Genomic DNA, 55,127 nt, shown 5'->3' with positions numbered 1-55,127 from the left:
GCTGAAGGAAGGCACTGAGATGGTCATGCCGGGCGACAACGTCGGCTTCACCGTCGAACTGATCGCTCCGATCGCGATGGAAGACGGCCTGCGTTTCGCCATCCGCGAAGGCGGCCGCACCGTCGGCGCCGGCGTCGTCTCGAAAATCATCGAGTAATTCGCACAAGCGAACGATCAGACGGAAAGGGCGTCCCTCGGGGCGCCCTTTTTGTTTGGATTCAATAATCACGAGACGCGCACAAAAAGTGTGTCGAAAATCATCGCGCGAGGCGCGCTTGCCGCGCCTGGTTGCGGCAGGTGATTTTCCAGGGGAAAATCTGCCGAAAGTAACACGGTGAGAAAACCAAGAAGGCCGCTCCGTGGGGGGGCGGCCTTTTTTGCGTCTGGGGCTCGGAAAACGACCGCTTCGACCCGGGAACCAGAGAGAATTGGTGGTTATGCAGGACACAATCGCCCGCGCATTGCACGACATGTTTTGCCAATGGGGTAGAAGGTTTAGAGACTAACCAATATCGAAGTCGACCAGCGGCGACTCCATGTAAATTCGACAGCCCGGATACAGTACAGAACCCGGTTTTTTGCACGTTTTCACGTTGGTGATTGGACCGCTGGAATTGCGGGAAATATACAGCTCTGTATCGCCGTAGGCGCTGGTTTTTTGGATCTCAGATGGGCGGCGCACCAGACACTAACGTTTTCAGCCCAAGTGATAGTCTCGACCGCATAAAACGCGGGTACATCAGTGGCTGTATACCCGCGAACGGGGGTGACATGATATGCGGCGAGATCATCCATCGGGACTTAGTCGGTCGACAACGTTTCGACATAGGGCCCCTCCTGGCTTTTGGGCAAAATCTCAGGTTGCCAGGGGGTGAAAGCTTCACCTTGAATCAGTAAAACTTGGTCTTGCCGCGTCGCGTTGTTTCGAAATTTAAGTCGTGGATCGAAATAACCGCGCGGGGTGCTTAAGCAAACCTTTTCGATGTACGGCTGAAATTCCAGGAAAACGGTTATATTGTCAGACTGAACGGTCGGGTAAATGAAATCAGATGGCTCGAATGTGGATGCGTCGTAGGGGTCTGCCTTGCCCTTCACCATGCGCTCAATCTGAGCCGCCTGTGCTTTCTGTTTCTGGCTTGGGAGAAATGGACCAACAAAAAGTGCGGCGCAAATTGCCCCCCCAGCGCAACAATAAAAAGCTTTGTAGGAATTATTGCATTCTACTTAAGGTAGATATGAGTGTGTCAAGGGCGCTGGTATTGATCAAGACAGCTCATAGTGCCGTCGAGACCCGTCGGCTTTCTCAGCAAACCGCCTTGCGATCAGTTGCATATTGATGAGCGACGGTTGACGAACGCGACAAATTCCTCCCAGCCTCTGGTGCGCGTTCTCATGCAGAACGTAAAGGCGGCGGCATGCGCAGCGTTTGGGTTCCATGGGGCTTGGAGCAGCATGACCGATATCAGGTCGACGGCCGTGGTTGCGGAGGAAACGCTGCCCAGGGCAAACCGGACGGCCCTATTCCGGCGCCCAGGGTTCTCGACCGACGATCCGGTCTGCTTCGGCGGTGATGTCGTTCATGTGCTGTTCCAGACTGAGACGAAGCGATTCGATCTCTTGTTCCGTCGCCTTGCGCGGGACGGTTTCAGTCCATTCGCGGCACAGGAACACCCCTTCGTTTCGCCAGGGGCGAGGCAGCAGGAGACGATCCCAAGTGCCGGCCTCACGGCCATGGCGCACGGAATATGTGATCCCGAACACTCGTTTGCCCGAACTGCGTGCCCATACCAGCGGAACAGTTGAACAAATCCGCTCGGGTCCTCGTGGGCCGTCTGCGGCTATGCCGATTGAGATGCCCTGCTTCATCTTGCCCAACACTTCGCGCGAGAGCGCCACATGACGTTTGTGGCTGGACATGGCGATGGTGTCCATTCCGAACAGTTTCTGCACCCGCCCCACCATGCTGCCGGCGCGCGCGGCCGAGGTGATGGAACAGATGCGCCCCTTGTCCAGCGGGAAGAAATAGGGGGACTGCGCCAGACGCTGATGCCACAACACCACGATGACCGGCTCGCCCTGTTCGGCCAGCTTGTCCAGCTCTTCATAGCCGATCCGTTGCCATCGCGTGTTGCGATGGACCAGTCGAATATATCCGGCGATGCGCCGAGCCAACCAGTTCAGAACGGCTTCGCTGTCTGCAATCTTCTTGCGCAGGCTCACGGCGGGTATCCTCTTTCTGGCCGAGCCCTGTCTTAGCGAACTGCACGGCCTGCGCAACTTGTTTGTCGAAACCGGAAGGCGCGGGAAACTGCAAAAAGCCTCTTGAGTCCGCCGCGTGGCTGGCATATCTGAGGCGCAGTACAGGGGTATAGCTCAGTTGGTAGAGCGACGGTCTCCAAAACCGTAGGTCGCGGGTTCGAACCCTGCTGCCCCTGCCATTTCCCTTAAATCGACCGTTGCTTTGCCGCCGAACCCACGCGCGCAACGAACGTGCAATCATGGTTTCTTCCGCCTTGCAAATGGCCTATTGTCCGCGTGATCGCAGGAACAGCTGAACGAGGTCACATGTCGCGCTTTGACGGATATTTCCTGCGGCAATTGCTGGTGCTTTTCGGCTTTTTCACCTTGGTGCTGGTGGGGGTCTTCTGGATCACCCGCTCGGTCAGCCTGTTCGAGCGGGTCATCAGCGGCGGTCAGTCGGCTATGGTGTTCCTCGAGTTCACCGCGCTGACTTTGCCGACGCTGATCCGCACGGTAATGCCGATGGCCGTGTTCGCGGCGGCCGTATATGTCACCAACCGCCTGACCCGCGAAAGCGAGCTGACGGTGATGCTGGCCACGGGCTCAAGCCCATGGCGGTTGGGGCGCGCGGTTTTCCTGTTCGGGGTGGTCACAGGGGTGATGATGGCGATCATCAGCGTGTTCCTGCGCCCCGCTTCGGTCGATCAGCTCGAACGGCGCGAATCCGAAGTGGCCGCCGATGTCACTGCGCAGTTGCTGAACGAAGGCGAATTCATGCATCCGGTGCCGGGCGTCACGGTCTATATCGGCCGAATTGATCTGGACGGTACGTTGCACGAAGTCTTCGTGTCGGACCGGCGTGACAGGGCCAATCCGGCTACCTATTCCAGCACCTCGGCCTATCTGGTGAACAACGGGTCGGGCGTGCATCTGGTCATGGTTGACGGGCTGGCACTAAGGCTGAACCGGGCCGGCCGAACGCTTGCATCGACGCGGTTCGAGGATGCCGCCTATGACATCTCGGAGCTGACGCGAAAATCGGACTTGGGACAGCGCAGCATCGAAGCCATCTCGACGGCCGAACTTCTGGGCGACCTGGATACCTTGGCCGCGCAAGAGGGCCATTCCATCGGGCAGTTGGTGGATGAGCTGCATCAGCGGTTCTCGTGGGTTGCGATCTGCGTGGCCGTTGCCATGGTAGGATATGCAACGCTGATGCTGGGCAGTTTTTCGCGTTTCGGTCTCTGGCCGCAGATATTCGGGGCCTTCACGATCCTTGTTCTGCTTGAAGGCGTGCGTGGGTTCGTTTCGCCGATCGTCATCGGCGACCCGCAGTTGTGGCCGCTTCTCTATGCGCCAGCGGCGCTTGGCGTGATTGTGTCGGGAGTGTTTCTGGCCCTGGCTGGCCGGCCGTTGACCCGTAGACGCGGCCGGTCCGATGCGGCTTGTCAGGCGGCGGCCTGACGGAGACTGCGCGGGTCATTTCGCTTTGAGGATGCAATCCGCCGCGCTACTCTCGGGGCAATATCCAACCGAGGGGCGCGCCATGCCAGACAATCGCCACACACCCAACTGGACCAGTTTCGAAGAGGCAACGAAGGCCGATTGGGATGCGGTCATGGCCTACGAGGACGCCTACAACGCTGCCCTGCCGGACCGCATCCTCGACGCCATCCGGTCACTGGACGAGGACTGGACGCCCTATCCGATCAACCGCTACCAGCATTGCCTGCAGGCCGCGACGCGCGCCTACGAGGATGGCGCGGACGAGGAAATCGTGATTGCGGCACTGGTGCATGACGTGGGCGACATCCTGTCGCCCTACAACCACGGCGAGCTGTCAGCGGCGATGATGAAGCCCTACGTGAGCGAAAAGGCTTATTGGATTTTGAAACATCACTGCGTGTTTCAGGGTTATTACTATAACCACCATCTGGGCGGTGACCGCAATGCGCGCGACAAGTATCGCGACAGCCCTTATTGGGAGGACTGCCGCCATTTTTGCCATGAATACGATCAGAAGGCGTTCGACCCGGACTATCCGACCAAGCCGCTGGAGTTCTTCGAGCCCATGCTGCGCCGCATCCTGAACAGGGGCGAGGGGCACATGGAGCTCAACGAAACCGCCGAGGACTAGCAGGAGGCCATAAGGCGATAGACGATCTGCGCGGCGGTGAAATCCCACGCCGCGTTGCCGTCCGGGGCCAGTTCCACCACGTCGAAGCCGACGCAGCGGCGGCCCTTCAGGGCGTGCTCGACGAGGTGCAGCGCCTGATAGTATCCCAGCCCGCCCGGAACCGGCGTGCCGGTTGCGGGCATCAGCGACGGGTCCAGCCCGTCGACGTCAAAGCTGACATAGACCAGTTCGGGGAAATCCTCGGGCAGGTCGACGGCATGGATGTTGCCGGTCACCAGTTCCTCGGCATCGACGTGAAAGACGTGGTGGCGCAGACGGCTCTGGGCCTCTTCCTCGCAGAAGGCGCGGACGCCGAACTGGGCCAGGCGGATACCTTCCTCGGCCAGCAGGTGCATGACCGAGGCGTGGCTATGCTTTTCGCCTTGGTAGGCATTGCGCAGGTCGGCATGGGCGTCGATCTGCACGATGCCGAGAGGCTGACCCAAGGCGCGGGCTACACCCATGACCGCGCCGTAGCTGAGCGAGTGTTCGCCGCCCAGCGTGACCGGCACCTTGCCGGCGCGGACGGCGGCCTCGGTGCGCTGGGCCAGACGCTCCATGACGTCCGGCAGCGGGCCTTCGCAGTCCAGCGGGGGCTCGGTGAAGATGCCTTCGACACAGGGTTCGGTATGCCCGGTGATGCGTTCGAGTTCATTGCTGGCCTCGATTATCGCGGCGGGTCCGCCTGCCGTGCCCGAGCCGTAGGAGACCGTGCGCTCCAGAGGCACCGGGATCACGCGGAACCGGGCGTCTTCGCTGCGTTCGGCCTCGGTCAGTTCGCTGTCGAGGAAAATGCTCATGAAAGCCTCTCTTTGAAGTCGTCGTAGCCGAATTGCCTGATGATCTTCAGCTCATCGGTTTCGCTGTTCCACAGGGCGATCGTGGGCAGGGGCACACCGTTGAACGTGTTGGTCTTGACCATCGAGTAATGCGCCTGATCGAGGAAGGCAAAGCGCTGCCCGATCCGCAGCGGCTCGGCCCAGGTGTAATCGCCGATCACGTCGCCCGCCAGGCACGAGGGGCCGCCCAGACGATAGGTGTGGCCGGTTTCGGCCTCGTCCATCAGGGCGGGGCGATAGGGGGCTTCGATCACGTCGGGCATGTGGCAGGTGGCCGAGATGTCGGTGATCGCCAGATCCATGCCGTTGTGTGGCAGGTCCAGGATTTCCCCCACCAGGATGCCCGCATCCAGCGCCACCGCCTCGCCGGGTTCCAGATAGACCTCGACGCCGTATTTTGTGCGGATGTGTTTGATGAAATCCACCAGCCCGTCGCGGTCATAGTCGCTGCGGGTGATGTGGTGGCCGCCGCCGAAATTCAGCCATTCCAGGTCGTTCAGGAAAGGCGCCAGCTTCGGTTCGACCGCGGCCCAGGTGCGCGCCAGCGGTTCGAACCCCTGTTCGCAGAGCGTGTGCATGTGCAGGCCATCCACGCCTTCCAGCGCCTTGGCGTCCAACTGGCTGACCGGGGTGCCGAGGCGCGAGCACGGAGCGCAGGGGTCGTATTTCGCAACCTCGCCTTCGGAGTGTTCGGGGTTGATGCGCAGCCCGACCTGCCGCCCGGCGGCCTGAGCCTTGGCCAAGAAGCGGTCTTTCTGCGCGGGGCTGTTGAAGATGATGTGATCCGACAGGGCGAGGATTTCGTCGATGTCGGAATCCTTGTAGCCCGCGCAGAAGGTCGCGACCTCGCCGCCATATTCCTCGCGGCCCAGCCGGGCCTCGTAGATGCCGCTGGCGCAGGTCCCGCCGAGATACCGGCGCACCAGTGGCGCCAGCGCGAACATCGAAAAAGCCTTGAGCGCGGACAGGATATGCGCGCCGGAACGCTCGCCGATATCGGCCAGAACCGCCAGATTTCGCTCGACCGCCTTTTCGTCGACGACGAAGCAGGGGGAGGGGACGCGGGTCAGGTCGAAGTGGCGGAAGGCGCCGGCATCTCCGGCCTGTGTCTGCATCAATTGGGTCATGTCCGGCATCTCCTGAAAGTGGAGAGGCCGGGGGCGCTGCCCCCGGACCCCCGGGATATTTTGGGCCAGATGAAGCAGGACGGTCGCGCGGACCGCCCCGAGGGATCAGAAATCGACGGGGCCGTCGAGTTCGTGGACTTGCCAGGGCAGGCCGTGCTTGTTCAGCATGTCCATGAAATCATCCGGGTCGAGCTGTTCCATGTTCCACACGCCCGGCTCGCGCCAGTTGCCCTTCAGCACCTGTGCCGCGCCGATCATGGCCGGGACGCCGGTGGTGTAGCTGACGGCTTGGCTGCCGACCTCGCGGTAGCATTCCTCGTGGTCGCAGATGTTGTAGATGTAGTAGGTCTTTTCGCCCGAGCCGTCCATGGCCTGGCCGGTGGCGATGTCACCGATGCAGGCCTTGCCCTTGGTTTCGGCGCCCAGATCGCCGGGGTCGGGCAGCAGCGTCTTCAGGAACTGGATCGGGATGATCTCGACCCCGTTATGCACCACCGGGTCGATCCGGGTCATACCGACATTCTGCAGCACCTTGGCATGGGTGATGTAGGCATCGCCGAAGGTCATCCAGAAACGGGCACGCTCGATCTCGGGGAAGTGGGTCGAGAGCGACTCGAGTTCCTCGTGATACATCAGGTACATGTTCTTCGGCCCAATGCCGGGGAAGTCGAACTCGACCTTGTGGGTCATGGCCGGCGTCACTTTCCATTCGCCGCCTTCCCAGTGGCGGGCGTCGGCCAGCACTTCGCGCAGGTTGATCTCGGGGTTGAAGTTGGTGGCGAATTCCTGATCATTCTGGCCGCCATTGGCGTCCAGCACATCGATCTGGCGGATCGTGTCCAGCTTGTGTTTCTTGAGCCACTTGGCGAAGACGGATGTAACGCCCGGGTCAAACCCCGACCCCAGAATGGCGGTCAGGCCGGCCTGTTTGAACTTGTCCTGATAGGCCCATTGCCAGTGGTATTCGAACTTGGCCTCGTCCTCGGGCTCGTAATTGGCTGTGTCCAGGTAGTGGCACCCGGCCTCGAGGCAGGCATCCATCAGCACCAGGTCCTGATAGGGCAGGGCAAGGTTCACCAGGATCTCGGCCCCGGTTTCCTTGATCAGCTTGACGGTGTCGGCGATCTTGTAGGCGTCAAGCTCGGCCGTCTTGATGTCGACGCCGGTGCGTTCCTTGACCGACTTGGCGATGGCGTCGCATTTCGCCTTGGTGCGGCTGGCCAGCGTGATCTCGGTGAAGATGTCGGAATTCATCGCCATCTTGTGCACGGCGGCGTGGCTGACGCCACCCGCGCCAACAACCAGTGTCTTGCCCATGGGAAAATCTCCTTTCGCCGGGGTTATTCGTAATAGGTATAGCCGTTGATGCTGTCGCGGTAAGCGCTCATCAGGGTTTTGCGGTCCTTGGCCTTGAGCGTGCCGGTCGAAATCGCCTCGTCCACCATCTTGCGGAAGGCGGCAATGCAATCGCTGGGGTCGAACTCGACATAGGACAGGACTTCGCTGATGGTGTCGCCCTCTTGCTCGTGCAGCAGGTCGAACCCGCCATCGGCGCGCAGGTCGATGGTGACGACATTGGTGTCGCCGAACAGGTTGTGCAGGTCGCCAAGGGTTTCCTGATAGGCGCCGACGAAGAACACGCCCATGTAATAGTCGCGATCTTCGGGCAGGGAATGCACGGGCAGGCTGGGCGAGACGCCGTCAGCCAAGATGAACCGGTCGATCTTGCCGTCGCTATCACAGGTGATGTCGGACAGCACCGCGCGGCGGTCGGGGGCTTGATCCAGCATCTGCAGCGGCACGATCGGGTGCAGCTGGTCGATTGCCCAGACGTCGGGCAGCGACTGGAATAGCGAGAAGTTGCAGTGATAGATATCGGCCAGCTTCTCCAACTGGTCATCCACATCAGTATCGACCTCGTCCGAGGCCGCCAGCGCCTTGATCCGTGCCATCAGCGACAGGTAGATGCGCTCGGCCCGGGCCATCTGACGCAGGTCCACGTAACCGCGGCGGAACAGGGCCCGCAACTCGTTGCGGTAGAAGGTAGCGTCGTTCCAGCATTCCTGCAGGCGGTCGTGGCTGAGATAACCGTTCACCGCCGCCAGATCTGACACAAGGTGGTGGTCGTCGGGTTCCACCTCGGGGCCGTTGGGTGCGTCATAGAGCGTGCTTTCCAGCACGTTGAACACCAGCATCGACGAGGTCGCCACCACCGCGCGGCCGCTCTCGGTCACCAGCGTGGGATGGTCCACTTCGGCTTCGTCCATGGCATAGGCCACGGTTTCCACCACATTGGCGCAGTATTCCTCGACCGTGTAGTTGATCGAGTTCTCGGTCGCCTTCTTCTCGCCCGTGTAATCGACGCCCATGCCGCCGCCCAGATCCAGGTGCGTCAGCGGCACGCCCTCGCGGGTCAGTTCGGTGTAATAACGGCAGGCCTCGCCCACGGCGCGGCGCACGTCGTTCACGTCGGGTACTTGGCTGCCCAGATGCGAATGCTGCAGCTTCAGGCAATGCAGCAGGCCCGCATCGCGCAGCTTGTCGACGACCGCGACCAGCTGATCGGTGTTCATGCCAAAGGTCGACCGATCCCCCGAGCTTTCCTGCCATTTGCCGCTGATCTGGTTGGTCAGTTTCACCCGCACGCCAAGCAGCGGCTCGATGCCCAACTCGTTGAAAACCTCGATGACCGTGTCGGCCTCTTTCGGGCTTTCCAGAACGATGACCGTGTTGAACCCGATCTTGCGGCTGAGAATGGCCAACTCGATGAACTCTGCGTCCTTGACCCCGTTACACACGATCAGCGCCTCGGGGGCCAGACGGTGCGCCAGGGCGATCACCAGTTCGGGCTTCGAACCGGCTTCGAGCCCATAATTGTATTGCTTGCCGAACTCGACGATCCGGTCGACGACCTGCGCCTGCTGGTTCACCTTGATCGGGAACACGCCGCGATAGGACCCCTTGTAGCCGGTACGCGCGATCGCATCGCGGAAGCTTTCGTTGATGTGCGCGATCTCGCGTTCCAGATACGAGCTGATGCGCAGGATCATCGGCGCTTTGATCCCGCGCTGATCAAGGTCGTGCAGAATGCCGGGCAGGCTGATGGCCGCCGCATCGGGTGCCATGGGATTGCGCAGACCGATCTCGCCGTCCTCCGTCACCTCGATGAGACCCTTGCCCCATTTTTCAACTCCGTAGATGGAATGCGGTGCGACGGGCGTCTGTTTCAATCCAGTCAGTCCTTGCGTTGCAGGCGTGAAAATTCCGCCCGCCAATACGGCAGCCGTTCGATTCTTCCAAGTGTAATCTGTTTCGGAGGTTAGCCCAATTCAGATCACGGGTCGAATGGGAACCAGATGGTTGTCCCAGTGGACCCGAGGATGGGCCGATACCGCCGGGGTTGGCCCAGCCAAATGCCCCACATCGCCGTGCCCGGTGGTAAAGACAAAGCCGGATGGCCCAGGGCCCAACCCGCACACGTCGCTGAACGAATGGGCGCGGTCAAAACGGACCGCCTCGGCATCAAAGACGAGCAGCGCGTTGCCGCGCGGGCAGGTGATGGCGACCTGTCGTCCCTCGGCGGAAAAGGCGACACTGCCCGCATAGCCGGCTAGCGTCGCCTGTATGTCTTCCGGCACAGACAGCAGGTGGTAACGGCCACCCCGCCGATGCAGCCCCAGCAGGGCCGGCTTGTGGGAGAAGTCGCCCTGCCACTGCATTGCAAAGGCCAGCAGGCCATCCGCGCGAACGGCCAGATGTCGGATCGAATTCTTGTGTAGCGCCGCGGGGAGTTCGACCTGCTCCAGAACCGATCCGTCGAGGCTGACATAGGTCAGGTTCGAGCGCATGGTCGGCAGGTTCAGCTTGGTGCGCCCTGTGTCCGGATGGGTTTCGATGCCGCCGTTGGCGATGGCCAGAGACTTGCCGTCGGGCATCAATACCACGTCATGGGGGCCGACCCCAGACGAAGAAAACTCGCCCATCCGGGCATAGCCCTCGGCCGCGTCCCAGACGCCGATGACCCCGGTGCCTGCCTCGTAGTCGTTTTCGGTGGTGAACAAACGGCGGCCGTCGGACGAAAACGCGCCGTGGCCATAGAAATGACGCCCGTCCGGCGCCTTGAGCCGGGCCAGTTGGTCCCCGGTCGCGCAATCGATCACCAGCGCAAACCGCCCCGGACGGCGCGCGAATGCAACGGCCCGCGCGAGATGCGGATGGGCGGCGGCGGCGTGCCCGCGGTCGGGCAGGGGGATCGAGAACCGAACCTCCCCTGAACTGGTCAACCCGACCAAGCGGTACAACCCATCTTTCAACAAGGCGGCTGACAGAAAGTCGGGCGAGCCGACCGACGCCCAGCCAGGCAGGGGGGCAAGAGCGGCGGCTGCCAGACCGGCCAGAAATCCTCGGCGGCTGGTCATGGGTCAGTCTCCGTCCAGCGAATTGAACCCGGCGCTGATACCCAGGGTCGGACCCAGCTGTGCGGCGGCAAGGCTGCGGATGTCGTTGATCGACTGCCGTAGCGCCTCGACCCGAAACCGCCCCTGTGGCTCGGCCACGCCGGCCAGCGCGGGATCATCCAGCGCCTGCGCCCGGGCGATGCTGCGGGCAAAGGCATCGTCCAGCGAGGCCGCAATCTGCGGGTGGTCGGCCGCCAGTCGCGCCGCCAGATCGCGCAGCGCCACCAGCGACAGTTCCACATGCCGCAGAGACCGCAGCGACCTGCGGGCCTCGGCCCGGTTGGGGCGGGGGCGGTCGAAACTGCCCATCGGGCGGCCCAGACGGGTATCGGCCGTGAATTCGAGCCCGATGACAAGGGCCTTGTAGAGCTCCTGCAGGGCTTCGTTGGACGACCGATAGGGGCTGTCCGGCCCGGGTTGGGTAATGATGCGGGCATAGCCGTGCCAGTCCCGGTCGATGGCCCGGGTGGTGCGATGGATGTCGGCGGCGATGGCGCGGATCAACCCGCAGCGATAGGCCGCATCGCCCTGATCGGCAAAGGCCGGGTCGTACAGCATCCTCTCGAGCGCGAGGAATCCGCGCCCGGCGATCGAGGTTTCGGCAAAGGCATCGGGGTCGGCAATGGCCGGGTCTTCGGCCGCGATCATCGCCGACAGCGCCTTGGGCGTGAACCCTTTGCTGTCGGGCCAGAAGGCCAGGGCAAAGGCACGGTTACCGACTTCGGTCGGGCCGAACCGCAGGTGGCTGGCGGATATCCAGGCGTCGAAGGCGGCGTGATAGGCCGCGCGCAGATCGGCGGACCCCGGCGCGCAGTCGGCGCGAGCAGTGGCATCCAGCGTGGCCGTCGCTTCGACAAGGTGGTCGAAACGCGGCAGGACATGGGCCTTGGTTACGTCGACCAGGACCGCATCGCGGTTCTGTGCCACCGTGCAGAGCGGGATCAATGCGGAAAGGATCACGGCAATCAGGCGCATCGGTCACAGACTTTCGAGGAACCGGATCAACGCATCGCGGTCGGGCTTGGGCATGGAAACGACCGCTTCGCGCGCGGCTTGGGCCTCGCCCCCGTGCCACAGGACCGCTTCGAGAAGCGAGCGCGCGCGGCCGTCATGCAGGAACTGAGTGTGCCCCGAGACCCGTTCGGTCAGGCCGATGCCCCATAGTGGCGCGGTGCGCCATTCGCGGCCCGTGGCGCGGGCCTCGGGGCGGTTGTCGGCCAGTCCCTCGCCCATGTCGTGCAGCAGCAGGTCCGTGTAGGGCCAGATCAGCTGGAAACTGTGCTCGGGCCGGTCGGGCAGGCGGTGGGTGACGAAAGCGGGCGTGTGACAGGACGCGCAGCCAATGGTGTGGAACACCTCTTTCCCGCGCAGAACCTGCGGGTCATCCACATCGCGCCGGGCGGGAACGCCCAGGTTGCGGCTGTAGAAGGCCACCAGATCCATGCCCTGCTGGTCGATCTCGAAGCCGCGTTCGTCGCCGTCACCATGCGGGGCGGCCTGGCAATCGGCCTGCGCCGGGGTGCAGTCGCCAAAGGGCGCGGGGTAGAGCGGGCTGGAAATGCCGATATCGCCGGCGAAGGCTGCGGCTGACTGCTCCATGATCGTCGGCATGCCCGCCTTAAGCCCGAACCGGCCCAGCATGGGTTCGCCGAATTCCCTCGACCACACGATGTTGGGCCGCCCCGAGATCCCGTCTCCATCGGTATCTTCCGGGTCGGCCTGGGCCAGGATGTCCTCGGCCGGGATCGCCTCGAGCAGGCCCAGACCGATCATTTGCGGCGCAACGCGCGGGCTGAGCATCGCGTCAGGGTGCAAAGGCCCATAACCCAGATCGGCCGCTCTGTAGGTGGGCTTGCGCAGCGACACGGTTTCGCCGCCGGACAACTCCACCGGTATCTCCTCGTAGGTGATGTCCAGCCGGTACTCGGCCTTGTGGCCGGGCAGGGCAAAATCCTGCATTTGGCCGCCATAGGTGGGTTCGGGCAGGGTGGCGAGATAACCCTCGATCCCTTCCGGCGCGTCTGCGGGCGTCCCGGGGATGGAAACGCGCAGGAACATCGAAATGGCGTTGTCCTCGGGTCCGGCAGGGGGGTGGCCACGCCCGTCCTTGATGTGACAGCGCTGGCACGACCGCGCGTTGAACAGCGGTCCCAGCCCGTCCGAGGCCAGGGTCGAGGACGGGGCCGACACCCAGACCTTATTGAACAGCCCGTTGCCGACCTTGAAATCCAGCTCCTGCTCAAAGCTCAGGTTGGCCGAGGGTTGCGAGAACGCATCCGCATCGGCACGAGCGCGCACCGTCGCGGCGCCTGCCGGCAGGTCTTCGTAGCGCTGGGGCTGCGTGAAATCCGACGGCGCCGCGGTGGCTGCGGCGATACGTGCCCTTTCAGCGTCGGTTCGGGGGAGAGGGGTCAGGTGGGTGTCCCGCAGATCCTGAGACAGGGAGGGGGTGGCTGCAAGAACGGCCACCACGAAGAGGCCCGCCTTATTCGGCCTCGTCCATTTTCGATGTATTGAGTTGCGCATAATTTGCTTCGCCAAGCCTTTCATACAGGTCAAGCTGGGTTTCGAGGAAATCGATATGCCCTTCCTCGTCCGCCATGAGTTGTTCAAACAGCGCCATCGACACAAAGTCGCCGGCCTGTTGGCAGTATTCGCGCGCTTCCTTGTGCAAGGCCCGAGCGTCGATCTCGGCCGGCAGGTCGCATTCCAGCGTTTCCTTGGTCGTCTGACCGATACGCAGCGGGTCGAGCTTCTGCAGGTTGGGGTGGCCGCCCAGGAAGATGATCCGTGCGATCAGCTTGTCCGCGTGCTGCATCTCTTCGATGCTTTCCTCGCGGCTTCTCCTGGACATGTGGCCCCGGCCCCAGTCCTCTTGCAGGCGGTAGTGCAGCCAGTACTGGTTGACCGCCGTCAGTTCATGCCGCAGGGACGTGTTGAGGTATTCGATGACCTTTGGATCGCCTTTCATTTACGCTCTCCTGTGTTGACCCCGCACGAAGAGTCCGGAGTTGCATGGGCACCCCAAGGGTATCGGTTGTGCGCATCGTTTCGAGAAACAGTGGCATGCAGCCGCCGCAATCTGCCGATTTCCCCAGAGCGTGGTAGATTTTTCCCGGCGTGAAGATCGCTTGCGGATCTGCCGCGCTCTGGCTGGTGGCGTTTCAGTGAAAAACGGCATCAGGGTTGTCGAGGCTGTCAGACCCCTCGAACGCGATCTGGTCCAGATCCAGCGCTGTCACGATCCGCTCGATGGTCTTGGTCTGGTCGATCAGGGCGTTGACGCCCCCCATGATCAGCGCTTCGCCACCCGCATGGCCGCGTTCGAGCATCTGGTCATAGGCCAGCCCGGCTTCGGCCGTGGTCTTGATCCGGCCCAGGGCCTGCATCGTGTTGGCCAGCTTGGTCTTCATCTCGTCGTCCAGTTCAGGGGCCGAGGCCAGAACCAGATCCGACAGGGAGGGACCGGAAACCAACGTGCCGTCGATGCGGACATAGCTGCCCAGATACACGTTCTGGATGCCCAGCCCGTCATAGTAGTGGCTGTTGTGGGTGTTGTCCGAGAAACAGTCATGTTCCTCTTCCGGGTCGTTCAGCATCAGGCCCAGGCGCATCCGCTCACCGGCTTGTTCGCCGTAGGACAGCGACCCCATCCCGGTCAGAATCGCGGTCAGACCAGCGCCTTCATTTTCGAACAGGGCTGCGCGGGCGGCGCCGCCATCGTGCCATTGGGTGGCCATCCATTCCAGGTCATTGACCAGCAGATCGGTTGCGGCCTGAAGGTATTGCGCACGCCGGTCGCAGTTCCCGTTGGTGCAGGCATCGCCCTGCGCATAGTCAGTCCACGGGCGGTTTCCGGCGCCGGGACCATGGCCGTTCATGTCCTGTCCCCACAGCAGAAACTCGATGGCGTGATATCCGGTGGCCACGTTGGCCTCGATCCCGTCCGCCTCGTGCAGGGTTTCGGCCAGCAGAGTCGGGGTGATCTCGCTTGCATCGATGGTTTCTCCCGACAGTTGGAAGGTCGGGTTGGCGATCACGTTCAGGGCCGCAAGCGCGTTTTCGTCGGTGGCCCCGCCATGGGCCGCATCGACATAGTCGATCAGGCCTTCGTCCAGCGGCCAAGCGTTCACCTTGCCTTCCCAGTCATCGACGATCGGGTTGCCGAACCGAAAGACCTCGGATTGTTGATAGGGCACCCGAGCCGCGATCCAAGCCGCGCGGGCGGCCTGCATGGTCTGGGCCGAAGGGCGTTCGATCAACGCACCCACGGCCGCCCGCAGGCGGTTGGCTGCGGTCAGGCTGTCTTCGTAAGTGGCTTGGGCGATATCGGCATAGGTGTCCAGCACGGCTGAGGTCGCCGGAGCGCCTGCGGCTGATGCGGCCGAGGCGATCAGCAAGGTCAAGGTGCTGGCGGCGGAAAGAAAACGGGGCATATTTTCGGAGTCCTGTTTCAATGAAAATTCGGCGCGCGAAGTCGATGCGCGGCACCGAATTACTGAGTTAAATTGTCAGGTATGTCAATCTGAGTTTTTTGTCAGCTTTTCGGGCGCGGCGATGCCTGGGCTTTGCATGGCCCGCCTCACTCGCCTCCCCATATCCGGCGAGGCTGAGACCCGCCGTTCTTTATTGCCTGACGGTCCGGGCCGGGTAGAATGATACGGTGATTTCGGGGTGAGTGGTGCCGGTCGTGTTCAAGTATCTGGTGGTTTCTTTGCTGGTTCTGTCCACCGCATCCCGGGCGCAGGAGGCCAAAAGCGAAACGGGTCCCGCAACGCTTAAGATCGGCATCCACGCCATGGACCTTACACTGTCTCTCTCGGTGCCCGGTCTGGATATCGTCGGCTTCGACCTGCCCGCGGGCGACAATGCCCAGCGGGCCCAGGTGGCGGCGGCGGTCTCGGAACTCTCGCTGCCGCTAAAACTTTTTGTCGTGGCGCCCGAGGCGGACTGCGTCACAGTTTCCGCCAATGTGGCGCTTGTCGAAACGCCCGGCGGCGAGGGCCGCAAGGCGCCCGAGTTCGAGGCCGAGTATCTGATCCGTTGCCGCGACATCAGCGCGATCAGCGCCCTGCGCACCGCCTATTTCGACCGATTCCCCAAGGCCCGCCGTCTGGTTGTGCTCGTCCGGTCCGAAACCGGCACGCGACGGTTCGACCTGACGCGCCAGAGCCCGGCAGCCGATCTGTCCGGGTTGACCTGACTCCAGCCATTCGGGTTCTAGGTCCTTTCGTGAAAGATGAAGCCTAAAAAGTTCAGCAGAATTTGCGCGGCCAGAATCTGGGTGCTTTCCGTTGGGTCATAGGCCGGAGCAACCTCGACCAGGTCGATGCCGACGACATTGCCGTGGCGGGCCAGCCCCTGAAGCAGTTCCAGCACATCATAGTACAGAAATCCGCCATGGCTGGGCGTTCCGGTGCCTGGCGCGATCGAGGGGCAGAAGGCGTCGATATCGATCGTCACATAATACCGTGCCCCGGCGGGAATGCGGTCGAGAACTGCTGGTGTTCCCAACTTGCGCACTTGCCGGACCGACAGGATGTCGGACCCGCGGGCGCGTGCGTCTTCGTATCCGTCCCGAGCGGTGGACGAGACGTTGCGAATGCCCAGTTGCGTCATGCCCGAGACATAGGGCTTCTCGATCGCGCGCCGCATCGGGTTGCCGTGTCCGGCCGTCACGCCGTGCCGCTCGTCCACAAAGTCCAGATGGGCGTCGATCTGGATCACATGGATCGGTCCGTTGCGGGCGCAATCATCGGCAAAGGCGTTGATGCAGGGAATGTTGACCGAATGATCGCCGCCGATCACGACCGGCAGCGCGTCTGCCTTCAGTATCTTGCGCACCCCGTGTTCGATGTTGGCATGGCTGGCTTCGGTTCGCGTGTGGATGATGTCGGCATCGCCCAGATCGACGATGCGCACGTCGCTGCCCAGATAGGTGGCGTCGTCTTCGTGGTCATAGGCGCCTGCATGGCCAAAGCTGAACAGGGTCGAGGCCTCGCGCACCGCCCTCGGGCCGAAACGGGCGCCACTGCGGTACTGGCATCCAAAGTCGAAAGGAGCGCCCAGAATGGCTACATCCGCGTCGATCCGGTCCCAATCCTGCACATAGGGTTTCTTCGCAAAGGTCGGAATGCCCACGAAAGGCAGGTTCAGGCGACCGGTCTCGTATCCGTGATCTGACATCTTGGCTCCGTTTGTTGCGTGCGCTGGCGGCGATCACGAGGCTAACAGCAACGTTGGCGCAATCAACACGCCTGTCGCGGGCGGATCCTGAGCAGACATATAAGGAACAAATATCAGTGATTTTGCTGCCATTATGCATTAATCTAGCGCGATATGGCTCATTTAGCGTGTGCGTAATTTGAAGGTGGCACTTTCATTTGCCGGTCCGCGGGTCTGGGCCTTACGATTGGGCAGATCCGCCGTTTCCGATTTCTGGAACGTGAAAACCCGACACAAGAGATTGCGCCATTTGTTTGGGGAAGGGAACGGCCATGACCACGGAAGCGATTTCAAATTCTAAGCCGATCAACGCCACTGCGGAAGACTGGAGCAAGATCTTTGCCGTTCTGCCCAGCGACTTGGCTAAGAAAAACCCCGACCAGTTGCAGAGCCGTTTTGAATTGTTCGAGGTGACCGAGGATGCGGTCCTTGCGCCGGACGGAATGTATGTCGTGCTGGAAGGGATCGTGAAGCTGCGGCAGGGCGGGGTCAACCTGGCGACGGCCGATGATGGTGACTATTTCTATGAGGAACATCTTGAAATCCCGGATCTCCCTGTCAGTCTGCAGGCCGTCGCGCTGCCGGGGACGCGGATCGCCTATCTCTCGCGCGGCAAGTGGCATGAAATTCCGTCCGAGATCCGCGCCGAGTGTTTCGCGACCCTGTTCGGCGATCTGGTCAGCGTGCACCTGCAGAATTTCCAGCAGCCGATCAACTGCTGCAGCGTGACCGCGGCCGCGCTGAGCATGTCGGCGCTGGGGTTCAGTTGCGAGGTGAACGACATCTTCCGGGTCTGCGAACTACCCACCAGCTTTGTCGTCAATGACGGCATCTCGCTGGGTGAACTGTTCGACGTGGCCTGCACCTATATCCATTCGCAGGGTCTGCGCGACCTGGTGCAGGTCCAGGCCTATTTCATGGACGAGGCCACGACCTCAGTGCCGCTGCTGCTTGAGGCGATTGACGAATCCAATCGCCTGGGCGGGGACAACGACATTCTGGTGGCGAATTTTCAGGTTGGGGTCGCGCATGGCAAGCCCACCATGCCCGGCGGCCATTTCGCGGTGATCGCCAAGTGCAACCCCAGCACCGGTCTGGTGCACATGATGGACGTGCATCCCGAAAAATACGGCAAGCTGTGGGTCACCACGATCGACCGCTTGTACGCAGCCATGTCCGACCGAGACGGTACGTCAATGCGGGCGCGCGGTCTGTTGCGGTTTTCCGCGCGCGAGGCGGTCAAGACGACGTTGCAGACCTTCCGTCAGGACTGCAACTACGTGGACAGCACCCGGTATCTGGCCCGAGACCCCAAGAAACGCCGCAACCTGTTCCGGCGGGCCAGCCCGAACATGAACAGTCTAGGCGTTCTGGCCGAAAGCCTGCAGATTCTTGGCGATGTCCAGGTCACCGAAGACAAGCTGCTGATCGCGACCCAGACCTCGTACACCGAGGCGCTGAGCCGGGTATCGACCGCCAAGAAGATGAGCGAGATGGCCCAACGGTATCTGGCCGGCACTTCCGAGGTGCATATCGGCAGCACGTTCCGCAGCTATGCGGAGCGACCCGGGAAGGACAAAAGATCGCCGCAAGACTGGTTCCGGGATCAGCTGCGCAGTCTGAACGAACATGAGGGGCGCCACCTGATGATCAACATCGACTTCAACCGCGTGTTGGGGTTCGAGGTGATCCGGCCGCCTGAAAACGTGTTCCGCGAGACGGCGCTGCTGGAAGAGTTCTGGTGCCTGTGCATCGCATATGACGAAAAGGCCGACCTTGTCACCGTCGTCGATATGAGCCCGGCCACGTCGCAGGTCTGGCAGGCGCCGCGGGGGCATATCTTTCGCGGGCTGCGCGACCTGAAAAGCCCGGCCATGCTGGTGATCGAGGAGACCCAGCCCCCGGAAGACCCCAGCGACGTGGCGCGGATTGTCCGAGAGAACCCGCTGGTTCTGTTTTACGAGGACGAGGACCCGTGGTCGCATATGTTGAAGAACATCCTGGCCAATATCGGCGCGACCTCCGTTAGGCTTGTCGATGTCGCTGGGCACGGGGCCAATGCCATGAAAATGCGCCGGCAACTGGTGGCGGAAAGCAGTAAGGAAAAGGTGCCTTATCTTTTCTTCAAGGGGAAATGTCTGGGCAAGCGCAGCGACATCGTCGACATGATCTTGGACGGCAGCCTGCAGGAAGAGATGAAGAAGGCTGGTCTGCCGGTCTTGCTGCGCCAAGAGTCGCCGAGCCTCGACAAGAACATCTTCGGCTACCCCAAGGGCGGGTTGACCGCGCCGCCGAACGGGCGGCGGAACGTTCTGTTGTGCGCCTGCGGCTCGTCCGCGGCCGACAAGGTGCCGGAACTTGTCGCCCGGATCACCAAGGCGGGCCACAACGTTAAACTGATCCCCTCGGTCGCCGCCGAGAAATTCTTTCGCGACATCGGATCCGACAAGGACGCCGAGGCCCGGAAAGCAAAGCGGAACCGCAAAAAGTCCAAGACCCAGAAGGTCGAGGACTACATCACCCACAACGATTACTACCGTGACGATGACGAGTGGAATTTCCGCTATACCGAGTTTGCCATGCCGTTGCGCGCCTCGCATCTGGCTTTGTGCGACTGGGCCGATTGCGTGATCGTCGCGCCGGTCACCTGCAACACGATGGGTAAAATCGCCAACGGCATTGCAGACAACCTGCTGACCTCGGTTTTTGTGGCCTGGCAGTACCGCAACAAGCCGGCGATCCTCTGCCCGGCCTGTAATACCAACATGTGGAACAACGTCACCACCCAGAAAAACGTCGAAAAGCTGCGCGATCTGGGGATCGATCTTGTCGGTCCCCGCAAGGGGCGCCTTTCGAACGGGATGATGGGCATCGGAATGATGGCCACGCCCGACCAGATCATGGAGGTGTTGGAAGAAGCGTTCGAAGAGCTGGAAAACCACGAACACAACATCTGCAAATGGGCGCAGGAGGCCGCGGCCTCGGACGATTTCAAGCGGTGGGAACCCGTGCTCAAGGCTATCGACGACGGGATTGCCGGCATCGACATCGTGGACGACAACAACGGCGACACGCTGCTGCACTATGCAGCCGGCGGCGAGGGCGAACTGACCGAGAACGGGCAGGACCTGGGCAAGCCGGACATCGAGGCCGCCAAGGCCCTGATCGCCCGCGGTATCAACGTGAACGCAACCAACGATCACGGCTTTACCAGCCTGCATGTGGCGGCGATGAACAACTCGGCCGAGATGGTCGCAACCCTGCTGGCGGCGGATAGCATCGATGCAAGCCCGCTGATCCATTTCCTGCAGGATCCGGTGCGTTCCAGGGGCATCAGGGTGTCGGACGAGATCCGCGCAATGTTGGAAAACTGGGCCAACACCCATGGCCTGTCAGAGCCGGAAGAAGTGGAAGACGAAGACGACCTGATCGAAGACCGCGAGAAGACCTATCTGTACTTCACCTACGGATCGCTCAAGAAAGGATTTCCGAACCACGACGCGCATGCGGATGTGCTGGATGATCTGGTCGGGCCTGCGATCACCCGGCAGCCGATGCCCCTGATCGTTCCCAAGGAGCCGTTCTGTGACAACCCGAACTGTGCCTATCTGCACCGCATGGCCACGCTGGTCGACCGCAAGGGCACCGGGCGTCCGATCAAGGGCGAGGTCTATCGGGTCACCTCGGGCGGGTTGAAGGAGTTGGACAAGCTCGAGGGCTTTCACGGGCCGGGCGCGGCCGACAACGTCTATGTCCGCAAGCGGATCAACGTTCTGATGGATGGCGTGAAAAAGCCCGCCTATGTCTATGTCATCGCCAATCCGGAAAAATACCTGGCCGATCTGGAGCGCGGCACGTCCGAGTTGGTGGACGAGTATACGATCGACATGGCGACGGGCACACTGAAGCCGGGGTACGAGGCGGTGACCTAACCGCTCTGGTGCGCCACTGCCGGGGGCGCGCCGGTGGCCGGTCGCGCCTTCACGCTGAGGTTCCAGCCGGTGATCGCGATCATGCAGATCAGGACGAAGGGCCAGAAGGCGGCCTTTGGGATCAGATTGTCCCTGTAGTGGATGACCCACAGCGACGGCGCGGATTCCGAGGCGAACAGATAGGTGTTCACCGAGACAGCCAGCAGCATGAAATACATCAGGAAAAAGAACGATTCCATGTAGATGACCGGCGACCCGGCAAAGCCTTCGCGCAGTTGCACATGGGCCAGCAGGATCACGAAGAACAGGACCGAGCAGGTTCCGATCACGCCCGATGTGCTGAAATCGTGCCGCTCGACCAGGCTGGGCTTGCGCGTAACGGTCATCACCGCGCCGAACAGCAGCATCGTCACCACGATCAGCGGAATCATGTGCACCACGAAAGCGTTGGCGAAATTGCGTTTGATGACGAAATTATAGTGCAGTTCCGGAAGATTGGTCTGAAACTCGTTCTCGCCGATGCCCAGCGTCGTATCCAGATCGGACAATTTGTAGTCGAAATAGGTGTTCTCACGCTCCCACGTCCCCATGACGATGCGGTTGTCGATGCCAAAGATGTCCTGCGGTCCCGTGGCGGGGTAGGCGGTGAAATCCGGTACCAATGCCACGTTGACGTCGAAGCGCCCCGGCCAGAACCGGACCCAGACGGTTTTGTGATCGAACGGATAGCTGGTGTAGTCGAAAGACTGGCGCAGGGTCTGTTCGAAATACCACCCGATCAGCGTACTGCCGTCCCTTTTCATTCGGTAGGCCTCTTGGATCACGCCATTCGCGACATCGACCGCTTCGGGCAGGAGAAAGCCCACCTCGTCCCGGTCCGGCCGGATCGCATCGTGTTCGCCATCCAGATAGTGCTGCCAGACATAGCCCGAGACCCGCACGTCGCTGGCGCCTTCGAAGCTGAAGCTCTTGATGAAGATGCCGGTCTTGACCCGCAGGTCCGGCGCGTTGTCCAGCCCGGCCAGAAAGGTATCGACGGCGGCCACATCCGGCAATTGCGTTGGATCGTTGTCAAACCGGTTCAACGCGACCCAGAGCTTGAACAGAACCAGCATCAAGACGGCGGACAGGATGCCCGACAACAGCCAAACCTTTTTTTCGATCGTCATCCGGGCCCTTTCGGTCTGATGTATCTGTCACTCCGCGGGTTCCGGCGCCAGGAAATCCAGGCTGCCGGTCAACGACCGCGATATGCCCATCTGTGCGAACCCGGATTGCAGCGCGTCGAATTCCGCATGGGTGCGGGGGTCCATCCCGGCGCGTCCGGCCTCGGCCAGGATACGGGTCTGGCGGATGGACAGATCGACCATCGGCAGGGGTTCCGAGGCGGTAAAGGTCGCAAGATCGTCGGCGAAGGCAACCGCGCGGTCCCAGTCGTGCCGCGCCAGCATCACCGCGCTGGCGTCGGTATAGAAATGTAGGTGGCTGTGGCCCACGCAACCCTCGGCGATGATGGCGGCGCCCTGCGCCAGCAGATCGTCTTGCCGATCGGGATCATCCAGCGCCAGCGCCAGTGCCGAAAGGGCTTTGGGGCCGACGAAGTTGCGTCCGTGTTCCAACGCGATGTCAACGGCCTGTCCCCCCGTTTCGCGCGCCGCGCTGACCTCTCCGATATAGGCCTGAGTCCGGGCAAGATGCTCCAGCGCCTGCGCCTCAAGCCGTTTGGCCCCAACGCGCTGGGCGATCGCGGCAGATTGGGCGAATGCGTCACGCGCGCCGTCGAGGTCTCCCTGAAAAGTACAGGCCACACCCAGACAGGTCTGGGCCACGCATTCGGGGACGAAGGCAAAGTATTTCTGGCTGATCTCGATGGCTTCCTGCGCGTCGGCGCGGCCCTGGGCGACGTCTCCGGAGTAGCTGCGGGCAACGCTCAGATTGTGCAGGTTGGCTGCCAGATCGCGCACCAGACCGTGTTCGCGTGCCCGCTCGACCGCCTGCGTGTAAAATGTGGCAGCCGTCTGCATGGTCGCGTTCATGAAATTGGCGTCGCCAAAGCCGCTGAGCGCGCCGACCTCCAGCCGCGCCGATCCCAGCTTGCGGGCCAGCTTCAGGGCGATTTCGTTGCTGTCCATGGCGTCCTGAACCCGGCCGAGCGGGAAATAGATGTTGCCCCGCACATAGTTGATCTGCGCCAGATCCCGTTCCAGACCGCTGCGTCTGGCGGCGGCTTCGGCAATCTCCAGGCTGTTCAGCGCATCCTGATACCGGCTGGCCTGACGGGCGGCCTGGGCCAGGCCGATATGGACCCGGCAGATCTGTTCGTCGCTGTCGGCCAGCGCCGCCGCTTCGCTGAATTCCCGCAGGGCGTCGTCGGACAGCCCCTGAAGCCGGTGGATTTCGGCGCGTGCGCAGTACAGGTCCAGCCGAACGTCCGGCGAGGCAGGCAATTCGAGGGCGCGCTCGATCAGGGGATTGGCATCGTCGAACTGGAACGACTGGATCAGGTTTTCTGCCGCCTCCAGATAGGCCAGGGCCGCATTCGGGGCGCCGGCCCGGTCCAGATGCCTTGCCCGCAAGGTGGCGTCTTTGCCTTCGTACCACCGGGCGGCCTGTTCATGCAGCCGGGCGCGTTCGGATTTGACCAGCGTCGCGTACGAGCCGTCGCGGATCAGGGCGTGAGCGAACATCAGATCGGACCCGGTTTCGCGGATCAGCGCGGTGCGGGTCAGGGTCGAGATGTCCAGTTGATCTTCGCCCAGCAGAAAGCTCAGAACCTCGGGCGAGAACCGTTGCCCCAGAACCGAGGCCGACTGGATCGCCGCCCGGCTGCTCCGGTCCAGCCCGTCCAGCCGCGATTGCACGATACCCTGGATGCTGCCCGGAACGGTTTCGCGGGTCAGGGCATCGATGTTGCGCAGCAATTGTTCAAGAAACAGGGGGTTGCCGCCCGCACGCTGAACGCAGGTTTCCAGAAGCGCGGGGTCGATGGCAGTGAATTCCTCGACCAGCATGCGGGCCTGCGCGTCACCCATCGGGGACAATTCCAGTTTCGAGATAAGCGCGCCGTCGGTGGCCATTTCCCAATCGCGATCAATCGGATCGCCTTCCACCCGACTTGTCATCTGAAGGACACAGGGCAGATCCCGCGTTGCCGCAGCGATCTGGCAGCATTGGGTCAGGATCTCGGGCGAGGCCCAGTGGATGTCCTCGACCTGGATCAGCAGGGGGGTCTCGCGGCTGCGGGCCCTCAGCAGATCTTCGATTACCTGACGCCGGCCGCGCATGCGCGCGGCGTTGTCCATCGCCGCATACACCTCGGCCAGGCCGGGCTCTTGTTCGAGGTCGAGCAGGGCGCTCAGATGGGCCGAACCGGCCGGGCTGACCCAGCCCCGGTCGATGGCTTGCCGGACGGCGTCGGCTCCTGCACCGCGGGCGTCCGATGGGTCCAGTCCCATCAGGCTTCGGGCGATGGACTGGATGGCGGAATGCCCTTCGCGGGTCCCGAAATCCATCACCACGCCGGAATGCACGGCGTAGGACAGGCTTTCGGCCAGGTCCGCCACCTGTTCGGAAAAGTGGGTCTTGCCGATGCCGGGTTCGCCCAGAACGATATGCACCTCGCCCTTGCCGTGTTGCTTGCAGCGGTCGAATGTGGCCGAGAACAGCGACAGCTCGCGGGCGCGTCCGATGAACTTGTGCCGGCGCGCGCGGATGTTCCGGGTCAGGCGATCCAGGCGCCAGACTTCGACATCCTTGTTCAGGCCCTTGATGGCCTTCGTGCCGATCGCCTCGCCGACGAACAGCGGCCCCAGGGCCCTCTGGATGTCGTGCGACACCAGTGTCTCGCCCGGGGCCGAGATATCGGTCAGGCGCGAGGCCAGGTTCACGCCGTCGCCCGTCACCGTGTATTCGGTATGGGCCGCGCTGCCGGTGTTGCTGGCGATGACCTGCCCCGAGGCGATGCCGATATGGCACGACAGCGGCGGGTCCAGCGTGGGCAAGGCGGCGTGGATCTCCAGCGCGGCGCGTGCGGCCCGTTCGGTGTCGTTGGTATGCGAGATCGGCGCTCCGAACACGGCCATCACGGCGTCGCCGATATGCTTGTCGATCCGGCCACCGTACTTTTCGACCGCGCGATCGACCTTGCCGAAGAATGCGTTCAAAAGGGCGTGGATGTCCTCGGCGTCGCGCTCGCTGGACAGTTTCGTGAACCCGGTCAGGTCGGCGAACAGAACGGTGACCTGCCGTCTCGCCGGTTCCGGCGCGGTCGCAGGCTGGTAGGGGGTAACGGTTTCGGGTTCATCCAGTTCGGCGATGGCGCGCAGCAGCCGCCGGCGGTCGCCCACGGCGGTGACGCCGATCTCGCGCAGGTCCTCTCCCGTCAATTCGGGAAGGATCGCCAGATCGATCTTGTTGTCCGTGAACGCCTGGGCGTAGTCCGACAACCCAAGCGCGCTCAGCCATTCCTTCAGGTCGCCAGACATCGGGGCCCTCAGAAGCATCCACCCAAGCGCAGCCTAGACCAGAACACAGGGCCGAGTCTGCATTTTTCGTGCCAAAGGCGTATGATGTCTATGCATTTACTGGGGCGCCCTTCCCGAGACCGAGCCATACCTACAGGCAGATTCCAAGCTCTCAGCCTTGCAAAAACCTGAGTGCAGGCCTGTCGATTTGTCAGGGCAATACCGGCTGCGACTTGATCCAGATTAAGTCGACATTGACTCGCGCAGACTATGCACGCAGCACGAACGGAGTACCACGCATGTTGAACAAACTGGTAGGCGGCACATGTCTGCAGTCGCAAGCAGGCGGGTGTTCCTGACGGTGCGCCTGTCTTGCGAAGACGACGGAGCAATGTGGCCGCCGGGAGCGGACCGCGACAATTTCCCCGATCTCTGAACGAGTTGCGGCGACTGTGTCGCGGCTTGCCCCGAGAAGGGTCTGGTGCTGAACGCCCGCGCCTGCCGGTTTTCCAGCCGCAGGATGCGGGCTGTACCTTCTGCGGCGACTGCACCAATGTGTGCAAGACCAAGGCGCTGGACCTGGCCCGGTTTGCCTATGGCCGTGGCGCGCGCAGGTGGCCGCTACCAGCCTGTCTATGAACGCGGTCAGCTGCCGGATCTGTCAGGACTGTTGCGACCAGGGCGCCATCGGGTTTCGTTTGAAGACCGGCGGATTGGCCGACCCCGTCCTGAACGAAGACGCCTGCATCGGCTGCGGAGCCTGCGCCACCGCATGTCCTGCGGGCGCGATCACGTTGCAGCGGGCACAACATCTGGAGGCCGCCGAATGAATATCTGCGGATGCCTGGTTCATCTCGCGCCGACCTACACCGCCTCGGCCCGGTCGGCAATTGCCGGGTTCGACGGGGTCGAAATCCATGCCGAGGCCGAGGATGGCCGGTTCGTGGTGATCGTCGAGGATACGCCCGAACGCCTAGCCTCGGAGACGATCATGGACCTGCACCAGATCCCCGGGGTCGTGTCCCTGACCTATCACCATTTCGAAGATCTCGCGGCGACCCGCCCGCGTCCTGAAACTCCCAGCCAAGATTCCAGCCGGCGGCCCTCGTCATGATCATTTCCGAATCTCGCCGCACGTTTCTGAAAGCAACTGCCGCCGCGACAGCGTCTGCGGCCGGTATCCCGATGGCAACGGGCCAGGCTGCGGCCCAAGTCGCCAATGCCGACATCCGCTGGGACAAGGCACCGTGCCGGTTCTGCGGTACGGGCTGCTCGGTTCTGGTGGGCGCCAAGGATGGCCGCGTGGTCGCCACCCAGGGCGACCCGGACGCGCCGGTGAACCGGGGGCTGAACTGCATCAAGGGCTATTTCCTGTCCAAGATCATGTACGGCAAGGACCGTCTGACCACCCCACTGCTGCGCAAGTCGAACGGCGTCTAGGACAAGAACGGCGAGTTCTAGCCCGTCAGCTGGGACGAAGGCTTCGACGTGATGGCCCAGAAGTGGAAAGAGGCGCTGGTCAAGAAAAGTCCGACCATCGTGGGCATGTTCGGCTCAGGGCAGTGGACCGTGTGGGAGGGCTATGCCGCGGCCAAGCTGATGAAGGCCTGGTTCCGATCGAACAACATCGACCCGAACGCGCGGCACTGCATGGCCTCGGCCGTGGTGGGCTTCATGCGCCCTTCGGCATCGACGGACCCATGGGCTGCTATGACGACCTCGAACATGGCCGAGATGCACCCGATTCGGTGGTCGCGCCTGACTGATACGCGCCTGACCAAGCCGGCGCGCAGGTGCATGTGCTGTCCACCTTCGAGCACCGCTCGTTCGAGCTGGCCGACAACGGCATCATCTTCAAGCCGCAGACCGACCCGGCGATCCTGAACTACATCGCCAACTACATCATCCAGACCGGCGCGGTGAACGAGGACTTCGTCAAGAACCACGTCAACATCACCAAGACCGCCACCGACATCGGCTACGGCCTGCGCGAGACCCACCCGCTGCAACAGGCCGCGGCGCATCCGGACTCGGGCAAGCTGGAGCCGATCTCGTTCGAGGAATATTCTGCCTCGGTCGCGGATTACACGCTGGAATACGTGTCCGAGCTGTCGGGCGTGCCGGCGAGCCAGCTCGAGCGACTGGCCAAGGAATATGCCGATCCGAACCGCAAGATCGCCGAGACCAATTGGAACATCCCCGCAGGCACCATCCCGGCCAAGCTGGGTTTCCACGCGGTTCTGCAGCACCGCAAACTGAAGGATGGCGACCTGAACGTCTATTGGGTGCCGTGCAACAACAACATGCAGGCCGCGCCCAACATGAACGAAGAGGGCTATCCCGGCTATCGCAACCCCGACAACTTCATCGTCGTGTCGGACCCGTACCCGACCGTCACCGCGGTTTCGGCCGACCTGATCCTGCCCACCGCCATGTGGGTCGAGAAGGAGGGCGCCTATGGCAACGCCGAACGCCGCACCCAGTTCTGGCGTAAGCAGGTCAAGGCCCCCGGGCGATGCCAAGTCGGACCTGTGGCAGCAGATGGAGTTCTCGAAACGCTTCACCGTCGAGGAGGTCTGGGACGAAGAACTGCTTGCCAAGATGCCCGAGCATCGCGGCAAGACCCTGTTCGAGGTGCTGTTCGCCAACGGTAAGGTCGACAAATATCCGCTGTCGGAGACCGCTGAAGGGGTCCACAACGACGAACCCGAGCATTTCGGGTTCTAAGTCCAGAAGGGCCTGTTCGAGGAATATTCCAGCTTTGGCCGCGGCAAGGCGCATGACCTTGCACCGTTCGAAACCTATCATCAGGCGCGCGGGCTGCGCTGGCCGGTCGTGGACGGGAAAGAGACGCTCTTTCGCTTCCGCGAAGGCTATGACCCGTATGTGCCCGAAGGCGCCGAGGTGAAATTCTATGGCCACAAGGACGGCAAGGCCAAGATCATCTTTGCGCCCTACAAGCCGGCGGCCGAGGAGCTGGACGAGGAATACGATCTGTGGCTGTGCACCGGCCGGGTGCTGGAGCACTGGCATTCCGGGGCGATGACCCGCCGCGTGCCCGAGTTGCACCGCGCCTTCCCCGCCGCCGTGGTGTTCATGCACCCCGAGGACGCCAAGGAACGCGGCGTGCGCCGCGGGCAAGAGATCGTGCTGTCTACCCGCCGCGGCAAAGTGATCAGCCGCGTCGAGATCCGCGGGCGCAACAAAGTGCCGCGTGGCCTCGTGCTCATGCCGTGGTTCGACGAGGGCCAGCTGACCAACAAGCTGACACTGGATGCGACCTGTCCGCTGTCGAAAGAGACGGACTTCAAGAAATGCGCCTGCAACGTTGAGCGGGCGTAAGGGCAGGGGTCGCAAAGGTCGGGTGTGATGTCTTTGGTCGGCAAACCTCTTTCGCCGCAACGGCGCCGGTTCCTGCAGGATTCGGCGCGCGCGGCGGGTGGCTGTTTGGTCGCCGGGTCGTTGCTGGCCTTTCTGGCCCGCGACGCCCGCGCCCTGCCGGCCGAGGCCCTGCGGCCGCCGGGGGCGTTGCCCGAAGATGGCTTTCTGGACGCCTGCATCCGCTGCGGGCTGTGCGTCCGCGACTGTCCCTGTGAAACGCTGAAGCTGGCCGAGTTGGGTCTCGATGCGGTGGCGACCGGCACGCCGTACTTCATCGCTCGCGATGCGCCCTGCGAGATGTGCGAAGACATCCCCTGTGTCGCGGCCTGCCGGACCGGGGCGCTGGACAACCTTGCCGCACCGGGCGGGTACGAACCGGGTTACAACCTTCCAGGGGCAGGCCAATGACGGCGCGCGCGCATATGCCCGTCGGGCACGAGGCCCGCGAGGTCAAAGGATGGGTCGGCGCGCATCGTTTCCTGCTGCTGCGGCGCTTCAGTCAGGTTTTCTTTCTGGCGCTGTTCCTGCTGGGGCCGTGGTTCGGCATCTGGATCGTCAAGGGCACGCTGGCCGGATCGCTGACGCTGGACCTGCTGCCGCTGACTGATCCGTTCATCCTGCTGCAGGAGCTGATGGCTGGCCACTGGCGCTGATCCGCGGGCTGATCGTTCTGGTGACCTATGCGCTGATTGGCGGGCGGGTCTGTTGTTCCTGGGTGTGCCCGATCAAACCTGTTACGGACGCCCCGCATTGGCTGCACCTTCGGCTGGACCTGCCCAAGGGCTGGCAGCCCAAACGCAGCACCCGGCTGTGGATATTGGCGACCGTTTTGATCGTGTCGGCCCTGACCGGCGTAATCGCATGGGAACTGGTGAACCCCATCACAATGCTGCACCGCGGGCTGATCTTTGGCATGGGTTTTTTCTGGGCGATGGTCGTGGCGATTTTTGATTTTGACCTGTTCGTGGCTCGGCATGGCTGGTGTGGCCATATCTGCCCGGTCGGGGCCTTCTACGGCCTGATCGGCGCCAAAAGCCTGCTGCGGGTCAGCGCCACCAACCACGCCGCCTGCGATGACTGCATGGATTGCTATGCGGTCTGCCCGGAAAACCAGGTGATCTCGCCCGCACTGAAGGGCAAGCCGGAATCCAGCCCGCTGATCCTGTCGCCCGATTGCACAACATGCGGCCGCTGCATCGATGTGTGCTCGGTCGATGTCTTCAAACTTACCCACCGGTTCGATGACGCCGACGTCGCGCCACCCGATCCAGCCGCCGCGCCTCAGGCGCGTGCCGCCAGACCTGTATAAGGGAGTGCCAAGATGAGAAAATCGATAGCGACAGGCGCAATGGCCCTGATCCCAGTGCTTATTGTGGGTGGGCTTGCCTTTGCGCAATCCGCCTAGGTGTCGACCTCGCGCGGTGCGGATGTGGATGAGCCCGTCATCCTGGACGAGGTCCACCGCAACGTCGAGGGCCGCATGCAGCGCAACTATCGCCAGCAGCCGCCGTAGATCCCGCACAAGATCGACCAGTACCAGATCGACATCCGCACCAATCAATACCTGTCCTGCCACGACTGGACCAAGGCCGGTGAGCGCAACGCGCCGACCCTGTCGATGACCCACTATCTGGATCGCGAAGGCAACGAGCTCGATCAGATCGCGGGCACTCGGTATTTCTGCAACCAGTGCCACGTGCCGCAGGCGGATGTGCCAGCCCTGATCGACAACCTGTTCCAGCTCTCGGCCGGAAACTGATCCAGCTTCGGACTGAAAGGAGCACCCGAAATGGCAGACTCTCCTGAAAAGCGCGGCTTGATCGGCCGCATCTGGGCGTGGATCTGGACACCGGCCGCCGCGTTCAGCGCAGGCTTTCTGGTCTTGGCGGGCTTTCTGGCCGGCATCCTGTTCTGGGGTGGTTTCCACTGGACGCTTGAGATGACGAATACCGAAGAATTCTGCGTCTCGTGCCACACGATGGAAACCAACCTTGGCAATACCGGGAAACGATCCACTACAACAACCACTCCGGCGTACGGGTCATCTGTTCCAATTGCCACGTGCCCAAGGAATGGAGCTTTAAGATCGAAGCCAAGATCATGGCAGTGAAAGACGTCTATCACGAGCTGGTCGGCACCGTCAGCACGCCCGAGAAATACGAGGATCACCGCCTGCAGATGGCCTCGGCTGTCTGGAAAAAGATAAAGACTTCGGACAGCCGCGAATGCCGCAACTGTCACAATTTCGAATACATGGACTTCACCATTCAGGAAACGCGCGGCGCCAACGAGCACCAGCGTGCGATCGACGAGAACATGACCTGCATCGACTGCCACCAGGGCATCGCGCACAGCCTGCCGCCGGGTTATCTGTAAGAGTATCAGAAAGTGGTCGCATCGCTGGAGCCGGTGACCGGCACCGAGGTGGCGCAAAGTATCGGCGCGGCCGAGATCCGGTCATTCCTGAACAGCAGAACCGACTAGGAGTGGCACGGCATGCTTGAGATTTTGGGAACGATCGGCGGCAACATCCTGAGCCTGCCCGGCATTCTGGGCCTTGCGCTGGGCATGATGACGCGCAAGCTGTGGCTGGGTGCGGTTCTGTGTGCGGCCGTGGGTTTGCTGGAAACCCTGGCCTTTGCCAATTGGCAGTTCAGCAATGTCGAAACGCTGGAGTTGTCGATCGGAGTTCTGGTCGGTTTGCTGGCAGGCACCGTGGGCAGCGCCATCCGGATCAAGGGCGCCACGGTCTGAGGTTCGGGGCGCGCGCGGGGGCGGCGACCAAGTCTCAGTCCTAGCGCTTCTTGAGGTGCCGGATAATCGCATGGCAAGCAGTCGGGCCAGCCCCGGGGTCATGGTGCCAAGCGGGTCGCGCAAAACGGCCTTGAGGCCCTGCACCGTATCGCGGGCTTCGGCCGGCGTGTCCTGAAATTCGGCCTCGATATCCGCGATCGCCATGTTGCGCAGCTTGGCCACCGGCGCGGTGTCGGTTTCGGCGCTGATCGAATTGGCAACGACCAGAAAAACCAACGCCACACCAAGATTGACCACCCCAGCGACCAGAGGGGCCACCGGTTTCGACATGGTGGTCGTCAGGACAAAATAGCCCGCGATGTTCAGCATCACGACGGCCAGCGCCGCCGCCAACCCCGCGGCTGCGAAAAAGCCCGTACTTTTCGCCAGAACCGTCAGGTTGCGCTGGGCAATCAGGCGTTCGGTTCGCAGAATGATGGACGCGTTTCGTGAAATGCGGCTCATCTGTCACCCTCCTGGCGCGCGGCCTATCATGTAGCGCAGGGCACACACCCCGAGGGCGAACAGGATCGCCTTCTTGTGGGGCAGCGAATCCAGTTCGGTCAGGACGTCATCAAGCTCGCTGGACCATTCGTCCAACGTTTCCGGCAGCTTCTCGGAGAGGTCGCTTTTCGCGGCCTTCGCGTCGGACTCTAACGAGGCCTAGGGGCTGTTGTTTCGACCGTTCTTCGAGCTGGCGTTTCAAATCTGCGACCTGCTTTTCAAGCTCGGCCTTGGTGACCATGGGTCTTTCTTTCTGCTGTCCGAGGGGTGCGTCGCCGTGTCGGTGGAATTTATGACTACGCGACAGTCCCATGTTGAGACATCGGGCAAGCAGCAGCACGCCCCGGGCTGAAAATCCGTTTTTCGCAGCGGGAATTATCATCTTGATTTGACAGAGGTGCAACATTTTCGTGATAGCTGCATTTCCGTCTCTTTTCCGCCCGATTCTTCCTTGATAGGTGTGCCCGCGTAAGGGGTGATACGTTAAAAGGTTTGGGCAGGCAGATGAACGCCAAGTATGACAATCGCGCAGCGGTTTTTTGGTCGCAGACGGAAATCGACGGTTTGGAAGCGGCGCCCTTGGCCGATTTGACCGTCGGGTCCGCCTGGTCTTTGATGGGCCGGGTCACCTATCTGCGCGATGTCGGGCACGTGATGTCCGCGCAAGCGGTGGCATCAGCAAGCAGGGCGGCGCAGTCACGGTCGGTTTCGCAGCTGTCCGGGTTTGAACCGTACGCGCCGATTGCCAGGGTTGTGCTGACAAATGGCGCTCAGAGTTTCGAGGCGGAATTGGCGCTTGTCGATGGCGCCAAAGAGCCGGTGTTGTTCTTCGAAAACGGATGCCCCGCCCGTGGTCAGGAATTCTGGGTCAGCGCGGTGAACGCGGTCACCTGGACCGACGCGCACGGCGCGACCCAAGCGAACGTGCTTGCTTTCCCGCCGAATGCGGCAAAGGGCCGGGGGCGGGCTTGCGCGATATAGGTTGCAGTTTTCGGCGCGGATTTCCTTGGTCCGCCGAGACCGGCCGTTCACCCTTTTGGCGGAATTGTTACGCATGCGTGTTGACTCTGCAGGTTCGGCAGATATAAGCGCGGCTCCATTGGTGTTGGTGGCCCCCGCAAGGGGATGCCTGTCATGGGGGAGACCTCAAGAGGACAACGCCCTTCATAGTGGCCCGCTGGGCCTCGACCTAACGAAGGAGATCAGCCGTGACCAAACGCACGTCTGCCAAGTACAAAATCGACCGCCGGATGGGCGAAAACATCTGGGGTCGTCCGAAATCCCCGGTCAACCGCCGCGAATACGGCCCCGGCCAGCACGGCCAGCGCCGCAAGGGCAAGCTGTCGGACTTTGGCCTGCAGCTGCGCGCCAAGCAGAAGCTGAAAGGCTACTACGGCGACCTGACCGAAAAGCAGTTCCGCCGCATCTACGCCGAAGCCGAGCGTGTGAAGGGCGATACCGGTGAAAACCTGATCGGCCTGCTGGAGCGCCGTCTGGACGCCGTGGTCTATCGCGCCAAGTTCGTGCCGACCGTGTTCGCCGCACGTCAATTCGTGAACCACGGCCACGTCAAGGTGAACGGCAAGCGGGTGAACATCCCCAGCTACCGCGTCAAGGAAGGCGACGTGATCGAGGTCCGCGACAAGTCCAAGCAGCTGGCCGTCGTTCTGGAAGCGGTTGCCCTGGCCGAGCGTGACGTGCCGGATTACTTGGATGTCGACCACTCGAAGATGACCGCGACCTTCGTGCGCACCCCGTCGCTGGGCGACGTGCCGTACCCGGTCATGATGGAACCCAACCTGGTCGTCGAATTCTACGCCAAGAACTAAGACGGCGGCATTCGCGAATTTGGGGCCGTACGCTGCAAGGCGTGCGGCCCTTTTCGTTGTCATGTCCGTGCGCGCTTCCTGTCAAGGAAAGGGAGTCCCGTGCCCGCCAAACTCAGAATCGAGCATATCCTCGAACGAACCATCTGTGCGCTGCGTTGGCTCATGGCGCAGGTCTATCTGGGCCTCGGCCTAACCATCGGTCTTTTGATGGTCGTGTTCCTGCGCGAGCTTGCCCACTATCTGCCGCAGGCCATGGAGATGAGCGCTGAAACCGCGATCCTGACGGCTCTGACGTTGATCGACCTGTGTCTGGTCGGCAACCTGATGGTCATTGTGCTGATGTCGGGCTAAGAGAATTTCGTGTCGAAATTCGATCTGGACAGCGTCGACGACTGGCTGGCCTGGTTGGACAAGATCGATTTTTCCGAGCTTGAAGATCAAACTTCTGGGCTCGATCGTGGAAATTTCGGCGATCCATCTTCTGAAGCTGTTGATGGAGATCAGCAAGGAAAAGGATGCGCCTGTTGATGCCAAGCAGATCCGGTGGTTTTCTGCGATTCATGCGGTTCTGGTCGCTTCGGGCCTTCTGCTGGGGGGTATGGATTGGCTGAAGGAGCGAGCCGTCCCGGCCCATCACGGCACAATCAAGAACGGCCGGGCGTCGGATCACTGACACCCCGCGCGGGCCGGCGGGGCCGTATATCGGCCCGGCCTCGGCCACGCAGAGTTTAAAGAGGCAGCGGTCGTCCTTCGGCAATGGCCTCCATCGCGAAATACGAGGTCACGCTGTCCAACTCGACCTTCTCGATCAGGCGCTGATAAACCTTGTCATAACTCGCCATATCCTGCGTTACGACCTTCAGCTGATAGTCATAGTCGCCGCCGATCCGGTGGAAATCCACAACCTCGGGAATGGTGAGGACATGGCTGCGAAAGGCCTTCAGCCACTCAGCCGAGTGGTGACGCGTGCGCAGCATCACGAACACCACCAGGTTCAACCCCAGTTTCTCGCGCGCGATCCGGGCTGTCGACCCCGTGAGCACACCCGCGTCGTTCAGCGCCTTGAGGCGTCGCCAGCACGCGTTTTGAGACAGGCCGACACGCTCGGCCAGTTCCCGCTGGGACAGAGTCGCGTCCTTTTGCAGTTCGCGAAGAAGGCGTGTGTCAATTTGATCTATTTTTTCGATCATGATGGAACATATGACCCATGATCTCGGTAAATCAAGCAAAGAAAGGTGAAATTATCTCGCGAAAACCCGATCATATTCAGGGGCGCAATATGGAGCCGATGACATGACCCTGTCCCATTTTCGTGCAGAAATCCAAGCCGCCACTCGTAAGTCGACCCTGCGCGACGGGCTGATCGGAGAGAACGTTCTGATCCCGGGTCTGCATGGGGACGTGCCGCTTGTGTACGCGGATTACGTTGCCTCGGGCCGCGCATTGCGGCAGGTCGAGGATTTTGTGGCCCAGCATGTGTTGCCGTTCTATGCGAACAGTCACACCGAGGCCTCCTATTGCGGTTCCTACATGACGCGACTGCGCCGCGAAGCGCGCGCGGAAATAGCCCGCATCGTTGGCGCGAGGGGAGATGACGCGGTGATCTTCACCGGGTCCGGTGCCACTGCGGGGCTCAACCGGCTGGTCAGTTTGATGGGAGTGCAAGAGGCTGACCGGCCGGTTGTCTTGATCGGCCCGTACGAGCACCATTCGAACATCCTGCCCTGGCGCGAGAGCAAGGCGCAGGTCATCGAGATCCCCGAAGGCCCCGAGGGCGGGCCGGACATGGCGGTGCTGGAACAGACGCTGATCGAGCATTCGGATTCGGATCTGGTGATCGGGTCATTTTCGGCGGCGTCGAACGTTACGGGCGTGATCACCGACCCCGATCCGGTGACGCGGCTGCTGAAACGGCACGGGGCGCGCGCGGTCTGGGATTACGCCGGGGGTGGGCCCTATCTGCCGATGGATATGGGGCCGGACGATGCGCGCAAGGATGCCATCGTCGTGTCTCCGCACAAGTTTCCGGGAGGGCCGGGGGCTTCGGGTGTTCTGATCGTGACCCAGAGCGCCGTGCGCCGCACCTGTCCCAGCTGGCCGGGCGGGGGCACGGTCAGCTTCGTTTCGCCCTGGCGCCACGACTACAGCTCCGATCTGGCCACCCGCGAGGAGGCGGGAACCCCGAACGTGATCGGCGACATCCGCGCAGCCCTGGCCTTCATCGTCAAGGATGCCGTGGGCACCGACGAGATCGCCCGGCGCGAGGCGCTGTACAACCGCATGGCGCTGGAGGGATGGCGTGACAACCCGAACCTGACACTGTTGGGTGTGGATCACCCGCACCGCCTGCCGATCTTTTCCTTCCTGGTGCGCGACAACACAGGGCAACCGGTGCACCAACAGCTATTCACCCGGATGCTCAGCGACATCTATGGGATTCAGGCGCGCGGCGGTTGCGCCTGCGCCGGTCCCTATGCGCATCGGCTGCTGGGCATCGACAAGGCGGCCTCGGAGGCGCTGCACGCGGCGTTGTCGGCCGGGGAAGAGATGAAGAAACCGGGTTGGGTGCGGCTGAACTTCTCGTACATGATGACCGAGGACACGGTTCAGTTCATCATCGACAGCGTCAATGACCTGTCGCGCCGCACGCAGGAATACGCCCCGTTCTACGCCGCCGATCCGGCAACCGCCCGCTTCAAGGCGGCGTGACGGAATTGCCGCTTTTCCCAAGGCCTTGAGACCTGTATGAGGGGCGCAACCAACGGAGCCCCTCATGAACAAGATCACCCCACAACCCGGCATCATGGACATCGCGCTGTATCAGGGCGGCCAGTCGCATGTCGAGGGCGTGGAAAACGTCATCAAGCTGAGTTCCAACGAAAACCCCTTTGGTCCCAGCCCCAAGGCGATCGAAGCCGTGCGCGACAGCGCCACGATGCTGCATCGCTATCCGGTGACCGATCACTACAACCTGCGCGCCGCGATCGGCGAGCGGCACGGGCTGGACCCCGACCGGATCATTTGTGGCGTGGGCAGTGACGAAGTGCTGCAATTCGTGGCCCAAGCCTATGCCGGGCCGGGGGACGAGGTGATCCATACCGAGCATGGATTCTCGATGTACCCGATCATCGCCCGTATGGCCGGCGCGACCCCGGTCGAGGTGCCCGAGCGCGACCGCAAGGTCGATGTCGATGCGATCCTCGCCGCGGTGACCGACTGCACCCGGATCGTTTTCGTGACCAACCCGGGCAATCCGACCTCTACCATGATCTCGGACGCCGAACTGACGCGCCTGGCCGAGGGCCTGCCGCAGACCTGCCTGATGGTCCTGGATGGCGCCTACGCGGAATTCGTACCGGGCTTTGACGGCGGCGCCGGTCTGGTGGACCGGTTCGAGAACGTAATCATGACCCGCACCTTCTCGAAGATTTACGGGCTGGGCGGCATGCGGGTCGGCTGGGGCTATGCGCAACGCGAAATCATCGACGTGCTGAACCGCGTGCGCCAGCCCTTCAACCTGTCGCTGACGGCCATCGCAGCAGCGGAGGCCGCCGTGGCCGATGTGGAATATGTCGAGTTCTGTCGGGCAGAGAACGCGCGCTTGCGCGAATGGCTGTCGGCCGAACTGGCCAAGATCGGCGTTCCGTCCGATCCGTCCTGCACCAATTTCATCCTCGCGCGGTTCGTGGATCAGGCCGAGGCTGAGGCCTGCGACGCCTATCTGCAATCGAAAGGTTTGATCGTGCGCCGGGTTGCGGGCTACAAGTTGCCCAACGCACTGCGGATCACCGTGGGCGACGAAAAGGCCTGTCGCCGCGTGGTTGCGGCCATCACCGCGTTCAAAGGGGGCGCCGCATGAGCCAGATCTATGATCGCGTGGCGCTGATCGGGTTGGGCTTGATCGCCTCTTCGATGTACTGGGCGATCAAGCGCGCTGGGCTGGCGGGCGAGGTGACAGGCTATGCCCGGTCCGAGGCCACCCGCGACACTGCGCGGCGCATCGGGCTTTGCGACCGGGTCTGCGACACCGCGCAAGAGGCGGTCGAGGGCGCCGATCTGGTTGTCCTGTGTGTTCCGGTCGGGGCGATGGGCGCCGTCTCCAAGGACATCGCGCCGGTGCTAAAGCCCGGCGCGACCGTTTCGGATGTCGGTTCGGTCAAGCGGCACGTTATTCAGGATGTCGGTCCGCATATTCCCGAAGGCGTGCACTTCGTGCCTGCCCACCCATTGGCCGGGACCGAGCATTCCGGCCCCGAATCCGGCTTTGCCGAGCTGTTCGACAACCGCTGGTGCCTGCTGGTTCCGGTCGAAGGGTCTGACCCCGGCGCCATCGCCCGCCTGCGCGCCTTGTGGGAAGGGATGGGGTCCAATGTCGACGAGATGGATGCTGATCACCACGATCTGGTTCTGGCCGTCACCAGCCACGCGCCGCACCTGATCGCCTATACGATGGTGGGTGTGGCCGACGACCTGCGGCGTGTCACCGACTCCGAGGTCATCAAGTACTCTGCCGCCGGTTTCCGTGATTTCACCCGGATCGCGGCCTCGGACCCGACCATGTGGCGCGACGTGTTCCTGACCAACAAGGACGCGACGCTGGAAATCCTCGGCCGCTTTACCGAAGAGCTGTTTGCCCTCCAGCGCGCGATTCGCACGGGCGATGGTCAGCAGCTGTTCGACTATTTCACCCGCACCAGGGCGATCCGGCGCGGCATCATCGACGCGGGTCAGGACACCGACGCCCCCGATTTCGGACGGGTAAAGGCCAAGTCATGAGGGCGGCTCGGGGAACGATCTTGTCGATGGTGGCGGCGGTTCTGGCCCAGGCTGCCAGCGCCGCGGCGCCCGATTCATCCTTGGTTCCGATTGCACAGCCTGTGCCCGACACGAACCTGGTCACGGCGGCCTATGTCCCGGCAGGGACCGCAACCCCGATCACCGTTTCGGAAAGGACGCGACCCGTGTTGCGGCCCGTTTCCGCTCAGTTTCTGGCTGTTGCCGCGCGCCCGGCTGCACTGCCGTTCCTCGCGCCGGATTCGTCCTTGAAACCTTATCTGCGACCCGAAACGCTGGAACAGGAAATCCTTTTCAGGAAACGCAAACTGCAAAAGGGATCGGTGTGCGGCGACATTGCCATACAGGGCAAGCCGGTCGGCACCGTACCCGGCAAGATCCAGGCCTGCGGGATCAAGGATGCGGTCCAAATCACGTCCGTGTCGGGCGTGGCGCTCAGCCGGCCGTCGAAGATGGATTGCGGCACGGCCATCGCGTTGAACAAATGGGTCGACAAGACCGTCAAACCGACGTTCAAACGGCGCGGTCCAGTGGTCGAACTGCAGGTTGCCGCACACTACGCTTGCCGCACCCGGAACAACCGGAAAGGCGCCAGGATCTCGGAACATGGCAAGGGTCGGGCCATTGATATCTCGGGGTTCAAAATGGCCGATGGCGAGGTGGTGACAGTTCTGGACGGGTGGCGCAAGAACCCCTCGAAGAAGCAGCTGACCAAGATCTGGCGTGGAGCGTGCGGGCCGTTCGGAACGGTTCTGGGGCCGAATTCCGACCGTTATCACCGGGATCATTTCCATCTGGATACCGCCCGTTACCGCCGCGGCCCCTACTGCCGCTAACGCAGGATCAGGCGCGGAGCAGGCCCCAACGGCAACGGGCCGAGCGCCACGAACCCGTCGCGGAAATTCAGCTGCAGATCCAGCGCATTTGGATTACCCCCCAGTCCGGCCAGCAGGTTCAGTGCCCGCGTGACCGGATCAACGGCTTGATCGGGCAGGGCACCCGCAGCATTGGCCATGGCGATCATGTCGCGCCAGTTCTCGGCCTTGATCGCCATTTCGCCGACTGGGATACCCTGTTCATCAACCTCCAACGCGCCGGTTGCCAGCAGCCGCAGTTCGCCCCATTGCACCTCGGCAAGGTGCAGGTCGATCAGGCGGGGTTGCGGACGGCGTTGCTCCAGCGCGGAACGGTCCCAGGTTTTGTCGAAGGTTACGTTCATGTCCAGCTTCAGCGTCTCGAACGCCTGCGGCAGGGACGTGGCCGAGCGCATGAGTGCGCGCAGATCGTCCCCGGGCGAGAACGCATCCGAGTTGATCTTGACGGCATAGCTCTCAGGTGTCTCGACCTGCTCCATCATCAGATGCAGCGATCCGGCGGCCGCGGACTCGGTTCCATCGCGCATGACCGACCACGGACCCGCTGACAGGGCCATCCGTTCCAACTCCAACGCCACGCCCGGTCGCAGGTGAAGTTCGGCCTGTAGGTCCCGGGCCTGAATGGTCGCCGTCTGGTCGAAATACGACAGCCTCTGCGGCGTGTCGGCAAACCGCAACACTTGCCGCCCGGGCCAGATGGCGGGGCTTTGAAACTCGATCCAGTCGGCGCTCCAGGCCGTGCCTGTCTCCGGATCCGCCAGCGCCGGGCTGTCCAACCGGGTGCGGTGATGCAGTGGATAGCCCGAGGTATGGACCTGTGCGAAATCCGCCAGCCAGCCCCGGGCCTGCTGATGGTCGAACCATCCGGTGATCGCGCTGCGCAACCCGTACCCGGCGATGGCCCAATACGCGCTCCAGACGACCGCAAGAAAAATCAGAACTCGTATCAGTCGGCGCATGGGGAATGGCCCTTTTTCCTGCCTCGGAATTGATGTTTATAGGCCCAAACGGGCAAGGGCCAGAACTATGACGATGTGGGTATTCGGATACGGGTCGCTTTTGTGGAATCCTGGCTTTCCGGTAGCCCGGCGCGAACACGCGACGCTGCATGGCTATGCCCGGTCGTTCTGCATGCGGTCGATCCACCACCGGGGAACCGAAGAAAACCCCGGGCTGGTCCTGGCGCTGGATGAACATCCCAGTGCGCACTGCAAGGGCCTGGCGCTGGCGGTCGAGCCGGGCCACGAGGCGCGCACGCTGGACGAACTGCGCGAGCGGGAGTTGATCTCGTCGGCCTACGTGGAAAAGATGCTGGACGTTCAGTTGGATGCCGGAGGAACCGTGAATGCGGTGACCTATGTGATCGACCCCGACCATGTGCAGTATTGCGGCGGTCTGCCGCTGGAAGAGCAGGCGCAGATCATAGCCGTGGCCGTCGGCGGGCGCGGCCCCAACACCGAATATCTGTACAACACCGCCGCACATCTGGCCGAGATCGGCCTGCACGACCCGGAACTCGAGTGGTTGTCGAGACGCGTGCGCAGCCTGACCGCATAAAGCCTTGGCGTCGCCGGCGGAAATTCTGTAGATTCTCGACAAAGCAGGCAAAAACCGGGAACAACGCGCATGGCGCAGGCACAGCACGGCGCGAGACCACATTTCTCGCAACCGATCCGGCAAATCGTGATGATGCTGATCGCAATCGGGCTTTCGGGGCTGGGCGTGTTTCTGGCGCTTCCCTATGTGCGGCCGGTCTTCGAAGCGAACCCCTATCTGAACGGATTCATCCTTCTGGTCTTTTTCATCGGGGTGTTGGCCTGTTTCTATCAGGTGACGCAGTTGATCGGTTCGGTTCGCTGGATCGAGGCCTTCGTTGGCGGCGTCGTTCGCGAGGACGCCCAGACACCGCAATTGCTGGCCCCGTTGGCGTCGCTGCTGCGGTCACGCGGGGCGCGGTCCCAGCTAAATGCCAGCTCGGCCCGGTCGATTCTGGATTCGGTGGCCGTGCGGATCGAGGAAGAGCGCGAGTTCACCCGCTACATCACCAACCTTCTGATCTATCTGGGGCTGTTGGGCACCTTTTTCGGTCTGGCCACGACCGTTCCGGCCATCGTCGATACGATCCGCAGCCTGAACCCGCAGGAAGGTGAAGAAGGCCTGGCCGTGTTCAACCGTCTCATGTCCGGTCTGGAAAGCCAGCTTCAGGGCATGGGCGTGGCCTTTGGATCATCGCTGCTGGGGCTTGCGGGGTCGTTGATCGTCGGGCTGCTCGAGCTGTTTGCGGGCCACGGCCAGAACCGGTTCTACCGCGAGCTTGAGGAGTGGTTGTCCTCGATCACCCGGGTGGGGTTTGCCGCCGGCGACGAAGGCGGCGCAGAACTGGCCGTTCTGACGCCGGTTCTGGATGCGATGTCAGAACAGATGGACGCGCTGCAGGATCTGTTCGTCGCCCAGCAGGAAGACCGGGCCGAGGTCTCGGCCAGGTTGAGCAGCCTGGTCGAGGTCATTGCCGAGATGAACCAGCGCCAGGCGCAGGGCGAGGACGTAACCGCCGCGCTGGAACGTGTGGCGCTGGGGCAAGAGGCGTTGTTGGACCACATGCGCGAACATGGCGCGGGCGAGGGGATCGATGCTGAAAGCCGCATGCGCCTGCGGTCGATGGACGTGCAGTTGCTGCGCATTCTTGAAGAGATTTCGGCCGGCCGCCAGGACAGCATGAACGAGTTGCGCAAGGATTTCGAGGTACTGATCAAGGCGCTGACTTCCTCGCGCGGGGGGGTGCGACCGGCCCCGGGAGGAGACTAGATCATGGCCCTGTCCCGCCGCACCGGTCAGCGTTTTCAGGGCTCGGTCTGGCCCGGATTCGTCGATGCGATGACGGGGCTGTTGATGGTGCTGACCTTCGTGCTGACCATCTTCATGGTGGTCCAGTTCGTTCTGCGCGAAACGATTTCGGGGCAGGAGGATGAACTGACCCTGCTGTCGGACAAGGTTGCGGCGCTGGCCGACGCGCTGGGGCTGGAAGAGCGGGAAAACAGTCGCCTTCAGGCCCGCCTGGGCGCCTTGAATGCAACCCTGTCGCAGACGGAACAGGATCTGGCACAGGCACAGGCGCTGGTGTCTTCGTTGACCGCCGAGCGCGACCAGCGCGCCGCCGAACTGGAGGCCGCCCAGACGCGGATCACCGGGTTCGAGGCGCAGGTGGCCGCCCTGCTGGCCGAACAGCAGCGCACGCAGGCCCGGATCGGCGCGTTGGAAGATCAACGTCAACAGTTGCTGTCCGAACAAGAGGCGCTGAACCTGGCGCTGGCGCAAAGCCGAAACGAGATCGACGCCCAGACCGAGGCCGCGCGGCTGGCGGCGGCGCGGCGCGAGGCGCTTGAGGCGATGGTGGCGGATCTGGAAAAGGCCGGCGATGAGCAGGCGGCACGGATTTCCGAGTTGCAGTCCCGGTTGACCGACGAAGAAGCCGCCCGCTTGGCCGAGGCTGCGGCCGCCGAAGCGTTGCGTGAGAAACTGCAGGACGCGGATGCCGAACTGACGGCGATGACGCTGGCGCTCGAGGCGCAGCGGAAGGAGGCCGAAGAAACCCTGACTCTGCTGGCGGCGGCCGAGGCCGCCAAGGCCGAGCTGGAGCGGCAATTCGGTGAATTGAACCCCGAGGAACTCAAGGCCCGGCTGGAGGCGGCGCTGGCCGCCCGAACCAAGGCCGAGACAGAGGCCGACCAACAACGGCGGCTGGCCGCTGAGCGCGTGGCCCTGTTGGAGATAGCCCGTGAGACGCTGGCCGAGGAAAAGGCCATTTCGACCCAGGCGCAGCGCCAGACGGCTCTGCTGAACCAGCAGATAGCCGCTTTGCGCAATCAATTGGGGTCGCTGCAGGCTCTGTTGGATGACTACAAGGAACGCAACGCTGCCGCCGAGGTGCAGATTCAGACGCTTGGGCAGGACCTGAACGCGGCGCTGGCGCGGGCTGCTTCGGAGGAGAGGAAACGGCGGCTTCTGGAAGAGGCGGAACGGATCCGCCTTGAGGCCGAGGCCGAGAAACTGGCCGGCCAGAACCAAGAGCTTGCGCGGCAGGCAGAGGATTTGCAACGCTATCGTTCCGAGTTCTTCGGCCGGCTACGGGACGTTCTGGGCAACCAGGAAGGGGTGCGCATCGAGGGCGACCGTTTCGTGTTCTCCTCCGAAGTTCTGTTCCCGCCGGGGTCGGCCGTCCTGTCGGAAGACGGCAAGCGCGAAGTCGCCAAGGTGGCCAACATCCTGCGCAGCGTGGCGGCGGAAATCCCGTCGGAACTGAACTGGGTGATCCGCGTGGACGGTCATACCGACAACGTTCCGGTGACGCCCGGCGGGCAGTATCGCGACAATTGGGAGCTGAGTCAGGCGCGGGCCTTGTCGGTCGTGCGCTACATGGTCGACGAACTGGGAATCCCGCCCAATAGGCTTGCCGCCAACGGGTTTGGTGAGTTTCAGCCCGTGGATAACGCCGACACGTCCGAAGCCCGCGCAAGAAACCGCCGGATCGAGCTGAAGCTGACCGAACGCTGACACGGCGAATTTCGAACGGACGTCGGCAGCCGGTTGTCCGCCTCAATGCAGTTGCATATCGAAGAAAAAAGTCGCGATGGTCCCAGGCGCATCGCCTGGGCCGGTTCCTGCCATGGCAATGCAGCCTATGGCTGTGGTCGCAAGGACAATTGTCCAGATAATTGCGATTTGGCGGGTCATACCGCTGTCCGAATTGGATGGCTGTTTCGGATTATACGGTTGGCTGGTGCCGATCCGTCGCTGGGCCCGCCAAACGGGAGCAGCGCATGAAAAAACCCGGCAGCAGCGCTGCCGGGTCCCATGTCTGATGTCCCATCGGGGTCAGTCCGCTGTCAACAGTGGCGGTTTGTTGCCGGAAATCCGCGGGTTTTCAGGGCCGAGAATCTCCAGATCCAACTCGCCCTTCTTGACCGACACGCGAACCACGCCGCCCTTTGCCAGCTTGCCAAACAACAGCTCCTCGGCCAGGGGCTTCTTGATGTGCTCCTGGATTACGCGACCCAATGGGCGGGCGCCCATCTTGTCGTCATAGCCCTTGTCAGCCAGCCATTCGGCAGCCTTTGGGGTCAGGTCGATGGTCACGCCACGATCCAGCAACTGCGCCTCGAGCTGCAGAACGAATTTCTCGACCACCTGCAGGATGACCTCTTTCGGCAGCGGGGCGAACGAGATCACCGCGTCCAGACGGTTGCGGAATTCGGGCGTGAATGTCCGTTCGATGGCGGCCGTATCCTCGCCCTCGCGCCGGTCGCGGCCAAAACCGATTGCGGCCTTGGCCTGTTCCTGCGCGCCCGCGTTCGAGGTCATGATCAGAACCACGTTGCGGAAATTCACCGTCCGGCCGTTGTGATCGGTCAGCTCGCCGTGGTCCATCACCTGAAGCAGAATGTTGAACACGTCCGGGTGCGCCTTCTCGATCTCGTCCAGCAACAGCACGCAATGCGGGTGTTGGTCAACGCCGTCAGTCAGTAGGCCGCCCTGATCAAACCCGACATAGCCCGGAGGCGCACCGATCAGACGGCTGACCGCGTGTTTCTCCATGTATTCCGACATGTCGAAACGCAGCAGTTCCACGCCCAGTTGGTCGGCCAGCTGCTTGGCGACCTCGGTTTTGCCGACACCGGTCGGACCAGCGAACAGGTAGTTGCCGATGGGTTTTTCCGGTTCGCGCAGACCGGCCCGCGCCAGCTTGATCGCGCTGGACAGAGCTTCGATTGCCTGATCCTGCCCGAACACCACCCGTTTCAACGAGTTCTCAAGGTCCTTCAGAACCTCGGCATCGTCCTTTGTGACGTTCTTGGGCGGGATGCGTGCGATCTTGGCCACCACGGCCTCGATTTCCTTGACGCCGATGGTCTTGCGCCGTTTGCTTTCGGCCACCAGATGCTGAGCGGCACCGGCCTCGTCGATCACGTCGATCGCCTTGTCGGGCAGCTTGCGGTCGTTGATGTAACGCGCGGACAGCTCGACCGCGGTCTTGATCGCGTCGGCGGTGTATTTAATGTCGTGATGCTTTTCGAAATAGGGCTTGAGACCGCGCAGGATTTTCACGCTGTCCTCGACCGAGGGTTCGTTCACGTCGATCTTCTGGAACCGGCGCGACAGCGCGCGGTCCTTCTCAAAGTGCTGTCGGAACTCCTTGTAGGTGGTCGAGCCCATGGTGCGCAGCTTGCCGCCCTGCAACGCGGGTTTCAGCAGGTTCGAGGCATCCATGGCCCCGCCCGACGTGGCACCCGCACCGATCACGGTGTGAATCTCGTCGATGAACAGCACGGCGTCGGGGTGGTCCTCAAGCTCGGTCACCACGGCCTTGAGCCGCTCTTCGAAATCGCCGCGATAGCGCGTGCCGGCCAGCAACGCGCCCATGTCCAGCGAATAGATGGTCGTGTTCGACAGCACCTCGGGCGCGTCGCCCTGAACGATCTTGTAGGCCAGTCCTTCCGCAATCGCCGTCTTGCCCACACCCGGATCACCCACCAGCAGCGGGTTGTTCTTGCGTCGGCGGCACAGAACCTGAATGCAGCGCTCGACCTCGTCGGCGCGACCGATCAGCGGATCGACATCGCCTGCGCGGGCCTTGGCGTTCAAGTCCACGCAATACTTGCCCAGCGCGCTTTCCTTCTGGTCGGCTTCGCCGGCAGAGGACTGGGTTTCCTCTTCGCCCTGATCAGCCCCGGTGACCGGGCGATTTTCGCCATAGGCCGGGTCCTTGGCCACACCATGCGCGATGAAATTCACCGCGTCATAGCGGGTCATGTCCTGCTCTTGCAGGAAATAGGCGGCGTTGCTTTCACGCTCGGCGAAAATGGCCACCAGCACGTTCGCACCGGTCACCTCGGTCCGACCCGAACTTTGGACATGAATCGCCGCTCGCTGGATCACGCGCTGGAATGCCGCGGTCGGCACCGCCTCGGACCCGTCGATGTCGGTGACGAGGTTCGACAGGTCTTCGTCGATGAATTCGACCAAAGACCGGCGCAATTCTTCCAGATCCACGCTGCACGCCTTCATGACGCGCACCGCGTCAGGCTCCTCAAGCAACGCCAGCAGAAGATGTTCCAGCGTTGCGAATTCGTGACGCCGTTCGTTCGCCGCCGCCAGGGCCGCATGGATGGCTTGTTCAAGTGTGCTCGAGAATGAAGGCACGCGGGTGCTCCTCTAGTATTGGGCCGGACAGGGGGTTCGAGAATGGGTCGGATCCCCATCCCAACCATGACCTCATACTATTAGAGTTTGGTTGATCAGGCCGACGCTTCAAGGGTTTTCTTTCACTTGACAGTCACATTTACTGCGACCGTGTCCGTGATGAAGGGCATTTAGGCATCAAAAACGGTCTTTTCTAGCCCTGATCTCGGCAAAAACCTGGACGGGGTCTGCGCCGACCATGCCCAGATGCGCCTGAATCGCGGGATCCCTGGCGCGCAGAAACGGGTTCGTTGCCTTTTCCAGGCCCAATGATGACGGAACGGTCGGTCGGCCTGCCGCCCGCGCCGCGTCGATTTCGGCAGCGCGTCGTTGCAGGGCGGGGTTTTCCGGATCGACGGTCAAGGCAAACCGCGCGTTGGACTGGGTATATTCGTGCCCGGAACAGACCAGCGTATCGTCGGGCAGGGCGGCCAGTTTGGACAACGAGGACCACATCTGCTCGGCGTTGCCCTCGAACAGGCGGCCGCAGCCCAGCGCCATCAGGCTGTCGGCGGTGAACACCGCATGGCTTTGCGGCATGTAATAGGCAACATGGCCCACCGTGTGTCCCGAAACGTCAAAGACCTCGACAGGTTCGCCGCCGATTTCGAACAGGTCGCCCTCGGCCACCTGCATATCCAGGCTGGGAAGACGATGCGCGTCGGCCGCGGCGCCGACGACCTGGGCTGGGTGCCGGTCCAGTATGTCGGCCAAGCCATCGACGTGGTCCCAGTGGTGATGGGTCAGTAGCACATGGGTCAGGCGCCAGCCGCGTGCGTCGAGTTCGGACAAGATCGGGCCAGCCTCGGGGGCGTCGATCAGGGCCGTTTCGCCGGTGGTCGCGTCATGGGCCAGAAAGGCGTAGTTGTCGCTGAGGCACGGAACGGTGACTATTTCAAGAGGCATGGCCTTTTGCCCTTTCGTTGCTAGACTGCGGCCAGCTAAGCCGATTGACCGGGTGTCCGCAATGCATCTCGATGTGCAGGATCTGAGAAACTTCTACTATCGCAGCACGTTGGGGCGGGCCGCGCAGGCCGCCATTCGTGGGCGGTTGGTCGAGTTTTGGCCCGAGGCCAAAGGACAGACGGTTGCGGGGTTCGGCTTTGCCGTTCCGCTGTTGCGTCCGTATCTGGCGGATGCGAGGCGTGTGGTGGGCTTGATGCCCGGCCCGCAGGGGGTGATGCCCTGGCCCGCGGGAATGCCCAATGTGTCGGTGCTGACCGAAGAAACCGCGTGGCCCATTGAGACCGGACATGTGGACAAGCTGGTGGTGATGCACGGGCTGGAAACCTCGGAACGGCCCAGCCAGTTGCTGGAGGAATGCTGGCGCGTGCTGGGCCCTGGCGGACGCGCCATATTCGTAGTGCCCAACCGGGCCGGGCTGTGGTCGCGGACCGATCGCACGCCGTTCGGGTATGGCCACCCGTACTCGGCGACCCAGTTGGACAAACAGCTGCGGGCTCACCATTTCCTGCCCGAAAAACACTGCTCGGCCCTCTACATGCCGCCGTCGTTTCGGCGCTTCTGGCTGCGCTCGGGCAGTCTGATCGAGAAAGCCGGCCAGCGCATTCCGACGATCATGGCCGGCGGGGTGCTGATGGTCGAGGCCGGCAAGCAGGTGTTTCCCCCCAGCGGCAGCGTCACGAAAGATCGGCAAAAACGCCCGATCAAAGCGCTGGACGGGCTGTTGAAGCCGGCGTGATGGCCTGGGCGCGGAAGGTCAGGCACAGAGGCGAAAAGCTGAGGGAAATCGGCCACAGGAATCGCAAAAACCCGCAACCTGGTAACATTTTTCACCGCGCTAGATGGGTTCAAAGGGTCGCACTTGACGTAAGTGCATGAAATCAAAGGTTTTGTGGATAAACTGCCATCCGGCATAACATATTGCTAGGTTGGATTGGCTCTGCTACATCCCCGGTGATTTTGATCCCCGCCCTTCAAGGACGGGGTTTCTTCACGCCCCCGGGCTGGCTGTTGCCGTGCAAATCCGGGGCCTAAAATATCGGAAGGGTGGACGTGTCCGAACCAGCTTCGATTTCCACGGGCATCGCCAAGCGCTATGCCACGGCGATCTTCGAGATCGCAAAAGAGAACAATGACCTTGCGGGCCTGGAATCCGGCATCAACGACCTGTCGGAGGCCCTGAGCGAAAGCGCCGAGTTGCGCGACGTGATTTCTTCGCCTTTGATTTCGCGCGCCGACCAGCAGAAGGCGATCACTGCCGTTGCCGACAAGATGGGGCTGAACCCGATCCTGCGCAACACGCTGGCGCTGATGGCGCAGAAACGCCGGCTGTTCGTGCTGCCGCAGTTGATCAAGGTCCTGCGCGAAATGCTGGCCGAGGAGCGCGGGGAAGTCACTGCCGAAGTCGTGTCGGCCAAATCGCTGACCAAGACCCAGCTTGAAAAGCTGTCCAAGACACTGTCCGAGCGCGTGGGCAAGGACGTGACCATCCATGCGACCGTCGATGAAAGCCTCATCGGTGGTCTTGTCGTCAAAGTGGGCTCGCAGATGATCGACAGCTCGATCCGCTCCAAGCTCAACTCCCTACAGAATGCAATGAAAGAGGTCGGATAAATGGGTATCCAAGCTGCAGAGATTTCTGCGATCCTGAAGGACCAGATCAAGAATTTTGGTCAAGAAGCCGAAGTGGCCGAAATCGGCCGTGTGCTGAGCGTCGGTGACGGTATCGCCCGTGTGTACGGCCTGGACAACGTGCAAGCCGGTGAGATGGTCGAGTTCCCCGGCGGCATCATGGGCATGGCGCTGAACCTCGAGGCCGACAACGTCGGTGTCGTGATCTTCGGCTCGGACCGTGACATCAAGGAAGGTGACACCGTCAAGCGCACCAAGTCGATCGTGGACGTTCCGGTTGGTGACGAGCTGCTGGGCCGCGTTGTTGACGGCCTGGGCAACCCGCTGGACGGCAAGGGCCCGATCAATGCCAAGCAGCGCGGCGTCGCCGACGTCAAGGCGCCGGGCATCATCCCGCGTAAATCGGTGCACGAGCCGATGGCGACCGGCCTGAAGTCGGTTGACGCTATGATCCCGATCGGCCGCGGCCAGCGCGAGCTGATCATCGGTGACCGTCAGACCGGCAAGACCGCCGTGGCTCTTGACACCATCCTGAACCAGAAAGTCTACAACGACGCCGCCGGCGACGATGAATCGAAAAAGCTGTACTGCGTCTACGTGGCCATCGGCCAGAAGCGTTCGACCGTGGCCCAGCTGGTGAAGAAACTGGAAGAATCCGGCGCCATCGAATACTCGATCGTCGTGGCCGCAACCGCGTCCGACCCGGCGCCGATGCAGTTCCTGGCACCCTATGCCGCAACCGCGATGGCTGAATACTTCCGCGACAACGGCCGCCACGCCCTGATCATCTACGATGACCTGTCGAAACAGGCCGTCGCCTATCGTCAGATGTCGCTGCTGCTGCGCCGTCCGCCGGGGCGTGAAGCCTATCCGGGCGACGTTTTCTACCTGCACTCGCGCCTGCTGGAGCGTTCGGCCAAGCTGAACGAGGACTTCGGCGCCGGTTCGCTGACCGCCCTGCCGGTCATCGAAACCCAGGGCGGCGACGTGTCGGCCTTTATTCCGACCAACGTGATCTCGATCACCGACGGCCAGATCTTCCTGGAAACCGAGCTGTTCTATCAGGGTATCCGCCCTGCCGTGAACACCGGTCTGTCGGTTTCGCGCGTGGGTTCGTCGGCTCAGACCAACGCGATGAAGTCGGTTGCCGGTCCGGTGAAACTGGAACTGGCCCAGTATCGCGAAATGGCCGCGTTCGCGCAGTTTGGCTCTGACCTCGATGCCGCAACCCAGCAGCTGCTGAACCGTGGTGCGCGTCTGACCGAGCTGATGAAGCAGCCGCAGTACTCGCCGCTGACCAACGCGGAAATCGTCTGCGTGATCTTCGCCGGTACCAACGGTTATCTCGACAAGATCGACGTTTCGGACGTTGGCCGTTATGAGGCCGGTCTGCTGGCGCATCTGCGCGGCAAGCATGCCGATCTGCTGCAGTGGATCACCGACGAAGATCCCAAGATCAAGGGCGAGGCTGCCGACAAGATCAAGGCTGCGCTGGACGAATACGCCGCAACCTTCGCTTAAGGAGACGCGGCGATGCCAAGTCTTAAGGACCTTAAAAACAGGATCGAGTCGGTCAAATCGACCCGCAAGATCACCAAGGCCATGCAGATGGTCGCGGCCGCGAAACTGCGCCGCGCCCAGGAAGCTGCGGAACAGTCGCGCCCCTACGCCGAGCGGTTCAATGCCGTGATGGCGGGGCTGGCAGCATCGGTCGGGGGCAGCGACAGCGCCCCCAAGCTGCTGCGCGGCACGGGCAGCGACGCTGTCCACCTCCTGGTCGTGATGACGGCCGAGCGTGGGCTCTGCGGCGGCTTCAACTCGAACATCGCCCGCCTGGCCCGCGCCAAGGCGGACGAGCTGCGCGGCAAGGGCAAGACGGTCAAGATCCTGACCGTAGGCAAGAAAGGTCGCGACGCGCTCAAGCGTGACTATGGCGACCTGTTCGTCGGTCACATCGACCTGAGCGAGGTCAAGCGCATCGGCTATGCCAATGCGCAGGACATCGCAAAGGACATCCTGTCGCGTTTCGACGCGGGCGAGTTCGACGTTGCCACGATCTTCTACGCGAAGTTCCAGAACGTCGTGACCCAGATCCCGACGGCCCAGCAGATTATCCCCGCCTCGTTCGAGGATGCCGAAGGGGACGACGGCGGCGCCGTGTTCGACTACGAGCCCAGCGAAGAGGCCATTCTGGCCGATTTGCTGCCCAAGGGGGTCGCCACGGCGATTTTCTCGGCTCTGCTTGAAAACGGGGCCTCGGAACAGGGTGCACGGATGTCCGCGATGGACAACGCGACGCGCAACGCGGGCGAGATGATCGACAAGCTGACGATCCAGTTCAACCGCTCGCGTCAGGCCGTGATCACCAACGAGCTGATTGAAATCATTTCCGGCGCCGAAGCGCTGTAGAGACAAACCGGAGACGAAACATGGCGAATGCAAAAGGCAAAGTCACACAGATCATCGGGGCCGTCGTCGACGTGCACTTCGACGATCAGCTGCCTGAAATTCTGAACGCGCTGGAAACTGAAAACAACGGCAAGCGCCTGGTGCTGGAAGTTGCCCAGCACCTGGGTGAGAACACCGTCCGTACCATCGCGATGGACGCAACCGAAGGCCTGGTCCGCGGGGCCGAGGTTGTTGACACCGGCGCACCGATCTCGGTGCCGGTCGGCAACGCCACCTTGGGCCGGATCCTGAACGTGGTCGGCGAGCCGATCGACGAAAAAGGCCCGGTCGAAGCGACTGAAACCCGCGCGATCCACCAGCCCGCCCCCTCGTTCGACGAACAGTCGACCGAGTCGGAAATCCTGGTCACCGGCATCAAGGTCGTTGACCTGTTGGCCCCCTACGCCAAAGGCGGTAAGATCGGTCTGTTCGGCGGCGCCGGTGTGGGCAAGACCGTTCTGATCATGGAGCTGATCAACAACATCGCGAAAGTGCACTCGGGCTTCTCGGTGTTCGCCGGTGTTGGTGAACGGACCCGTGAAGGCAACGACCTGTACCACGAGATGATCGAATCGAACGTCATCAAGCCCGACAACCTGTCGGAAAGCCAGGTGGCCCTGGTCTACGGCCAGATGAACGAGCCTCCGGGGGCGCGTGCCCGTGTTGCTCTGACCGGTCTGACCCTGGCCGAGCAGTTCCGCGACCAGTCCGGTACCGACGTACTGTTCTTCGTCGACAACATCTTCCGCTTCACGCAGGCGGGCTCCGAGGTGTCGGCTCTGCTGGGTCGTATTCCTTCGGCTGTGGGCTACCAGCCGACGCTGGCCACCGACATGGGCGCCCTGCAGGAACGCATCACCTCGACCAAGAAGGGCTCGATCACCTCGGTGCAGGCGATCTACGTGCCCGCGGACGACTTGACCGACCCTGCGCCGGCAACCTCGTTCGCGCACCTGGACGCAACCACCGTTCTCAACCGTGCGATCTCGGAAAAGGGTATCTACCCGGCCGTGGACCCGCTCGACTCGACCTCGCGCCTGCTTGACCCGGCCATCGTCGGCGAGCGTCACTACAAGGTTGCGACCGACGTTCAGCAGATCCTCCAGCGCTACAAGTCGCTGCAGGACATCATCGCCATCCTCGGCATGGACGAACTGTCGGAAGAGGACAAGCTGACCGTGGCCCGCGCCCGTAAGATCGAGCGCTTCCTGTCGCAGCCGTTCGACGTGGCCGAAGTCTTCACCGGTTCGCCGGGTGTTCAGGTTCCGCTGGAAGTTACCATCGACTCGTTCGAGCGCGTCGTGGCCGGCGAATTCGACCACCTGCCCGAAGCGGCCTTCCTGATGGTTGGTGGCATCGACGAAGTGATCGCCAAAGCCGAGAAGATGGCCGCAGCAGCTGCCTAAGGAGTATCCCCGATGGCAAACACGATGCAATTCGACCTCGTCAGCCCGGAGCGGAGCCTTGCTTCGCTTCAGGCCAGCGCGGTCCAGATTCCCGGCGCGGACGGGGACATGACGGCGATGCCCGATCATGCCCCCACGATCACCACGCTGCGTCCGGGCATCCTGAAGGTCGAAGCGCCCGAAGGGACCAGCGAATACCTGGTCACCGGCGGGTTTGCCCAGATCAACGGCGATGCCCTGTCGGTGCTGGCCGAAAAGGCCATCCCGGTTGACGAAGTGACCCGCACCCATCTGGACGAGCTGATTGCCGAGGCACGCGCCTCGCACGAGGCGGCGAAGGAAAACGGCGAGCAGACCATTGTCGACGAGGCAGCCAAGCTGTTGGCCGACATGGAAGCGCTGGGAACGCATATGAGCCTGTAAGGCCACTGCACTATCGGAATTGGAAACGGCCCTGCTGCTGCGGGGCCGTTTTTTTGTCGTGATTTTGTCAGGGTGCAGGGCTAAGCTTCGGAAATTCAAGCCAAAGAAGAATGATGAAGAAATTTCTGACTCACCCTATTGGAATTGACCAAGGCGAGACGGTCTTGTTTTCGGAATTCGCCGACGGCGGCGATATGTGGACAGGCGAAGGGCCGCGCGAGCGGCGCGCCGCCATTCGCTTCAACGAAGCTTTCCGCTCGGCCCCGGTCGTGCAGATTGGCGTTTCTCTTTGGGATGTCGATACGTCTTCGGCCCTGCGCGCCGAATTGTTGGCCGAGAACATCAGCCCGCAAGGTTTTGACGCTGTGTTTCGCACATGGTCCGACACCCGCATCGCCCGAATTCGGGTCGCATGGACGGCAACCGGCGAGGTTTCGCACCCGGATGACTGGGACATCTCGTGACCGGCTTTGTCGGGCAACGAAAAAAAGCGAAAACCGGCTGAGCGGTTTTCGCTTTGGGGTCGTGAAGGTCCAGGCGACCGCCCGGTCAGCTCGTGTGGTACAGCGTCTCGTAGATCGGGGTCAGGGTTTTGTCTTCGAACAGGGACGACACTGAGGTTCCGTTCCAGATGTTCAGGATCGCCTGAGTAAAGATCGGCGCGGTCGGAACCGTGCGGATGTTCTTGGCATCCTGGATTTCCTTGGTGGGCTGGATCGTGTCGGTCAGAACCAGCGATTTCATCGCCGAGTTTGATACCCGCTCGACGGCGGGGCCGCTCATGACGCCATGGGTGATATAGGAATGCACTTCCTTGGCCCCGTTGTCCATCAGGACCTGCGCCGCCTTGCAAAGGGTCCCGGCGGTGTCGCAGATGTCATCCACGATCAGGCAGATCTTGTCGGTCACGTCGCCGATCACGGTCATCTCGGCCACTTCTCCGGCCTTTTCGCGGCGCTTGTCCACGATCGACAGCGGGGCGTTGATGCGTTTGGCCAGTTCGCGGGCACGGGCCACGCCGCCCACGTCGGGCGAGACGACCATGATTTCGTCCAGCCGGTCCTTGAACTGGTTTTTCACGTCCAGCGCAAAGATCGGCGAGGCATAGAGGTTGTCGACAGGGATGTCGAAAAAGCCCTGGATCTGGGCGGCGTGCAGATCCATGGTCAGAACCCGCTCGATCCCGGCACCGGTCAGCATGTTGGCCACCAGTTTGGCGCTGATCGGGGTGCGGGCCTTGGTGCGCCGGTCCTGACGAGCGTAGCCGAAATAGGGGATCACAGCCGTGATCCGACGCGCCGAAGACCGGCGCAATGCGTCGGCGATGATCAGCAGCTCCATCAGGTTGTCATTGGCCGGGTTCGAGGTCGGCTGGATGATGAA

Annotated in this window: 50 protein-coding genes, 1 tRNA gene and 2 pseudogenes (1 of these 53 running past the window's edge); 32 read left to right on the top strand and 21 right to left on the bottom strand. The window is 62.4% G+C overall.

The window, feature by feature from the left end; all coding sequences use genetic code 11:
- Positions 1–157 (top strand): EF-Tu C-terminal domain-related protein (locus AC2FMD_RS15665; protein ID WP_496794672.1); only part of this gene is annotated, 157 nt, incomplete at its 5' end.
- A gap of 1,361 nt (positions 158–1,518) precedes the next feature.
- Here AC2FMD_RS15665 and AC2FMD_RS15660 read toward each other — a convergent pair.
- The gene (locus AC2FMD_RS15660) at positions 1,519–2,220 is read right to left on the bottom strand and encodes a lysophospholipid acyltransferase family protein (protein ID WP_496683381.1); all 702 of its coding nucleotides are present in this window, start codon (positions 2,218–2,220) and stop codon (positions 1,519–1,521) included.
- A gap of 142 nt (positions 2,221–2,362) precedes the next feature.
- On the opposite strand from AC2FMD_RS15660, the gene AC2FMD_RS15655 reads away from it, so the two are divergent.
- The 3 genes from AC2FMD_RS15655 (at position 2,363) to AC2FMD_RS15645 (ending at position 4,378) form a co-directional block, all read left to right on the top strand.
- Positions 2,363–2,438 (top strand) — tRNA-Trp (locus tag AC2FMD_RS15655).
- 127 nt (positions 2,439–2,565) lie between these two features.
- Complete coding sequence (lptF, locus tag AC2FMD_RS15650) at positions 2,566–3,705, top strand: LPS export ABC transporter permease LptF (RefSeq protein WP_496711310.1); 1,140 nt, start codon at positions 2,566–2,568, stop codon at positions 3,703–3,705.
- Positions 3,706–3,787: 82 nt separating this feature from the next.
- Complete coding sequence (locus AC2FMD_RS15645; RefSeq protein WP_496711309.1) at positions 3,788–4,378, top strand: HD domain-containing protein; 591 nt, start codon at positions 3,788–3,790, stop codon at positions 4,376–4,378.
- Here the strand turns inward: AC2FMD_RS15645 and speB (AC2FMD_RS15640) are convergent.
- The 9 genes from speB (AC2FMD_RS15640) to AC2FMD_RS15600 form a co-directional block, all read right to left on the bottom strand.
- Positions 4,375–5,217: an agmatinase gene (gene speB, locus AC2FMD_RS15640; RefSeq protein ID WP_496743123.1), complete on the bottom strand. Its 843-nt coding sequence runs from the start codon at positions 5,215–5,217 to the stop codon at positions 4,375–4,377. The genes AC2FMD_RS15645 and speB (AC2FMD_RS15640) overlap by 4 nt on opposite strands.
- On the bottom strand, positions 5,214–6,383 hold the full coding sequence (gene nspC, locus AC2FMD_RS15635; RefSeq protein ID WP_496711307.1) for a carboxynorspermidine decarboxylase: 1,170 nt from the start codon (positions 6,381–6,383) through the stop codon (positions 5,214–5,216). Before nspC ends, speB (AC2FMD_RS15640) begins: the two co-directional genes overlap by 4 nt.
- Before the next feature lie 105 nt (positions 6,384–6,488).
- On the bottom strand, positions 6,489–7,700 hold the full coding sequence (locus tag AC2FMD_RS15630; RefSeq protein WP_496743125.1) for a saccharopine dehydrogenase family protein: 1,212 nt from the start codon (positions 7,698–7,700) through the stop codon (positions 6,489–6,491).
- 23 nt (positions 7,701–7,723) lie between these two features.
- Positions 7,724–9,613 (bottom strand): biosynthetic arginine decarboxylase, encoded by a 1,890-nt coding sequence (gene speA / locus AC2FMD_RS15625; protein ID WP_496743127.1) that lies wholly within the window; start codon positions 9,611–9,613, stop codon positions 7,724–7,726.
- Between the two features lie 99 nt (positions 9,614–9,712).
- Positions 9,713–10,801 carry a DUF1513 domain-containing protein gene (locus tag AC2FMD_RS15620; RefSeq protein ID WP_496743128.1) on the bottom strand — a complete coding sequence of 363 codons (1,089 nt, stop codon included), beginning with the start codon at positions 10,799–10,801 and terminating at the stop codon, positions 9,713–9,715.
- Positions 10,802–10,804: 3 nt separating this feature from the next.
- On the bottom strand, positions 10,805–11,815 hold the full coding sequence (locus tag AC2FMD_RS15615; protein WP_496711304.1) for an imelysin family protein: 1,011 nt from the start codon (positions 11,813–11,815) through the stop codon (positions 10,805–10,807).
- A 3-nt stretch (positions 11,816–11,818) separates the two neighbouring features.
- A complete protein-coding gene (locus tag AC2FMD_RS15610) occupies positions 11,819–13,309 on the bottom strand; it encodes a di-heme oxidoreductase family protein (protein ID WP_496795230.1) in 1,491 nt (496 codons plus the stop codon).
- Between the two features lie 16 nt (positions 13,310–13,325).
- On the bottom strand, positions 13,326–13,811 hold the full coding sequence (bfr, locus tag AC2FMD_RS15605; protein WP_496743131.1) for a bacterioferritin: 486 nt from the start codon (positions 13,809–13,811) through the stop codon (positions 13,326–13,328).
- A 193-nt stretch (positions 13,812–14,004) separates the two neighbouring features.
- On the bottom strand, positions 14,005–15,276 hold the full coding sequence (locus AC2FMD_RS15600; RefSeq protein WP_496711302.1) for an imelysin family protein: 1,272 nt from the start codon (positions 15,274–15,276) through the stop codon (positions 14,005–14,007).
- A 254-nt stretch (positions 15,277–15,530) separates the two neighbouring features.
- On the opposite strand from AC2FMD_RS15600, the gene AC2FMD_RS15595 reads away from it, so the two are divergent.
- Positions 15,531–16,043 carry a ZrgA family zinc uptake protein gene (locus tag AC2FMD_RS15595; protein ID WP_496795229.1) on the top strand — a complete coding sequence of 171 codons (513 nt, stop codon included), beginning with the start codon at positions 15,531–15,533 and terminating at the stop codon, positions 16,041–16,043.
- Positions 16,044–16,060: 17 nt separating this feature from the next.
- On the opposite strand, the gene speB (AC2FMD_RS15590) is transcribed toward AC2FMD_RS15595, so the two are convergent.
- A complete protein-coding gene (speB, locus tag AC2FMD_RS15590) occupies positions 16,061–17,026 on the bottom strand; it encodes an agmatinase (RefSeq protein WP_496683415.1) in 966 nt (321 codons plus the stop codon).
- Between the two features lie 311 nt (positions 17,027–17,337).
- Between speB (AC2FMD_RS15590) and AC2FMD_RS15585 the strand changes: the two genes are divergently transcribed.
- Complete coding sequence (locus AC2FMD_RS15585) at positions 17,338–20,997, top strand: flavoprotein (RefSeq protein WP_496743136.1); 3,660 nt, start codon at positions 17,338–17,340, stop codon at positions 20,995–20,997.
- Here AC2FMD_RS15585 and AC2FMD_RS15580 read toward each other — a convergent pair.
- On the bottom strand, positions 20,994–22,166 hold the full coding sequence (locus AC2FMD_RS15580) for a hypothetical protein (RefSeq protein WP_496687194.1): 1,173 nt from the start codon (positions 22,164–22,166) through the stop codon (positions 20,994–20,996). The two genes, AC2FMD_RS15585 and AC2FMD_RS15580, sit on opposite strands and share 4 nt — an antisense overlap.
- A 27-nt stretch (positions 22,167–22,193) precedes the next feature.
- Positions 22,194–25,481, bottom strand: a complete 3,288-nt coding sequence (locus AC2FMD_RS15575; RefSeq protein ID WP_496795228.1) for an adenylate/guanylate cyclase domain-containing protein — start codon at positions 25,479–25,481, stop codon at positions 22,194–22,196.
- A 593-nt stretch (positions 25,482–26,074) separates the two neighbouring features.
- On the opposite strand from AC2FMD_RS15575, the gene AC2FMD_RS15570 reads away from it, so the two are divergent.
- The 8 genes and pseudogenes from AC2FMD_RS15570 to AC2FMD_RS15535 all read left to right on the top strand — a co-directional run bounded on the left by AC2FMD_RS15570 (position 26,075) and on the right by AC2FMD_RS15535 (position 31,217).
- A complete protein-coding gene (locus AC2FMD_RS15570) occupies positions 26,075–26,290 on the top strand; it encodes a 4Fe-4S binding protein (protein WP_496683424.1) in 216 nt (71 codons plus the stop codon).
- The gene (locus AC2FMD_RS15565) at positions 26,287–26,574 is read left to right on the top strand and encodes a chaperone NapD (protein ID WP_496743139.1); all 288 of its coding nucleotides are present in this window, start codon (positions 26,287–26,289) and stop codon (positions 26,572–26,574) included. Before AC2FMD_RS15570 ends, AC2FMD_RS15565 begins: the two co-directional genes overlap by 4 nt.
- A pseudogene (locus AC2FMD_RS15560) lies at positions 26,571–28,802 on the top strand (molybdopterin-dependent oxidoreductase). Before AC2FMD_RS15565 ends, AC2FMD_RS15560 begins: the two are co-directional and overlap by 4 nt.
- Before the next feature lie 27 nt (positions 28,803–28,829).
- Complete coding sequence (locus AC2FMD_RS15555) at positions 28,830–29,249, top strand: hypothetical protein (RefSeq protein ID WP_496795227.1); 420 nt, start codon at positions 28,830–28,832, stop codon at positions 29,247–29,249.
- Positions 29,246–29,494, top strand: a complete 249-nt coding sequence (locus AC2FMD_RS15550) for a hypothetical protein (protein ID WP_496795226.1) — start codon at positions 29,246–29,248, stop codon at positions 29,492–29,494. The genes AC2FMD_RS15555 and AC2FMD_RS15550 overlap by 4 nt, the downstream gene beginning before the upstream one ends.
- 20 nt (positions 29,495–29,514) lie before the next feature.
- On the top strand, positions 29,515–30,150 hold the full coding sequence (napH, locus tag AC2FMD_RS15545) for a quinol dehydrogenase ferredoxin subunit NapH (RefSeq protein WP_496743143.1): 636 nt from the start codon (positions 29,515–29,517) through the stop codon (positions 30,148–30,150).
- A gap of 204 nt (positions 30,151–30,354) precedes the next feature.
- Entirely contained in the window at positions 30,355–30,600 is a 246-nt protein-coding gene (locus AC2FMD_RS15540; RefSeq protein ID WP_496795232.1) for a nitrate reductase cytochrome c-type subunit, read from the top strand.
- A 30-nt stretch (positions 30,601–30,630) separates the two neighbouring features.
- Positions 30,631–31,217, top strand: a pseudogene (locus tag AC2FMD_RS15535) (NapC/NirT family cytochrome c).
- Positions 31,218–31,298: 81 nt separating this feature from the next.
- Here the strand turns inward: AC2FMD_RS15535 and AC2FMD_RS15530 are convergent.
- Both AC2FMD_RS15530 and AC2FMD_RS15525 read right to left on the bottom strand, forming a co-directional pair.
- Entirely contained in the window at positions 31,299–32,099 is an 801-nt protein-coding gene (locus AC2FMD_RS15530) for a hypothetical protein (RefSeq protein WP_496795225.1), read from the bottom strand.
- Between the two features lie 3 nt (positions 32,100–32,102).
- On the bottom strand, positions 32,103–32,234 hold the full coding sequence (locus AC2FMD_RS15525; protein ID WP_496678654.1) for a hypothetical protein: 132 nt from the start codon (positions 32,232–32,234) through the stop codon (positions 32,103–32,105).
- A 519-nt stretch (positions 32,235–32,753) separates the two neighbouring features.
- On the opposite strand from AC2FMD_RS15525, the gene AC2FMD_RS15520 reads away from it, so the two are divergent.
- The 4 genes from AC2FMD_RS15520 to AC2FMD_RS15505 all read left to right on the top strand — a co-directional run bounded on the left by AC2FMD_RS15520 (position 32,754) and on the right by AC2FMD_RS15505 (position 34,640).
- The gene (locus AC2FMD_RS15520; protein WP_496743579.1) at positions 32,754–33,119 is read left to right on the top strand and encodes a hypothetical protein; all 366 of its coding nucleotides are present in this window, start codon (positions 32,754–32,756) and stop codon (positions 33,117–33,119) included.
- A 227-nt stretch (positions 33,120–33,346) separates the two neighbouring features.
- A complete protein-coding gene (gene rpsD, locus AC2FMD_RS15515) occupies positions 33,347–33,967 on the top strand; it encodes a 30S ribosomal protein S4 (RefSeq protein ID WP_005981478.1) in 621 nt (206 codons plus the stop codon).
- Between the two features lie 99 nt (positions 33,968–34,066).
- Positions 34,067–34,318, top strand: coding sequence for a YqhA family protein (locus AC2FMD_RS15510; protein ID WP_496678650.1), 252 nt, complete (start codon positions 34,067–34,069; stop codon positions 34,316–34,318).
- Between the two features lie 79 nt (positions 34,319–34,397).
- Positions 34,398–34,640: a hypothetical protein gene (locus AC2FMD_RS15505; protein ID WP_496795224.1), complete on the top strand. Its 243-nt coding sequence runs from the start codon at positions 34,398–34,400 to the stop codon at positions 34,638–34,640.
- Between the two features lie 55 nt (positions 34,641–34,695).
- On the opposite strand, the gene AC2FMD_RS15500 is transcribed toward AC2FMD_RS15505, so the two are convergent.
- Positions 34,696–35,157 carry an Lrp/AsnC family transcriptional regulator gene (locus tag AC2FMD_RS15500; protein ID WP_496687204.1) on the bottom strand — a complete coding sequence of 154 codons (462 nt, stop codon included), beginning with the start codon at positions 35,155–35,157 and terminating at the stop codon, positions 34,696–34,698.
- A 103-nt stretch (positions 35,158–35,260) separates the two neighbouring features.
- Between AC2FMD_RS15500 and AC2FMD_RS15495 the strand changes: the two genes are divergently transcribed.
- From AC2FMD_RS15495 to AC2FMD_RS15480, 4 genes are all read left to right on the top strand, one after another.
- Positions 35,261–36,676: an aminotransferase class V-fold PLP-dependent enzyme gene (locus tag AC2FMD_RS15495; protein WP_496795223.1), complete on the top strand. Its 1,416-nt coding sequence runs from the start codon at positions 35,261–35,263 to the stop codon at positions 36,674–36,676.
- 64 nt (positions 36,677–36,740) lie between these two features.
- Entirely contained in the window at positions 36,741–37,826 is a 1,086-nt protein-coding gene (hisC, locus tag AC2FMD_RS15490) for a histidinol-phosphate transaminase (protein WP_496687207.1), read from the top strand.
- Positions 37,823–38,743 carry a prephenate/arogenate dehydrogenase family protein gene (locus AC2FMD_RS15485; protein WP_496795222.1) on the top strand — a complete coding sequence of 307 codons (921 nt, stop codon included), beginning with the start codon at positions 37,823–37,825 and terminating at the stop codon, positions 38,741–38,743. The genes hisC and AC2FMD_RS15485 overlap by 4 nt, the downstream gene beginning before the upstream one ends.
- Positions 38,740–39,597: an extensin-like domain-containing protein gene (locus AC2FMD_RS15480; protein WP_496743464.1), complete on the top strand. Its 858-nt coding sequence runs from the start codon at positions 38,740–38,742 to the stop codon at positions 39,595–39,597. The genes AC2FMD_RS15485 and AC2FMD_RS15480 overlap by 4 nt, the downstream gene beginning before the upstream one ends.
- Here AC2FMD_RS15480 and AC2FMD_RS15475 read toward each other — a convergent pair.
- Positions 39,594–40,595 carry a DUF2125 domain-containing protein gene (locus tag AC2FMD_RS15475; RefSeq protein WP_496687213.1) on the bottom strand — a complete coding sequence of 334 codons (1,002 nt, stop codon included), beginning with the start codon at positions 40,593–40,595 and terminating at the stop codon, positions 39,594–39,596. The two genes, AC2FMD_RS15480 and AC2FMD_RS15475, sit on opposite strands and share 4 nt — an antisense overlap.
- A gap of 67 nt (positions 40,596–40,662) precedes the next feature.
- Between AC2FMD_RS15475 and AC2FMD_RS15470 the strand changes: the two genes are divergently transcribed.
- The 3 genes from AC2FMD_RS15470 (at position 40,663) to AC2FMD_RS15460 (ending at position 44,187) form a co-directional block, all read left to right on the top strand.
- Complete coding sequence (locus AC2FMD_RS15470) at positions 40,663–41,193, top strand: gamma-glutamylcyclotransferase (RefSeq protein WP_496678639.1); 531 nt, start codon at positions 40,663–40,665, stop codon at positions 41,191–41,193.
- A gap of 69 nt (positions 41,194–41,262) precedes the next feature.
- The gene (locus AC2FMD_RS15465; protein ID WP_496795221.1) at positions 41,263–42,441 is read left to right on the top strand and encodes a biopolymer transporter ExbB; all 1,179 of its coding nucleotides are present in this window, start codon (positions 41,263–41,265) and stop codon (positions 42,439–42,441) included.
- 3 nt (positions 42,442–42,444) lie between these two features.
- The gene (locus AC2FMD_RS15460; RefSeq protein WP_496795220.1) at positions 42,445–44,187 is read left to right on the top strand and encodes a peptidoglycan -binding protein; all 1,743 of its coding nucleotides are present in this window, start codon (positions 42,445–42,447) and stop codon (positions 44,185–44,187) included.
- Positions 44,188–44,229: 42 nt separating this feature from the next.
- On the opposite strand, the gene AC2FMD_RS15455 is transcribed toward AC2FMD_RS15460, so the two are convergent.
- The 3 genes from AC2FMD_RS15455 to gloB form a co-directional block, all read right to left on the bottom strand.
- Entirely contained in the window at positions 44,230–44,367 is a 138-nt protein-coding gene (locus AC2FMD_RS15455; RefSeq protein WP_496678634.1) for a hypothetical protein, read from the bottom strand.
- A gap of 141 nt (positions 44,368–44,508) precedes the next feature.
- Positions 44,509–46,833 carry an ATP-dependent Clp protease ATP-binding subunit ClpA gene (clpA, locus tag AC2FMD_RS15450; RefSeq protein ID WP_496678633.1) on the bottom strand — a complete coding sequence of 775 codons (2,325 nt, stop codon included), beginning with the start codon at positions 46,831–46,833 and terminating at the stop codon, positions 44,509–44,511.
- 177 nt (positions 46,834–47,010) lie between these two features.
- Positions 47,011–47,778 (bottom strand): hydroxyacylglutathione hydrolase, encoded by a 768-nt coding sequence (gene gloB / locus AC2FMD_RS15445; protein WP_496743469.1) that lies wholly within the window; start codon positions 47,776–47,778, stop codon positions 47,011–47,013.
- 61 nt (positions 47,779–47,839) lie between these two features.
- Between gloB and AC2FMD_RS15440 the strand changes: the two genes are divergently transcribed.
- From AC2FMD_RS15440 to AC2FMD_RS15410, 7 genes are all read left to right on the top strand, one after another.
- Positions 47,840–48,574 (top strand): class I SAM-dependent methyltransferase, encoded by a 735-nt coding sequence (locus AC2FMD_RS15440; protein ID WP_496678630.1) that lies wholly within the window; start codon positions 47,840–47,842, stop codon positions 48,572–48,574.
- A gap of 314 nt (positions 48,575–48,888) precedes the next feature.
- Positions 48,889–49,449: a F0F1 ATP synthase subunit delta gene (locus tag AC2FMD_RS15435; protein WP_496743471.1), complete on the top strand. Its 561-nt coding sequence runs from the start codon at positions 48,889–48,891 to the stop codon at positions 49,447–49,449.
- On the top strand, positions 49,450–50,988 hold the full coding sequence (gene atpA / locus AC2FMD_RS15430; RefSeq protein WP_496678627.1) for a F0F1 ATP synthase subunit alpha: 1,539 nt from the start codon (positions 49,450–49,452) through the stop codon (positions 50,986–50,988).
- A 12-nt stretch (positions 50,989–51,000) separates the two neighbouring features.
- Positions 51,001–51,876, top strand: a complete 876-nt coding sequence (locus AC2FMD_RS15425) for a F0F1 ATP synthase subunit gamma (RefSeq protein ID WP_496795219.1) — start codon at positions 51,001–51,003, stop codon at positions 51,874–51,876.
- Between the two features lie 20 nt (positions 51,877–51,896).
- Complete coding sequence (gene atpD / locus AC2FMD_RS15420) at positions 51,897–53,321, top strand: F0F1 ATP synthase subunit beta (RefSeq protein ID WP_490359724.1); 1,425 nt, start codon at positions 51,897–51,899, stop codon at positions 53,319–53,321.
- Between the two features lie 12 nt (positions 53,322–53,333).
- Positions 53,334–53,744, top strand: a complete 411-nt coding sequence (locus AC2FMD_RS15415) for a F0F1 ATP synthase subunit epsilon (RefSeq protein WP_170365421.1) — start codon at positions 53,334–53,336, stop codon at positions 53,742–53,744.
- Between the two features lie 113 nt (positions 53,745–53,857).
- Complete coding sequence (locus tag AC2FMD_RS15410; RefSeq protein WP_496743559.1) at positions 53,858–54,208, top strand: H-type lectin domain-containing protein; 351 nt, start codon at positions 53,858–53,860, stop codon at positions 54,206–54,208.
- 85 nt (positions 54,209–54,293) lie between these two features.
- Here the strand turns inward: AC2FMD_RS15410 and AC2FMD_RS15405 are convergent, their stop codons facing one another.
- A protein-coding gene (locus tag AC2FMD_RS15405; protein ID WP_496678622.1) for a ribose-phosphate pyrophosphokinase crosses the window boundary here: on the bottom strand, positions 54,294–55,127 show its 3' portion. Its footprint extends 186 nt past the window's final position; 834 of the gene's 1,020 nt are visible here — the last part of the coding sequence; the start codon falls outside the window, past its right edge; the stop codon is at positions 54,294–54,296.

The sequence above is a fragment of the Ruegeria sp. BHSC276 genome, assembly GCF_059612945.1.
Note: the sequence above shows the minus strand (reverse complement) of the source record. Positions and strands in the feature narration are given on the sequence as shown.

What these genes read in the sequence shown, in the direction of transcription:
- AC2FMD_RS15585 (WP_496743136.1), top strand. Translation starts at nt 17,338, where the DNA reads ATGACCACGGAAGCGATTTCAAATTCTAAGCCGATCAACGCCACTGCG.
- AC2FMD_RS15475 (WP_496687213.1), bottom strand. Translation starts at nt 40,595, where the DNA reads ATGCGCCGACTGATACGAGTTCTGATTTTTCTTGCGGTCGTCTGGAGC.
- AC2FMD_RS15550 (WP_496795226.1), top strand. Translation starts at nt 29,246, where the DNA reads ATGACGGCGCGCGCGCATATGCCCGTCGGGCACGAGGCCCGCGAGGTC.
- lptF (WP_496711310.1), top strand. Translation starts at nt 2,566, where the DNA reads ATGTCGCGCTTTGACGGATATTTCCTGCGGCAATTGCTGGTGCTTTTC.
- atpD (WP_490359724.1), top strand. Translation starts at nt 51,897, where the DNA reads ATGGCGAATGCAAAAGGCAAAGTCACACAGATCATCGGGGCCGTCGTC.
- AC2FMD_RS15440 (WP_496678630.1), top strand. Translation starts at nt 47,840, where the DNA reads ATGCATCTCGATGTGCAGGATCTGAGAAACTTCTACTATCGCAGCACG.
- speB (WP_496683415.1), bottom strand. Translation starts at nt 17,026, where the DNA reads ATGTCAGATCACGGATACGAGACCGGTCGCCTGAACCTGCCTTTCGTG.
- AC2FMD_RS15600 (WP_496711302.1), bottom strand. Translation starts at nt 15,276, where the DNA reads ATGCCCCGTTTTCTTTCCGCCGCCAGCACCTTGACCTTGCTGATCGCC.
- gloB (WP_496743469.1), bottom strand. Translation starts at nt 47,778, where the DNA reads ATGCCTCTTGAAATAGTCACCGTTCCGTGCCTCAGCGACAACTACGCC.
- AC2FMD_RS15470 (WP_496678639.1), top strand. Translation starts at nt 40,663, where the DNA reads ATGACGATGTGGGTATTCGGATACGGGTCGCTTTTGTGGAATCCTGGC.
- AC2FMD_RS15455 (WP_496678634.1), bottom strand. Translation starts at nt 44,367, where the DNA reads ATGACCCGCCAAATCGCAATTATCTGGACAATTGTCCTTGCGACCACA.
- AC2FMD_RS15620 (WP_496743128.1), bottom strand. Translation starts at nt 10,801, where the DNA reads ATGACCAGCCGCCGAGGATTTCTGGCCGGTCTGGCAGCCGCCGCTCTT.
- AC2FMD_RS15645 (WP_496711309.1), top strand. Translation starts at nt 3,788, where the DNA reads ATGCCAGACAATCGCCACACACCCAACTGGACCAGTTTCGAAGAGGCA.
- AC2FMD_RS15530 (WP_496795225.1), bottom strand. Translation starts at nt 32,099, where the DNA reads ATGAGCCGCATTTCACGAAACGCGTCCATCATTCTGCGAACCGAACGC.
- AC2FMD_RS15410 (WP_496743559.1), top strand. Translation starts at nt 53,858, where the DNA reads ATGAAGAAATTTCTGACTCACCCTATTGGAATTGACCAAGGCGAGACG.
- nspC (WP_496711307.1), bottom strand. Translation starts at nt 6,383, where the DNA reads ATGACCCAATTGATGCAGACACAGGCCGGAGATGCCGGCGCCTTCCGC.
- AC2FMD_RS15425 (WP_496795219.1), top strand. Translation starts at nt 51,001, where the DNA reads ATGCCAAGTCTTAAGGACCTTAAAAACAGGATCGAGTCGGTCAAATCG.
- AC2FMD_RS15520 (WP_496743579.1), top strand. Translation starts at nt 32,754, where the DNA reads ATGGGCCGGGTCACCTATCTGCGCGATGTCGGGCACGTGATGTCCGCG.
- hisC (WP_496687207.1), top strand. Translation starts at nt 36,741, where the DNA reads ATGAACAAGATCACCCCACAACCCGGCATCATGGACATCGCGCTGTAT.
- speB (WP_496743123.1), bottom strand. Translation starts at nt 5,217, where the DNA reads ATGAGCATTTTCCTCGACAGCGAACTGACCGAGGCCGAACGCAGCGAA.
- AC2FMD_RS15460 (WP_496795220.1), top strand. Translation starts at nt 42,445, where the DNA reads ATGGCCCTGTCCCGCCGCACCGGTCAGCGTTTTCAGGGCTCGGTCTGG.
- AC2FMD_RS15565 (WP_496743139.1), top strand. Translation starts at nt 26,287, where the DNA reads ATGAATATCTGCGGATGCCTGGTTCATCTCGCGCCGACCTACACCGCC.
- AC2FMD_RS15580 (WP_496687194.1), bottom strand. Translation starts at nt 22,166, where the DNA reads ATGACGATCGAAAAAAAGGTTTGGCTGTTGTCGGGCATCCTGTCCGCC.
- AC2FMD_RS15465 (WP_496795221.1), top strand. Translation starts at nt 41,263, where the DNA reads ATGGCGCAGGCACAGCACGGCGCGAGACCACATTTCTCGCAACCGATC.
- bfr (WP_496743131.1), bottom strand. Translation starts at nt 13,811, where the DNA reads ATGAAAGGCGATCCAAAGGTCATCGAATACCTCAACACGTCCCTGCGG.
- AC2FMD_RS15575 (WP_496795228.1), bottom strand. Translation starts at nt 25,481, where the DNA reads ATGTCTGGCGACCTGAAGGAATGGCTGAGCGCGCTTGGGTTGTCGGAC.
- AC2FMD_RS15630 (WP_496743125.1), bottom strand. Translation starts at nt 7,700, where the DNA reads ATGGGCAAGACACTGGTTGTTGGCGCGGGTGGCGTCAGCCACGCCGCC.
- AC2FMD_RS15415 (WP_170365421.1), top strand. Translation starts at nt 53,334, where the DNA reads ATGGCAAACACGATGCAATTCGACCTCGTCAGCCCGGAGCGGAGCCTT.
- AC2FMD_RS15485 (WP_496795222.1), top strand. Translation starts at nt 37,823, where the DNA reads ATGAGCCAGATCTATGATCGCGTGGCGCTGATCGGGTTGGGCTTGATC.
- AC2FMD_RS15480 (WP_496743464.1), top strand. Translation starts at nt 38,740, where the DNA reads ATGAGGGCGGCTCGGGGAACGATCTTGTCGATGGTGGCGGCGGTTCTG.
- AC2FMD_RS15500 (WP_496687204.1), bottom strand. Translation starts at nt 35,157, where the DNA reads ATGATCGAAAAAATAGATCAAATTGACACACGCCTTCTTCGCGAACTG.
- AC2FMD_RS15615 (WP_496711304.1), bottom strand. Translation starts at nt 11,815, where the DNA reads ATGCGCCTGATTGCCGTGATCCTTTCCGCATTGATCCCGCTCTGCACG.
- atpA (WP_496678627.1), top strand. Translation starts at nt 49,450, where the DNA reads ATGGGTATCCAAGCTGCAGAGATTTCTGCGATCCTGAAGGACCAGATC.
- AC2FMD_RS15495 (WP_496795223.1), top strand. Translation starts at nt 35,261, where the DNA reads ATGACCCTGTCCCATTTTCGTGCAGAAATCCAAGCCGCCACTCGTAAG.
- AC2FMD_RS15555 (WP_496795227.1), top strand. Translation starts at nt 28,830, where the DNA reads ATGTCTTTGGTCGGCAAACCTCTTTCGCCGCAACGGCGCCGGTTCCTG.